General features: G+C 72.7%; 53 protein-coding genes and 2 pseudogenes (1 of these 55 cut by a window edge). 17 read left to right on the forward strand and 38 right to left on the reverse strand.

All coding sequences use genetic code 11. The features are described from left to right. Positions 1–199: 199 nt before the first annotated feature. The 3 genes from ACIRYZ_RS33650 to ACIRYZ_RS33660 form a co-directional block, all read right to left on the reverse strand. Complete coding sequence (locus ACIRYZ_RS33650) at positions 200–2,218, reverse strand: fructose-specific PTS transporter subunit EIIC (protein WP_402951763.1); 2,019 nt, start codon at positions 2,216–2,218, stop codon at positions 200–202. 116 nt (positions 2,219–2,334) lie between these two features. Then, positions 2,335–3,306, reverse strand: a complete 972-nt coding sequence (gene pfkB / locus ACIRYZ_RS33655) for a 1-phosphofructokinase (RefSeq protein ID WP_402951765.1) — start codon at positions 3,304–3,306, stop codon at positions 2,335–2,337. After that, the gene (locus ACIRYZ_RS33660) at positions 3,303–4,064 is read right to left on the reverse strand and encodes a DeoR/GlpR family DNA-binding transcription regulator (protein WP_402951768.1); all 762 of its coding nucleotides are present in this window, start codon (positions 4,062–4,064) and stop codon (positions 3,303–3,305) included. The genes pfkB and ACIRYZ_RS33660 overlap by 4 nt, the downstream gene beginning before the upstream one ends. A gap of 337 nt (positions 4,065–4,401) precedes the next feature. On the opposite strand from ACIRYZ_RS33660, the gene ACIRYZ_RS33665 reads away from it, so the two are divergent. The 3 genes from ACIRYZ_RS33665 to ACIRYZ_RS33675 all read left to right on the forward strand — a co-directional run bounded on the left by ACIRYZ_RS33665 (position 4,402) and on the right by ACIRYZ_RS33675 (position 6,781). After that, on the forward strand, positions 4,402–4,674 hold the full coding sequence (locus ACIRYZ_RS33665; protein ID WP_396251470.1) for an HPr family phosphocarrier protein: 273 nt from the start codon (positions 4,402–4,404) through the stop codon (positions 4,672–4,674). Next, entirely contained in the window at positions 4,671–6,332 is a 1,662-nt protein-coding gene (gene ptsP, locus ACIRYZ_RS33670) for a phosphoenolpyruvate--protein phosphotransferase (RefSeq protein ID WP_402951771.1), read from the forward strand. Before ACIRYZ_RS33665 ends, ptsP begins: the two co-directional genes overlap by 4 nt. 185 nt (positions 6,333–6,517) lie before the next feature. Next, on the forward strand, positions 6,518–6,781 hold the full coding sequence (locus ACIRYZ_RS33675) for a hypothetical protein (protein ID WP_402951774.1): 264 nt from the start codon (positions 6,518–6,520) through the stop codon (positions 6,779–6,781). Positions 6,782–6,907: 126 nt separating this feature from the next. Here ACIRYZ_RS33675 and ACIRYZ_RS33680 read toward each other — a convergent pair. The 5 genes and pseudogenes from ACIRYZ_RS33680 to ACIRYZ_RS33700 form a co-directional block, all read right to left on the reverse strand. After that, positions 6,908–7,418 (reverse strand): annotated as a pseudogene (locus ACIRYZ_RS33680) (lyase family protein); the annotation flags it as partial. A 37-nt stretch (positions 7,419–7,455) separates the two neighbouring features. Further along, positions 7,456–8,472 (reverse strand): asparaginase, encoded by a 1,017-nt coding sequence (locus ACIRYZ_RS33685; RefSeq protein ID WP_402951776.1) that lies wholly within the window; start codon positions 8,470–8,472, stop codon positions 7,456–7,458. A gap of 106 nt (positions 8,473–8,578) precedes the next feature. Continuing rightward, on the reverse strand, positions 8,579–10,018 hold the full coding sequence (locus ACIRYZ_RS33690; RefSeq protein WP_402951779.1) for an amino acid permease: 1,440 nt from the start codon (positions 10,016–10,018) through the stop codon (positions 8,579–8,581). Then, the gene (locus ACIRYZ_RS33695) at positions 10,015–10,692 is read right to left on the reverse strand and encodes a FadR/GntR family transcriptional regulator (RefSeq protein ID WP_402951782.1); all 678 of its coding nucleotides are present in this window, start codon (positions 10,690–10,692) and stop codon (positions 10,015–10,017) included. The genes ACIRYZ_RS33690 and ACIRYZ_RS33695 overlap by 4 nt, the downstream gene beginning before the upstream one ends. Positions 10,693–10,778: 86 nt before the next feature. Beyond that, the gene (locus ACIRYZ_RS33700) at positions 10,779–11,567 is read right to left on the reverse strand and encodes a gamma-glutamyl-gamma-aminobutyrate hydrolase family protein (protein WP_402951784.1); all 789 of its coding nucleotides are present in this window, start codon (positions 11,565–11,567) and stop codon (positions 10,779–10,781) included. A gap of 264 nt (positions 11,568–11,831) precedes the next feature. Here ACIRYZ_RS33700 and ACIRYZ_RS33705 point away from each other — a divergent pair, with 264 nt between their 5' ends. Further along, positions 11,832–12,740, forward strand: a complete 909-nt coding sequence (locus ACIRYZ_RS33705; protein ID WP_402951786.1) for a LysR family transcriptional regulator — start codon at positions 11,832–11,834, stop codon at positions 12,738–12,740. Between the two features lie 68 nt (positions 12,741–12,808). Here the strand turns inward: ACIRYZ_RS33705 and ACIRYZ_RS33710 are convergent, their stop codons facing one another. The 3 genes from ACIRYZ_RS33710 to ACIRYZ_RS33720 all read right to left on the reverse strand — a co-directional run bounded on the left by ACIRYZ_RS33710 (position 12,809) and on the right by ACIRYZ_RS33720 (position 15,337). Then, on the reverse strand, positions 12,809–14,071 hold the full coding sequence (locus ACIRYZ_RS33710) for a hypothetical protein (RefSeq protein ID WP_402951788.1): 1,263 nt from the start codon (positions 14,069–14,071) through the stop codon (positions 12,809–12,811). Between the two features lie 848 nt (positions 14,072–14,919). Next, the gene (locus ACIRYZ_RS33715; RefSeq protein ID WP_402951790.1) at positions 14,920–15,192 is read right to left on the reverse strand and encodes a hypothetical protein; all 273 of its coding nucleotides are present in this window, start codon (positions 15,190–15,192) and stop codon (positions 14,920–14,922) included. Further along, entirely contained in the window at positions 15,167–15,337 is a 171-nt protein-coding gene (locus ACIRYZ_RS33720) for a hypothetical protein (protein WP_402951792.1), read from the reverse strand. The genes ACIRYZ_RS33715 and ACIRYZ_RS33720 overlap by 26 nt, the downstream gene beginning before the upstream one ends. Before the next feature lie 113 nt (positions 15,338–15,450). On the opposite strand from ACIRYZ_RS33720, the gene ACIRYZ_RS33725 reads away from it, so the two are divergent. The 4 genes from ACIRYZ_RS33725 to ACIRYZ_RS33740 all read left to right on the forward strand — a co-directional run bounded on the left by ACIRYZ_RS33725 (position 15,451) and on the right by ACIRYZ_RS33740 (position 17,211). Further along, positions 15,451–15,885: an Hsp20/alpha crystallin family protein gene (locus ACIRYZ_RS33725; RefSeq protein ID WP_402951794.1), complete on the forward strand. Its 435-nt coding sequence runs from the start codon at positions 15,451–15,453 to the stop codon at positions 15,883–15,885. 128 nt (positions 15,886–16,013) lie between these two features. After that, positions 16,014–16,307 carry an STAS domain-containing protein gene (locus ACIRYZ_RS33730; protein WP_402951795.1) on the forward strand — a complete coding sequence of 98 codons (294 nt, stop codon included), beginning with the start codon at positions 16,014–16,016 and terminating at the stop codon, positions 16,305–16,307. Between the two features lie 60 nt (positions 16,308–16,367). Further along, entirely contained in the window at positions 16,368–16,772 is a 405-nt protein-coding gene (locus ACIRYZ_RS33735) for a DUF2267 domain-containing protein (RefSeq protein WP_396251479.1), read from the forward strand. Positions 16,773–16,821: 49 nt separating this feature from the next. Then, complete coding sequence (locus ACIRYZ_RS33740) at positions 16,822–17,211, forward strand: DUF2267 domain-containing protein (protein WP_402951797.1); 390 nt, start codon at positions 16,822–16,824, stop codon at positions 17,209–17,211. A 102-nt stretch (positions 17,212–17,313) separates the two neighbouring features. On the opposite strand, the gene ACIRYZ_RS33745 is transcribed toward ACIRYZ_RS33740, so the two are convergent. Together ACIRYZ_RS33745 and ACIRYZ_RS33750 are read right to left on the reverse strand one after the other, a co-directional pair. Continuing rightward, a complete protein-coding gene (locus tag ACIRYZ_RS33745) occupies positions 17,314–18,093 on the reverse strand; it encodes a recombinase family protein (protein WP_402951799.1) in 780 nt (259 codons plus the stop codon). Between the two features lie 321 nt (positions 18,094–18,414). Further along, on the reverse strand, positions 18,415–18,930 hold the full coding sequence (locus ACIRYZ_RS33750) for a hypothetical protein (RefSeq protein WP_402951800.1): 516 nt from the start codon (positions 18,928–18,930) through the stop codon (positions 18,415–18,417). Between the two features lie 251 nt (positions 18,931–19,181). On the opposite strand from ACIRYZ_RS33750, the gene ACIRYZ_RS33755 reads away from it, so the two are divergent. Then, positions 19,182–20,357 carry a S1 family peptidase gene (locus tag ACIRYZ_RS33755; RefSeq protein WP_402951802.1) on the forward strand — a complete coding sequence of 392 codons (1,176 nt, stop codon included), beginning with the start codon at positions 19,182–19,184 and terminating at the stop codon, positions 20,355–20,357. 19 nt (positions 20,358–20,376) lie between these two features. Here the strand turns inward: ACIRYZ_RS33755 and ACIRYZ_RS33760 are convergent, their stop codons facing one another. Then, positions 20,377–20,865: a winged helix-turn-helix transcriptional regulator gene (locus ACIRYZ_RS33760; protein WP_402951804.1), complete on the reverse strand. Its 489-nt coding sequence runs from the start codon at positions 20,863–20,865 to the stop codon at positions 20,377–20,379. A 145-nt stretch (positions 20,866–21,010) separates the two neighbouring features. Further along, positions 21,011–21,868, reverse strand: coding sequence for an SDR family NAD(P)-dependent oxidoreductase (locus ACIRYZ_RS33765; protein WP_402951806.1), 858 nt, complete (start codon positions 21,866–21,868; stop codon positions 21,011–21,013). A gap of 185 nt (positions 21,869–22,053) precedes the next feature. On the opposite strand from ACIRYZ_RS33765, the gene ACIRYZ_RS33770 reads away from it, so the two are divergent. Then, positions 22,054–23,799 carry a SpoIIE family protein phosphatase gene (locus ACIRYZ_RS33770; protein ID WP_402951808.1) on the forward strand — a complete coding sequence of 582 codons (1,746 nt, stop codon included), beginning with the start codon at positions 22,054–22,056 and terminating at the stop codon, positions 23,797–23,799. Positions 23,800–24,003: 204 nt separating this feature from the next. Here the strand turns inward: ACIRYZ_RS33770 and ACIRYZ_RS33775 are convergent, their stop codons facing one another. Then, positions 24,004–25,206, reverse strand: a complete 1,203-nt coding sequence (locus tag ACIRYZ_RS33775; protein ID WP_402951810.1) for a trans-sulfuration enzyme family protein — start codon at positions 25,204–25,206, stop codon at positions 24,004–24,006. Positions 25,207–25,317: 111 nt separating this feature from the next. Beyond that, complete coding sequence (locus ACIRYZ_RS33780) at positions 25,318–25,692, reverse strand: hypothetical protein (protein WP_402951812.1); 375 nt, start codon at positions 25,690–25,692, stop codon at positions 25,318–25,320. 219 nt (positions 25,693–25,911) lie between these two features. Here ACIRYZ_RS33780 and ACIRYZ_RS33785 point away from each other — a divergent pair, with 219 nt between their 5' ends. After that, positions 25,912–27,549, forward strand: coding sequence for an LCP family protein (locus ACIRYZ_RS33785; RefSeq protein WP_402951813.1), 1,638 nt, complete (start codon positions 25,912–25,914; stop codon positions 27,547–27,549). A 159-nt stretch (positions 27,550–27,708) separates the two neighbouring features. Here the strand turns inward: ACIRYZ_RS33785 and ACIRYZ_RS33790 are convergent, their stop codons facing one another. The 5 genes from ACIRYZ_RS33790 to ACIRYZ_RS33810 form a co-directional block, all read right to left on the reverse strand. Next, positions 27,709–28,368, reverse strand: coding sequence for a zinc ribbon domain-containing protein (locus ACIRYZ_RS33790; RefSeq protein WP_402951815.1), 660 nt, complete (start codon positions 28,366–28,368; stop codon positions 27,709–27,711). A 96-nt stretch (positions 28,369–28,464) separates the two neighbouring features. Further along, positions 28,465–28,713, reverse strand: a complete 249-nt coding sequence (locus tag ACIRYZ_RS33795; RefSeq protein WP_402951817.1) for a hypothetical protein — start codon at positions 28,711–28,713, stop codon at positions 28,465–28,467. Between the two features lie 122 nt (positions 28,714–28,835). Continuing rightward, a complete protein-coding gene (lepB, locus tag ACIRYZ_RS33800) occupies positions 28,836–29,765 on the reverse strand; it encodes a signal peptidase I (protein ID WP_402951818.1) in 930 nt (309 codons plus the stop codon). Positions 29,766–29,830: 65 nt separating this feature from the next. Continuing rightward, positions 29,831–30,427, reverse strand: a complete 597-nt coding sequence (locus ACIRYZ_RS33805) for a helix-turn-helix domain-containing protein (protein ID WP_393039584.1) — start codon at positions 30,425–30,427, stop codon at positions 29,831–29,833. Between the two features lie 146 nt (positions 30,428–30,573). Then, positions 30,574–32,109: a hypothetical protein gene (locus ACIRYZ_RS33810; RefSeq protein ID WP_402951821.1), complete on the reverse strand. Its 1,536-nt coding sequence runs from the start codon at positions 32,107–32,109 to the stop codon at positions 30,574–30,576. Positions 32,110–32,853: 744 nt separating this feature from the next. On the opposite strand from ACIRYZ_RS33810, the gene ACIRYZ_RS33815 reads away from it, so the two are divergent. Then, the gene (locus tag ACIRYZ_RS33815; protein ID WP_402951823.1) at positions 32,854–34,239 is read left to right on the forward strand and encodes an NAD(P)/FAD-dependent oxidoreductase; all 1,386 of its coding nucleotides are present in this window, start codon (positions 32,854–32,856) and stop codon (positions 34,237–34,239) included. A 43-nt stretch (positions 34,240–34,282) separates the two neighbouring features. On the opposite strand, the gene ACIRYZ_RS33820 is transcribed toward ACIRYZ_RS33815, so the two are convergent. After that, positions 34,283–35,203 carry a RimK family alpha-L-glutamate ligase gene (locus tag ACIRYZ_RS33820; RefSeq protein ID WP_402951825.1) on the reverse strand — a complete coding sequence of 307 codons (921 nt, stop codon included), beginning with the start codon at positions 35,201–35,203 and terminating at the stop codon, positions 34,283–34,285. A 284-nt stretch (positions 35,204–35,487) separates the two neighbouring features. On the opposite strand from ACIRYZ_RS33820, the gene ACIRYZ_RS33825 reads away from it, so the two are divergent. Next, positions 35,488–37,089, forward strand: a complete 1,602-nt coding sequence (locus ACIRYZ_RS33825; RefSeq protein ID WP_402951826.1) for an ABC-F family ATP-binding cassette domain-containing protein — start codon at positions 35,488–35,490, stop codon at positions 37,087–37,089. Positions 37,090–37,281: 192 nt separating this feature from the next. Here ACIRYZ_RS33825 and ACIRYZ_RS33830 read toward each other — a convergent pair whose 3' ends face one another. The 7 genes from ACIRYZ_RS33830 to ACIRYZ_RS33860 form a co-directional block, all read right to left on the reverse strand. Next, positions 37,282–37,521: a hypothetical protein gene (locus tag ACIRYZ_RS33830; RefSeq protein WP_402951828.1), complete on the reverse strand. Its 240-nt coding sequence runs from the start codon at positions 37,519–37,521 to the stop codon at positions 37,282–37,284. 267 nt (positions 37,522–37,788) lie between these two features. Then, the gene (locus ACIRYZ_RS33835; protein ID WP_402951830.1) at positions 37,789–38,877 is read right to left on the reverse strand and encodes an alcohol dehydrogenase catalytic domain-containing protein; all 1,089 of its coding nucleotides are present in this window, start codon (positions 38,875–38,877) and stop codon (positions 37,789–37,791) included. A gap of 1 nt (position 38,878) precedes the next feature. Continuing rightward, complete coding sequence (locus ACIRYZ_RS33840; protein WP_402951832.1) at positions 38,879–39,715, reverse strand: sugar phosphate isomerase/epimerase family protein; 837 nt, start codon at positions 39,713–39,715, stop codon at positions 38,879–38,881. After that, on the reverse strand, positions 39,712–40,500 hold the full coding sequence (locus ACIRYZ_RS33845; RefSeq protein WP_402951834.1) for an SDR family NAD(P)-dependent oxidoreductase: 789 nt from the start codon (positions 40,498–40,500) through the stop codon (positions 39,712–39,714). The genes ACIRYZ_RS33840 and ACIRYZ_RS33845 overlap by 4 nt, the downstream gene beginning before the upstream one ends. After that, entirely contained in the window at positions 40,497–41,642 is a 1,146-nt protein-coding gene (locus ACIRYZ_RS33850) for an alcohol dehydrogenase catalytic domain-containing protein (RefSeq protein ID WP_402951836.1), read from the reverse strand. The genes ACIRYZ_RS33845 and ACIRYZ_RS33850 overlap by 4 nt, the downstream gene beginning before the upstream one ends. Beyond that, positions 41,639–42,742 carry an ROK family protein gene (locus ACIRYZ_RS33855; RefSeq protein WP_402951837.1) on the reverse strand — a complete coding sequence of 368 codons (1,104 nt, stop codon included), beginning with the start codon at positions 42,740–42,742 and terminating at the stop codon, positions 41,639–41,641. The genes ACIRYZ_RS33850 and ACIRYZ_RS33855 overlap by 4 nt, the downstream gene beginning before the upstream one ends. After that, positions 42,739–43,644 (reverse strand): sedoheptulose 7-phosphate cyclase, encoded by a 906-nt coding sequence (locus ACIRYZ_RS33860; protein ID WP_402951870.1) that lies wholly within the window; start codon positions 43,642–43,644, stop codon positions 42,739–42,741. The genes ACIRYZ_RS33855 and ACIRYZ_RS33860 overlap by 4 nt, the downstream gene beginning before the upstream one ends. 98 nt (positions 43,645–43,742) lie before the next feature. Here ACIRYZ_RS33860 and ACIRYZ_RS33865 point away from each other — a divergent pair, with 98 nt between their 5' ends. Further along, complete coding sequence (locus tag ACIRYZ_RS33865; protein WP_402951839.1) at positions 43,743–44,081, forward strand: hypothetical protein; 339 nt, start codon at positions 43,743–43,745, stop codon at positions 44,079–44,081. A 25-nt stretch (positions 44,082–44,106) separates the two neighbouring features. Here ACIRYZ_RS33865 and ACIRYZ_RS33870 read toward each other — a convergent pair. Next, a pseudogene (locus ACIRYZ_RS33870) lies at positions 44,107–44,277 on the reverse strand (transposase); the annotation flags it as partial. Between ACIRYZ_RS33870 and ACIRYZ_RS33875 the strand changes: the two are divergent. Next, complete coding sequence (locus tag ACIRYZ_RS33875) at positions 44,195–44,536, forward strand: IPT/TIG domain-containing protein (RefSeq protein ID WP_402951872.1); 342 nt, start codon at positions 44,195–44,197, stop codon at positions 44,534–44,536. The pseudogene ACIRYZ_RS33870 and the gene ACIRYZ_RS33875 sit on opposite strands and share 83 nt — an antisense overlap. A gap of 320 nt (positions 44,537–44,856) precedes the next feature. Here the strand turns inward: ACIRYZ_RS33875 and ACIRYZ_RS33880 are convergent, their stop codons facing one another. Then, on the reverse strand, positions 44,857–45,678 hold the full coding sequence (locus tag ACIRYZ_RS33880) for an SDR family NAD(P)-dependent oxidoreductase (protein WP_402951841.1): 822 nt from the start codon (positions 45,676–45,678) through the stop codon (positions 44,857–44,859). A gap of 533 nt (positions 45,679–46,211) precedes the next feature. On the opposite strand from ACIRYZ_RS33880, the gene ACIRYZ_RS33885 reads away from it, so the two are divergent. Further along, entirely contained in the window at positions 46,212–46,478 is a 267-nt protein-coding gene (locus ACIRYZ_RS33885; RefSeq protein WP_402951842.1) for a hypothetical protein, read from the forward strand. Between the two features lie 123 nt (positions 46,479–46,601). Here the strand turns inward: ACIRYZ_RS33885 and ACIRYZ_RS33890 are convergent, their stop codons facing one another. The 3 genes from ACIRYZ_RS33890 to ACIRYZ_RS33900 form a co-directional block, all read right to left on the reverse strand. Continuing rightward, a complete protein-coding gene (locus ACIRYZ_RS33890) occupies positions 46,602–47,033 on the reverse strand; it encodes a hypothetical protein (protein WP_402951844.1) in 432 nt (143 codons plus the stop codon). Positions 47,034–47,187: 154 nt separating this feature from the next. Continuing rightward, positions 47,188–49,071 (reverse strand): amino acid transporter, encoded by a 1,884-nt coding sequence (locus ACIRYZ_RS33895; protein WP_402951845.1) that lies wholly within the window; start codon positions 49,069–49,071, stop codon positions 47,188–47,190. 349 nt (positions 49,072–49,420) lie between these two features. Then, entirely contained in the window at positions 49,421–50,698 is a 1,278-nt protein-coding gene (locus ACIRYZ_RS33900; RefSeq protein WP_402951847.1) for an aspartate aminotransferase family protein, read from the reverse strand. A gap of 472 nt (positions 50,699–51,170) precedes the next feature. Between ACIRYZ_RS33900 and ACIRYZ_RS33905 the strand changes: the two genes are divergently transcribed. Beyond that, positions 51,171–51,704 carry a flavodoxin family protein gene (locus ACIRYZ_RS33905; RefSeq protein ID WP_402951849.1) on the forward strand — a complete coding sequence of 178 codons (534 nt, stop codon included), beginning with the start codon at positions 51,171–51,173 and terminating at the stop codon, positions 51,702–51,704. A gap of 72 nt (positions 51,705–51,776) precedes the next feature. Here the strand turns inward: ACIRYZ_RS33905 and ACIRYZ_RS33910 are convergent, their stop codons facing one another. The 3 genes from ACIRYZ_RS33910 to ACIRYZ_RS33920 form a co-directional block, all read right to left on the reverse strand. Beyond that, positions 51,777–52,298, reverse strand: a complete 522-nt coding sequence (locus ACIRYZ_RS33910) for a hypothetical protein (protein WP_402951851.1) — start codon at positions 52,296–52,298, stop codon at positions 51,777–51,779. 146 nt (positions 52,299–52,444) lie between these two features. Further along, the gene (locus tag ACIRYZ_RS33915; protein WP_402951852.1) at positions 52,445–53,119 is read right to left on the reverse strand and encodes a hypothetical protein; all 675 of its coding nucleotides are present in this window, start codon (positions 53,117–53,119) and stop codon (positions 52,445–52,447) included. A 63-nt stretch (positions 53,120–53,182) separates the two neighbouring features. Beyond that, positions 53,183–54,880: the 3' portion of a glycoside hydrolase family 15 protein gene (locus ACIRYZ_RS33920; RefSeq protein ID WP_402951854.1), read on the reverse strand. The gene runs 201 nt beyond the window's last position; the window shows 1,698 of its 1,899 coding nt (coding positions 202–1,899); its start codon lies beyond the right edge, outside the window; its stop codon occupies positions 53,183–53,185.

A 54,880-nucleotide genomic window follows, 5' to 3' on the forward strand; every position in this document is an offset into this window, starting at 1 on the left:
CCCGGCCCCGATCCCCGCCCCCACCCCCCCCCCACCCCCCCTGCACCCTCCCCCCCCCCACCGGGGGCTCCCCCCCCCCGGCCCCGCCCCCCCCCCCGGGCGGCCCCCCCCCCCAACCCCCGGGGCGCCCCGAACCGGTTCGGATTCGGCCTGCCGGATCACCCCGGACGCACCTCGACGCGCCTCATGGGCCGACAGGTCAGACGGCGACCGCGTCCTTCCCGGCGACCGGGGAGCCGGGCGCCGCCGCGGCGGCGGGCTTCCGCATCCCCTTGAGCAGCACCACCACCGTCGTGGTGACCGCCGTGCCCGCCGCGACCGCGACCAGGTACAGGAACGGGCTGCCGATCAGCGGGAGCACCCAGATTCCGCCGTGCGGGGCACGCAGGGTGGAGCCGAGGGCCATCGACAAGCCACCGGCGGTCATGCTGCCGGCGATGCCCGCCGGGATGACCCGCAGCGGGTCGGCCGCCGCGAACGGGATCGCGCCCTCAGTGATGAACGAGGCACCGAGCACCCAGGCCGCCTTGCCGTTCTCCCGCTCCTCGGGACTGAAGAGCCTGCTCCGGACGACGGTCGCCAGGGCCAGGCCGAGCGGCGGGGTCATGCCGGCAGCCATCACGGCAGCCATCACCTTGAGGCTGCCGGCATCCGGGGTGGTCCCCGCGGTGGTGAGCGCACCGGCCGCGAAGGTGTAGGCGACCTTGTTGAGCGGACCGCCCATGTCGAAGGCCATCATCGCGCCGAGCAGCGCGCCGAGCATGATCGCGTTGGAGCCGGAGAGGCCGTTCAGCCAGTCGGTCAGGCCGGTCATCGCCGAGGCGATCGGCGAGCCGACCACCACGAACATCAGGAAGCCGACCACGGCCACCGACAGCAGCGGGATCACCACGACCGGCATGATGCCCCTGATCGCCCGGGGCATGTTCCAGCGGATCATCCACAGCACCAGGAAGCCTGCGACCAGGCCCGCCACGATGCCGCCGAGGAAGCCCGCGCCGACCGCCACCGACACGGCACCCCCGGCGATGCCGGCGGCCAGTGCCGCCCGGTCCGCGATCGCCCAGGCGATGTACCCGGAGAGGACCGGGACCAGGAAGCCGAACGAGGTCTTGCCGGTCTGGAACAGCATCGCCGCCCAGCTGTGCGAGGAGGTCCAGTCGAAGTGGCCCAGCACGGATGGCGCGGAGGCGATCTGGTAGCCGCCGATCGCGAAGGCGAGGGCGATCAGCAGACCGCCGGCCGCGACGAACGGAATCATGTAGCTGACGCCCGTCATCAGGTACGTGCGCAGCCGCTGGGCCCAGTGCTCACCCGGCGCGCTCGCGGTGACAACCGGGGCGGGAGCGGTGAGCGCGGCAGTGGTGGGACGGGTGCCGGCGCCGGTGACCAGCCCGGCGGCCTGCGCGATCAGGTCGTCGGCGCGGTTGACGCCGGCCTTGACGCCCACGTCCACGGTCGGCTTGCCGGCGAAGCGGGCCCGGTCCCGGATCTCGACGTCATGGGCGAAGATCACCGCATCGGCTGCCGCGATCACCTCGGGGTCGAGCGGCGTCGTCCCGGCCGAGCCCTGGGTCTCGACCTGGATCCGCGCGCCCGCCCGGGCGGCGGCGAGCTCCAGGGCCTTGGCGGCCATGTAGGTGTGGGCGATGCCGGTCGGGCAGGAGGTGACCGCGACCAGCCGCAGCCCGCTGTCGGCAGCGGTCGGCTGGAGAGTAGCAGGCGTCTCCGGAGCAGGGACCGCCTCCTTTGCAGCGACCGGTGCCTCCTCACCGTTGATCCGCGCCGCGACCGCGCTCGGGTTCTCGGCCTCGCGCAGGGCGCCGGTGAAGGCGGGGTCCATGAGCCGGCGGGCCAGCGCGGCGAGGATCTGCAGGTGGGTGTCGTCCGCACCCGCCGGTGCCGCGATCATGAAGATCAGGTCGGCTGACCGTCCGTCCGGGGCGTCGAAGTCGACACCCCTGGCGCTGCGGCCGAAGGCCAGGCTCGGCTGCGTGACGTGGGGCGATCTGCAGTGCGGGATGCCGATCCCGTCGCCCATCCCGGTCGGGGCCTGGGCCTCGCGGGCGGCGATGTCGGCGAGGAAGCCCTCGAGGTCGGTGACCCGGCCCTCGGCGACCAGCCGCTGCGCGAGGACGCGCAGGGCTTCGCTCTTGTCCTCGGGGGCGAGGTAGAGGTCAACGAGTGCGGGTGTGATCAGTCCGCTGGTGTCGCTCATCGTGTCGGTCCTTCGACTGGTGCCTGACGGTGTCCCTTGCCCCCGGGAAATTGCCGCCCTTCCCGTCCCACACGGTCGGGCGTGCTGCCTCCGGCGGTGAACGCCGGAGGACGTTCTCAACCGCTGAGCGGTCGGTCGAGCGGGAGGTCCGCCGTCACGACCACCACGGCCGGGTCCAGATCGGCCGGGGTCGGCATGACGCTCCCCGGCAGTTGTACGGCGGCGGCGCCGTGCGCCAGTGCCGCCGCGAGCGCCTCGGGGCCGGTGCCGCCCGCGCCGAGGAAGCCCGCGAGTGAGGCGTCGCCCGCGCCCACGTCGCTGCGGACGGCGGCGACCGGCGCTCTGCCGTACCAGCGGCCCTCCCCGGCGATCAGCAGCATCCCGTCCGCACCGAGGCTGGCGAGGACCTGCTGGGCGCCGCGCTCGCGCAGCTCCTCGGCCGCGTCCACGGCGTCAGCGATGGTGAGGACCGGGCGGCCCACGGCCTCTGCGAGTTCCTCCCGGTTGGGCTTGACCACGTCGGGACGGGCCGAGAGCGCGGCCAGCAGCGCGGGGCCGGAGGTGTCCAGGGCGATCCGGGCACCGCCCGAGTGCACCTGGGCAACCACCTCGGCGTACCACTCGGGTGCCAGTCCGCGCGGCAGGCTGCCGCAGCAGGCGAGCCAGTCCACGTCGTTCCCGGTGCCCTGTCCGACGTCCTGTCCGGTCCTCTGGACGTCGCGGACGAGCGCCAGCAGTGCGGCGGACTCGGCGGCGCTGAGCTCGGGGCCCACCGCGTTGATCTTCGTGAGGCTGCCGCCGTCCTCGGCGATCGAGACGTTGATCCGGGTGTCGCCCGCGATCGCGACCGCCGCGACATCGATGCCCTGGCGGCGCAGCAGGTCGGCGAGCAGTTGCCCGGAGAGGCCGCCCAGGGGGAGGACGGCGCTGGTGCGGTGGCCGGCGGCCGTGAGCGCGCGGGAGACGTTGACGCCCTTGCCGCCGGGGTCGAGTCGGTCATGCGAGGCCCGGTTGACCTCGCCCGGGACGAGGGTTCCCAGTTCGTAGGTGCGGTCGAGGCTGGGGTTGGGGGTGATGGTGACGATCATGCGCGGATGACTTCCGGTCCGTGGTTCTCGATCTCGGCGGTCTGCTCGTCGGTCAGCCCGGTGTCCGTGACCAGCACGTCCACCTGGTCCAGCGAGCCGAAGCGGGCGAAGTGACGGGCGCCGTACTTGGAGGAGTCGGCCACCAGGACCACCCGCCGGGCAGCGGCGAGCATGGCCCGCTTGACGGCCGCCTCGGCGAGGTCCGGCGTCGAGAGGCCGCCCTCCGGTGAGAAGCCGTTGGTGGCGACGACCGCGACGTCCGCGTGGATGTCCGCCAGGTCGCGCAGCGCCCACGCGTCGACGGCGGCCTGGGTGCTGTGGCGCAGCCGACCTCCGACCAGGTGGAGGGCGAGCCCGCGGTGGTCGGCCAGCCGGGCGGCGACCGGGAGGGCGTTGGTGACGACGGTGAGCGTGCAGTCGGCGGGCAGCAGGCCGGCCAGCCGCGAGACGGTCGTGCCGGCGTCGAGGATGACGCTGCCCTCGCTGGGCAGCAGGGCCAGGGCTGCCCTGGCGATGCGTTCCTTCTCGGCCGCGGCCGTGGAGTCGCGCTCGGCGAGGCCGGGCTCCAGGTGCAGCGCGCCGGCGGGCAGCGCGCCGCCGTGCACCCGGTGCAGCAGACCGGCCCGGTCGAGGGCGCTCAGGTCACGCCGGATGGTCTCCTGCGTCACGCCGAAGTCCTCGGCCAGCGTCGGCACGTCCACCCGGCCCTGCTCCTGGGCGAGGCGGAGGATCTCTTGCTGCCGCTCGGGTGCATACATGTGGGATTGGGTCCGTTTCATGTCTGTTCGCGCTTGGTTCAGGCCGACCATACGCGCTCGGAGCGGAAAAGCAAGAGGTCGTACCGGCTTTTGCCGTCATCTTTGAGTTTGCCCGAACGTGTTGACACCACTTACGGATCGGGCATAGAACCAATCAAAACAACACGCTAACGGGCGTGAAACCACAGAATGCCTGGTCTCCGCTACCGCCCCCGTACCGCGGAGACCGGCTCCCCTCGGCTCACTCCCGCTCACCCTCCGCGCGGGGCCACTGTGCCCCTCGTCCGCCGACCCGGCTCCCACCCGGGTCGGCGCTTCCCTCTCCTCAAGGACTCCCATGCACTCGATCCAGGTCACCGTCGGATCCCGGAGCGGCCTGCACGCCCGCCCGGCCTCGCTGTTCGTCCAGGCCGCCGCCCGCCAGCCGGTCAAGGTCACCGTCGGCCGCCCGGGCCAGGCCCCGGTCGACGCCCGCAGCCTGCTCTCCGTCCTCGCCCTCGCTGCCGGTCGCGGCGAGACCCTGGAGCTCACCGCCGCCGGCGACCAGGCCCAGGACTCGCTGAAGGCGCTCGCCGACCTGCTCGCCTCCGACCTCGACGCAGCGGCATGAGCGCTCCGATCCGCGGGATCGGCGTCGGTACGGGCAGCGCGGCAGGCCCGGTCGCCCGGATGGCGCCCGCACCCGCGCTGCCCGCCCCGAGGCCCGTCCCCGACCCGACGGCCGAAGCGGCCGCGGTCCGTGCCGCCCTCACCGCGGTCGTCACCGACCTGGACGAGCGTGCCGCCCGCGTGAGCGGCCCCGCCTCCGAGGTGCTCGCCGCGCAAGCCATGATGGCCGCCGACCCCGTCCTCGCCGACGAGGCGGCCGCGCTGGTCCAGCGGGGCACCGACGGCGCCCACGCGCTCGCCACCGCCTTCGACGGCTTCCGCGCCGCACTGCTCGCCGCCGGCGGTCACTTCGCGGAACGCACCGCCGACCTGGACGACCTCCGCGACCGCGCAGTGGCGCACCTGCTCGGCCTGCCCGCACCCGGCCTGCCGGACCCCGGGCACCCGTACGTCCTGGTCGCCGACGACCTGGCACCCGCCGACACGGCGCTGCTCGACCCTGCCCGGGTGCTGGCCCTCGTCACTGTCCGCGGCGGACCGACCAGCCACACAGCCATCCTCGCCAAAGCCCTCGGCGTGCCCGCCGTGGTCGGCTGCGCCGACGCCATTGAGCTGGAGGACGGCCTGCACGTCCTGGTGCACGGCGCGGACGGCGTGGTCGAACCCGACCCGAGCCCGGAGGCGCTCCGGCTGGCCACCGAGCGTGACCGCCGCCGCCGCGAGCTGTCTGCCGGGGTCCGGGGGCCGGGCCGCACGGCGGACGGCCACCCGGTCGCGCTGCTGGTCAACCTCGGTGCGCCGCACGAACTGACCGGCGCTGCTGCCGCCGACTCGGAGGGCGTGGGCCTGTTCCGCACCGAGTTCCTCTTCCTGGACCGTACCGAGGCACCCGGCCGCGCCGAACAAGCCGCCGCCTACCGGAAGGTCTTCGCGGCCTTCGCCGGCCGCCGGGTGGTCGTCCGCACACTCGACGCGGGCGCGGACAAACCGCTGCCCTTCGTCACGGCCGCCGACGAGGAAAACCCGGCGCTGGGCGTCCGCGGACTGCGGACGGCCGCCCGCGACCCCCAGCTGCTGGAGACCCAGCTCGCCGCGATCGCCGAGGCCGCCACGGACGGCACCGCGCAGGTCTGGGTGATGGCCCCGATGGTGTCGGTCCCGCGGGAGGCCGCCGAGTTCGCCGCCCGGGTCCGCGCGCACGGCCTGCCGCTGGCCGGAGCGATGATCGAGGTCCCGGCAGCTGCCCTGCGGACCGACCGGCTGGCCGAGGTCTGCGACTTCTTCAGCATCGGCACCAATGACCTGGCCCAGTACACCTTCGCGGCCGACCGCATGCTCGGCTCCCTCGCCGAGCTGCTCGACCCGTGGCAGCCGGCCCTGCTGACGCTGGTCGCGACCGCCGCCCGGTCTGCCGCCGAACACGGCCGTCCGCTCGGGGTGTGCGGCGAAGCCGCTGCCGACCCGGCCCTCGCCATGGTCCTGGTCGGCCTCGGCATCACCAGCCTGTCGGCCGCCCCCGCCTCGCTCCCCGAGGTGCGGGCCGCACTGGCTGCCCACACCCTCGCGGAGTGCCGCGAGCTCGCCGACCTGGCCCTGCACGCCGACGACGCCGACGATGCCCGCAGCAAGGTCCGGTCAAGGATCGCCGGCGGCGGCTGATCCACTCCTTCGGGGCGCCGGACCCGGCCCGTCGACCGCGATCGGACGGGCGGCGGCGGGCTCGGCGCCCCGAGCAGTCGGGGCGCGGTCGGTCAGCCCGGTGAGACCGGTGAGAGTCTCACACGACCGGCGACCGGCGCGGGCCGGCACGGGCCGAGGGAGTCGGCGGTCACGGGTCAGCCCCCGTGCGCGGTGAGGGTGTAACCCTCGGGGCCTTCGAAGGAGAAGGTCGGCCCGAACGGGCTGTCAACCGTGGGGGTCAGGATCCTGACGCCCGCGGCGGCCAGGCGCGCCCGGCCCGCCTCACCAAGGAGGGCCGCGCGCGCCTGGCCGCCGTCCAGGACGCCGTCTACGCCATCGAGCGACACATGACGGCAGCGATCCCGCCCGAGCGCGTGGCGGCACTGCTCACCGACCTCGACTGCATGGCGGCGGCTCTGGAACAGTGACCGGCCGTCAGGATCATCACCGATCGGGAAGCCGACCCAGAAGCGGCACTGTCCTCAGGCCACAGCCGCGCCGCTGCCGGCGATGACCTCGGGCCGCAGCAGGGCCGCAAGCTGCTCCGCCGGGAGCAGGCGCTTGAGCACTCCGAACATCTGGACGAACGCGCCGCAGTCCTGGGTGGCTTCGATCAGGTTGGCCGCGGTGACCAGGGGCAGCCCGGTGATGTCGGCGAGGTGGCTCCGGGCGGATTCGGCGTACCCGGCGGGGGGCGTTGAGGCCGGTGCCGATCGCGGTCGCGCCGAGGTTGAGTCTCGTGGATCAACTCGACGGCCTCCGCCGGTCGGCCGCGGTCCTCGTCGAGCATGACGGCGAAGGCGGAGAACTCCTGCCCGAGCGTCATCGGCACGGCATCCTGCAACTGTGTGCGGCCCATCTTCAGCACGCCGCGGAACTCGACGGATTTGCGGGCGAAGGCGTCCTGGAGGACGGCCAGCGCGTCGATCAGGTACGGGTAAGCGGAGATGTGCCCGTGATGGGGAAGTTCTCGGTGGCGCGCAGGGTATGGACGCCCCCGTAGGCGTCGGCGGGGGCGTCGCGGTCCCCGAGCAGGTCGTGTTCGCTGCGGGTGGCGGCGGTCATGGGTGTGCGGGTCCTCTTCTCGGAGTGGTGGGTCGGGTCACGCGGGGGCGAGCAGGGCCGACGGGTCCAGCGCCGCCACCGGCCGCACGCCGCCGACGGGCCGGCCGCCGCCGATCGCCGGCTCCCCCGCGAACCCGGCCAGCAGCCGGGGGTCGACTCCCGCCAGCGCCAGGGCGGCCGCCGCCACCGGGATGCGTGCCCGGTTCGCCCCGTCGGCGATCTTCAGGGCGACGGCGCGGCCGTCCGGCAGCGCTGCGATCTGGACGCCCTCGAAGCCGTCCTTGGCGAGCAGCCCGGGTACCGCGCGCATCAGCTCGGCCACGTCCCGCCCCGCACCGGAGGCCATCTCCGGGTGCGTGCGCAGCGCGTCCGCCACCCGGAATTCAGGGGTCCCGGGCGCGCCGGTGGCGATGCGCGCGGCTGCGCGGGCCAGGCCGTGCAGGGAGACGGCGAACAGGGGGGTGCCACAGCCGTCCACGGTGGCGCGCGCGATGCGCTGGCCGGTGAGGTCCTCCACGACTTCCGCGATCATCCGCTGGAGCGGGTGCTCAGGGGCGTCGTAGTCCTGTAGCGGCCATCCGTTGAGCTTGCAGAGGTGGAGCATCGCGGCGTGCTTGCCGGAGCAGTTCTGGGCGAGCCGGGAGGGCGGGCGGTCCTCCCGGATCCAGGTGTCGCGGACGGCCGGGCCGTACGGCAGGTCAGGGACGTTGCGCAGGTCGTCCTCGGTGAGGCCGGCAAGCGCCAGGATCCGCCGGGCACCGGCGAGGTGGCGTTCCTCGCCGGAATGGCTGCCCATAGCGAGGGCGAGTAGTTCGCCGTCGAGCGGCAGTCCCGCCCGGACCATGGCGACGGCCTGGACGGGCTTGAGGGCCGATCGCGGGTAGCACGCGGCCTCCGCGTCGCCGAGGTGGAACCGGAGCTTGCCGTCGCCACCGAGGACGACGACGGAACCGTAGTGGGTGCTCTCGACCACGCCGCCCCGGGTGACGTGGGCGACGGGCGCGTGGCGGGGCTCGCGGATCGCGGGCGCGTCCGCGAGGGGGCTGGTGAGCATGACTGCCTCGATCGGTGATGGCTTGGGACTGCTGACCTGTGTGCCTGGGGGCGGCGGGCCCGGGCGGACGCGCGGTGGCTCTGCGGGTCCCCCGGGCCGCCCGGGTTCAGTCGTCGGCTCCGGCGGCGGTGCGCGCGATGCGCCCGCGGATCGCGTACCAGCCGGCGACGAGTGCCGCAGCGATGAGCGGTACGCACAGCACGGTGGTGCGTCCGGCGCCGCCGTCGGCGTACATGAGGACCAGGACGGCAGCGAGGAAGGCCAGCGTCACGAGTTCGGTCCAGGGCGAGCCGGGCAGGCGGTAGCCGGGCCGGGTCAGTTCGCCGGCCGTGGTCTTCCGCCAGAACAGGAGGTGGCAGACCATGATCATGCCCCAGGTTGCGATGATGCCGATGGCCGCGAGGTTGAGCACGATCTCGAACGCGTCGGCGGGGACCACGAAGTTGAGGCCGACACCGAGGACGCACATGCCGCTGGTGAGCAGGATGCCGCCGTAGGGCACCTGGGTGCGGCTCATCCGTGCGGTGAAACGCGGGGCCGATCCGTTGACGGCCATGGAGCGCAGGATGCGGCCGGTGGAGTAGAGGCCGGAGTTGAGCGAGGACATCGCCGCGGTGAGGACGACCAGGTTCATCACACTGCCCGCCGCCGGGATACCGATGTGGGAGAGCACCGTCACGAAGGGACTCTGGCCGGAGGTGTACTTGTTCCACGGCATCAGCATCGACAGCAGCACGACCGAGCCGACGTAGAACAGGCCCACGCGCCACATGATCGAGTTGATCGCCTTCGGCATGATCTTCTCGGGGTTCTCGGTCTCCCCGGCCGTCACGCCGACCAGTTCGACGGAGGCGTAGGCGAAGACGACGCCCTGGATGATCAGCAGCATCGGCAGCAGGCCGTTGGGAAAGATCCCACCGTTGTCGGTGATCAGGGACGGACCGGGTACGACGCCGTCGACCGGGTGCTGGGTGACGAGCAGGAAGATCGCGATTCCCATGAAGACGACCAGGGCGCTGACCTTGACGATGGCGAACCAGAACTCCAGTTCGCCGAAGAACCGCACCGAGATGAGGTTCACGGTGAGGACCACGGCCAGGGCTATGAGCGCGATCACCCACTGCGGGACGCCGGAGAACAGGTGCCAGTAGTGGGTGTACGTGGCGACGGCGGTGATGTCGGCGATGCCGGTGGTCGCCCAGTTGAGGAAGTACATCCAGCCGGCGGTGTACGCGCCCTTCTCCCCCAGGAACTCCCGGGCGTACGACACGAAGGCGCCGGAGGACGGGCGGTACAGGACCAGCTCGCCGAGCGCTCGCACGACGAGGAACGCGAAGACGCCGCAGATGGCGTACGCGACGAACAGGGAGGGCCCGGCGTCGGCGAGCCGTCCGCCCGCGCCGAGGAACAGCCCGGTGCCGATGGCACCGCCGATGGCGATCATGTTGACGTGCCGGGCTTTCAGGGACTTGCTGTAGCCGGTGTCGCCGGCGTCGACGTGACGGGTCGTGGGGCGCTTCTCGTCTTTGAGGAACTGCTCGCTCACGCCTCGGCTCTGCCTTCTCTTGAGGTGTCCGCGCGCTGGGGGCGCACGATGTCGGTGAGGGTGGCCTCCACGCGGTGGAGGTGGTGGGACATCGCCTCGACGGCGTCGGGCTCGGAACCGTCGATCAGGGCCTCGACGATCGCCCGGTGCTCGCAGTTGGACTGCTCGCGCCGACCGCCGAGTTCGTTGAGGAGGGTCGACTGACGCGCCAGTGCGTCACGGATCTCCTCGATCACCCGGCGGAACACCGGGTTGCCGGAGGCCTCGGCCACCGCCAGGTGGAACACGGTGTCCAGGGCGACCCACGCGGTGGTGTCGGTCTCCCGCTCCATCCGGTCGAGCAGGTGGGCCAGGTGGTCCAGGTCCTCCGGGGTCCGGCGCAGCGCCGCGTAGCCGGCGACCGGGATCTCGACGTGCCGGCGCACCTCCAGGAGGTCGCTGGCCGCGTAGTCGCCGAAGGTGGGGTCTTCGACCGTGTTCGCCACGACGAAGGTGCCCTTGCCGGTCTTCGAGACCGTCAGGCCCATGGCCTGCAGGGCACGAAGTGCCTCCCGCAGCACGGGCCGGCTGACCTCCAGGGTCCGGCACAGCTCTGCTTCCGAGGGGAGCTTGTCCCCCACGGCGTACTGACCGCGCTCGATGGCGCTGCGCAGGTGGCTGAACACCGCTTCCATCGCGCTGACGCGCCGCGGAATCGGACCACCTGTCTGGCTGTCTGACAGGTTCACGGGGTGATCTTCCGGGTCGGAGCGCAGTGGTGTCAAGACACCGGGCTCGACGGAACGACGTCCGGCGCACTCCGCCGAGCGCGCACCTTGCTCTCGGCGGTGCGATCAGGAGCCGGGTTCGACGTGGCCCTGGCAGCAGCCACCAGGGCGTGCACCACCGCCGAATCGAAAGCCATTTCGGGGTGCCACTGCACGCCGACCACGAAGCGGTGCCGGGTGCTCTCGATCGCCTCGACGGTGCCGTCCGCCGTGCGGGCGCCCACGATCAAGCCGGCCCCGAGGGACTCCACCGCCTGATGATGGTGCGTGGCGACCTGGCGGGTCCCCGGAAGGAGCGCGCCGATCCGCGTCCCCGGCACCGTGGTGACGGCATGGGGGGAGAAGTGGCCGCCGTGCAGGTTGTGCCCGTGGTGACCCACGGTTTCGGGGAGGTGCTGGATCAGGGTTCCGCCTGCGTGCACGTTCATCAACTGCATTCCGCGACATACTCCCAGCACCGGCATGTCACGCGTGAGAGCCTCGGCCAGCACGGCCCACTCCCACCGGTCGCGCTCGTGCACCGGCGGTCCCGTGCACGGATGCGGCCGCGCCCCGTACAGCGCGGGATCCACGTCCTCGCCGCTGGTCAGGACGATCGCGTCCAGCCGCGCGACGACATCGGCCGCGGCTTCCGGCGCGTCCGGCGGCAGCAGGACCACGCGGCCGCCCGCCGCCTGGAGACAGCTGATGTACGCCGCGGGCAGCAGCGCGGCGGGCAGCTCCCACTCCCCCCACTGAGCGTCGGCGAGGTAGGTGGTCAGTCCGATGAGTGGCTTGGGCATACCACTTCCTTTCAGGGGCGGGAGTCGATCGTCGACGGCCGTCTCCTCCGCGGCCCACCGCCCGACGGACGCGCGGTAAGGAGGGCTGCGGAAGAGGGGGTGCACGGCCCCCCGGCGCACGAACGCGCCCGACGAGGGAGATGGTGTGGCACGGACCCGGGGGCGGAGGCTTGCGCATTCGGGCCGCGAGCAAGAATCCTGCTGCCGTTCATGCTTAAGCACAAGAAAAGACATCTTCGCGACAGATAAGTGAGCCTTAACTCCGTGCAGAGACTCGACCCCCGGTTGCTCGCCACCCTCGAAGCAGTGGTCCGCCACCGCTCCTTCAACGCCGCCGCACGCGAGCTGGGCTACAGCGCGCCCGCCGTCTCGCAACAGATCGCCGAACTCGAACGCCGCGCCGGCCTCATCCTGATCGAGCGCCGCCCCGTACGCGCCACCCCGGCCGGCATGGTCCTCCTCGACGCCGAACAGCGCGTCCGAAGCGCACTGGCGGCGGCGTCCGTGGAACTCGACGCCATGCGTGCGGGCACTGCCGGACGGATCAGGCTCGGCGCCTTCGCCTCCGCCGCCGCCGGCATCGTCCCGCAGGCGCTGGCAGAGCTTCACGCGACCTATCCCGATGTGCAGGTCAGCCTCTCCCAAGTGGAGCCCGAGGCCGGCTACAGCCGGCTCAAGCGGGGAGACATGGACCTGGCCCTCAGTTACGACTACGACTTCATCCCGATGCCACCGCCCCGGGCGCTGCGCCGAACGCTGGTCGCACGGGACCCGGTCGTAGCGGTGGTCCCGGCCGACCACCACCTCGCCGGCCGGGACGTCATCGACCTGGCCGGCCTCGCGTCCGAGACGTGGATCGCAGCTCCGGAGGCCGCGTTGCGCCTGGAACTGCTCGCTCAGATGGCCAAGACCCCGGGCTTCCAGGCCCGCCTGGAATACGACGGCGACGACTTCAACACCGTGCTCGGCTTCGTGGCCGCCGGCCTGTGTGTCGCCGTCATGCCGCGCCTGGCCCTCCCCCCGGGGAGCACCCAGGTCGTCGCGCGCCCCCTCGCCGACCCGGAGCTGACGCGCTTCATCTACACGGTCCGCATCGACACCCGGCACGCCCCGCGCGCCCTCCTGGCTCTGGAACGGATGCTCGCCGCGCAGGCACTGGCCGCCCTCTCATGAGCGGCGGCAACACCTGACGGTTCGGAGCGTCGCCGGCCCGCCCGCGGGCCGGCCTTCCGGGCAACCTCTCACGCCTCCGCTCGGACACTCCGGTCGGCGGTGAGCCGCTCGCGCCACTCGGCCACGGCGACGGGGGACATCGCCGCGAGACCGGCGATCACCTCGTCGTCCCGCCCGTCGGTCCAGCTGAGGACCCGGGTCAGGACGGTGTTCCGGACCAGGCGGACCTCCTTCAGCAACTCCTCCAGGCGCTTCAGTTCCTCCCCGCTGGCGGCCAGCGTGTCGTCGACCGCCGCCCTTTCCTCGGCCCGCTGCTGCCGCAGGTAGGCCGTCAGGCCGGTGAGGACGACGCCGTCGTCGGCCGCAGCGCTGCGGAACGTCTCGGCGAGGTGGTCCAACACGCAGTCGGGGGCGTCGGCGAGACTCGCTCCCACGACCTTCGCGCCCTCCCAGCTGCTCCGTCCGGCATCGCTCGTCCGCAACCAGAGCCCGGCTTCGACCGGGGCGCGGTCGCCACAGGCGGCCGCGCGGTAGGCGTACAGGGCCGCACGGTGACCGTAGAAGGTGTAGCCCTCCTCGATCCGGACGCCCGCCGGGGCGCACATCCGTCCCGGAACGCCGGCGTAACCGGAATCGGGTTCGTACGCGGCGTACCCGTCCAGTTCGGCGTCGGTGGCGGTCGCCCACGCCGGGTCGCACAGCTCGGGATTCCGGTCGAGGAAGTCCGCCACTTCGACCCGCCAGGCGGGAACCGGGCTCATCCGGGGTTCAGCCCAGGCCACCGCTCCCCCGGCGTCGAGCGTGTACCGGCAGGCCTGTTCGAGATCGACCCATGCCGTGGCGGCTTCGGCGGACCATTCCAGGTCCGCGTCCGGACCCACCCGGTGCAGCGAGCCGATCACCCGCTGAACCAGGGGCAGTGTCCGTCGAGCCAGGGCGTGGAGCTCCTCGGCCTTGAAGAACCGCCAGGTCTCGGAGTCCCGGTCGTCGACGGCGCGGTGGGTGAGCAGGATCGCGAACACGGCCGGGGACGGCAGCGCGCCCTCGCCGACCGTTGCCCGGCGGTGTCCCGGGAGCCAGGAGGTGGCGTCCTCACCCCGGGTCCGCCAGTCGGTGTCCCCGAACCACACCGCGCCGGTGGCGGCGTCGACGGCGAGCCACTGTTGGTAGCCATTACCAGGCCCGAACCGTTCCTGGTGGTGCTCGGCCTGCCGGTCGTGCCATACGTATTCCGCTGGGGGCGGGTTGAGTTGGACGGCGACGAAACCGTCCTGCGGGGTGTACCCGACGACGACGTGTGCCGTTGGCTTGCTGTGCTCGGTCCCGGACATGCGGCTCCCTCCGTGCCGGACCGTGGCGGTTCCGCCACTGTGCGGCACCGAGCCTGCCCTGCGAGAGCCGTACGATCAAATCCGATCACTTGTGGACTTGTCACCCCATGAGGTCCGTGCACGAGCGAATGCGACGGAGCCGACGGCACGCGATCGCAGAGCACTGATGCTCCTCGCCGGCGGAACAGGACGTGAATCGGACCTTGACGCCGCACCATCGGGCGTCGCATGATCGACCCGCGAACCTGTCAGACAGCAAGACAGGCAGCTCGATTCCACGGTGCGCCAGAACCTCGGAATCGGCGTTCGGGTCCTGCGCAATGCCATCGAACGCGACGGGTACACCGGGGGCGACAGACCACCGTCCGAAGTGGACTTTTACCGGGCCCTGGAGGTCGGCCAGCCTGCGCCAGGCGGACGCTCCGGGCCGCGCACAGGCCTGACAGTCTCGAAGATCGGCAAGGTCACCTTCGTCGCGATGAGCTACCGCGCCGCCGACCTTCCCGCCCAGAACCGACTGCGGCGTGCCGCCAAGACAGGTTCCGCCCTCTCTGGGGAGAGGACCCTCCCCAGTTGCTCGACCCAATGGAGCGCGTGGGTTCCGCCGATCCTCGACACGGCTCCGGACACGCGGAGCCGCGCGATCGCGTTCTCAAGGCCGACGCCGAGAAGGACATCTCACTCGCGTACGTGGCAGCTGGGGCCCGTGTCGCCCAGCTCTGCGGTACGCGTTGCCACCTGGACGCCATCCCGCGCACCTACGAGTGTCGGGCACACCCGGACGCGATGCCGCTTGCCGCTGGGCGGCGCACGAAGTTGGTGACGCAGCTCGGCGACTGTGGAAAGTGTCAGCGGTCCCGGACGACGGAGTAGCTCCGGGTCATGTCTGCGGGCCGGCCGGGTGTCTCCGGCTCAGAGCTGGGGCCGGGCATGAGCCAGGTGCGTTGGGCGAGGTGGTGGCGCAGGGCGTCGAGCCGGGCGAGGTGGGTGTCGAGGGCGGCGTTGACGGTGCTCGTGGTGGCGGCGACTCGTGCTTCGAGGTCGTGGATCCGGTCGAGGAGGTCCTGCCAGCGCTTCTCGGCGGCGGCGACGGGGTCAGGCGCGGCGTCGGTTGCTGTCATCGCGGAGCTGGGTGGTGTGGTGGGTGAGGGCGTCGAGGCGGGTGGCGAGGTCATGCTGGCTGGTGCCGAGGTGGGGGCGGACGGCGGCGAGGGGCTCTATGAGGTCGGCGGGCTTGGTGGCGGGCTTCGGGGGCTTCTCGCGCATGTTGTCACTCTATCGATGACGAATTGGGTTTGTCATCGGATGGATGACGTGCTAGAACGGTTTCAGGTGAAAGCGCACTGGCACCCTTTGATCCCACTTGGAGGTGTTTCGCGATGCTGTTGCGCACCGACCCGTTCCGCGAACTGGACCGTCTGACCCAGCAGTTCTTCGGTACGAGCGGCACGTGGTCCCGTCCCACGCCGATGCCGCTGGACGCGTACCGCGCGGGCGAGGAGTACGTGATCTGCTTCGACCTGCCCGGGGTGGACCCGGAGGCGATCGACATCGACGTCGAGCGGAACATGGTGACCGTCAAGGCCGAGCGCCGGCCGCGCCACCAGGGCGAGGACGTGAAGTGGGAGCTGTCCGAGCGCCCGCTGGGCATCTTCTCGCGCCAGGTCATGCTCTCCGACACCCTCGACCCCGAGGGCATCACCGCCGACTACGACGCGGGCGTGCTGACCCTCAAGATCCCGGTGGCGGAGAAGGCCAAGCCCCGCAAGGTCGCCGTCGGCCACAGCGGTACCCGCAAGCAGATCCAGGCCTGACCCGGCCCCCGATGCCGTCCCGCGCCGCCCCGAACATCCCCCCGACGGGGCGGCGCGGGACACCCCCGCCACCGTCACTCCCCGAGCCCGCCCGCCGCGCGCGGGCCGACCGGACAGCGAGCAGCCCCGTGCAGGACCAGGGCCCAGTTGCGTTCACGGTGCGGGCGCGCGGCGAGATCGACCTCGCCACCGCGCCGCACCTGCGCCGGAAGCTGGCCCGCGCGCTGGTCGAGCACCGCGAGGTGGTGCTCGACCTGTCGGAGGTGACGTTCATGGACTGCGCGGGCCTGGGCACCCTCGTCCAAGCCCGCAACCTGGCCGACCGCACCGGCGCGCGCCTGGTCCTGCACGGGATCGCCCACCCCGTCGCCAGGCTCCTCCGCCTCACCGGCCTTACCGGCCGCCTGGCCACAACCCTCTGACCGCACCACTCAGGCGACGCCCGGGCCCCGTCCGCTCCTCACCCACAAGGAGGACCCGCGGTGACACTTCGATGGGAGGCGTTCTTGGACCAGGTCCAAGAACGCGGCGAATACGACACACCCGAAGAGGCCGACCGCGCCGCCCGCGTCGTGCTGGCCCTGCTCGGCGCCCACCTCGTGGGCCAGGTCCGCGCGGAGCTGGCGGCCCGCCTACCCGAGACCATGGCCCTGATCCTGCTCAACCCCCTTCAGGCCGCCGAACCGCTCGATCCCGAGCGGTTCGTGCGCGCCACCGCGGCCTGGATCGAGGGCGCCACCGAGACCACCGCCCTGTGGGACATCGGCGCCGTCCTGTCCACCGTCGCCGACGCCGCCGGCGACCAGCTCATGGACCGCGTCCTGTTCCAGCTCCCGCCCGGCTACGACCTCCTCTTCGGCCGCCCCCGAGCCGGCCACCGCCCCTGACTCCGCCGCCGCGCCGACCGCGCGGCCCCACCCCGGAAGGCCGCCCGCCATGACCCGCTACCGCCTCCTCCTCCAGCAGGTCCGCACCAGCGGCCGCTACCCGAGCGACGAGGAAGCCGAACGCGTCCTCACCGCCGTCCTGGCCCTCCTCGGCTCCCAGCTCACCGGCGACGAACGCTGCGACCTCGCCGCCGCCCTGCCCGAGCGGGCCCGCGCCGTCCTCGCCGCCCAGATGCCCCTGCCCCACCCCGTCACCGCCCCCGCCTTCGTCGAAACCCTCGCCCACACCCTGGGCACCAGCCTCACCGCCGCCCGTTGGGACGCCTCCTCCGTCCTGACCACCCTCACCGACGACCACCTCACCGACCGCCTCCTCGCCCACCTGCCCCGCGGCTACGCTCTGCTGTTCGGCCGTGCGGACCTGGCCGCCGTCGCCTGAAGCGGAATCCGGCCCGCGAGCGCGGGATCAACGCCGGACCGGGCCTTCGCTTTCGGCGGCGCGGCCTCTTGGACGAGGCCACCGGTCTTGGGACAGGCTCGTCTACGGACACCCTTTCCCCGGCCGGAAGGGAGCCCCCGTGTCCCCCCGGCACGGCACACGCTTCGAGAACACCGGTGTCGCCGCGCCACTGCTGCGGATCACCACCGCGACCATCCGAGGCACCGCCCAGGCCCTCCACCTGCACGGCGAAGTCGACCGCAGAACCCCTGGACGCTGGATGGTGACAGGTTCGGGGCATTCGATGCCTGAAAGTTCGTGGCCACAGCGGAAGGAGTGCGAGGTCGAGTTGGCCCGGTGCCCCTTCTCCATGTCGATCCCGCCACCTGCACACCAAGTCATGCCGGCAACGGGAAACGGCTCCGGCGGAACGCGCTTGGTGTCTCTGACCTTCTCCGACAGCAGTCGGCTGTACTCACGAGCCTGCTCCGCCTCGGCGACAATGCGCATGCGGTCAGCGGGGACCTCGGTATCCAGCCGGTTGAGGTAGAAGTACAGCCTCCTCCCCGGCCTGTCGAGGACCTTCAGCACGTCGCCCGCACCCTTGCGGCTGTACCGCGAGGAGTCATAGACCCACAAGCAGTCCGACTCGCCGTCGAGAAGCGCCTGCACCGCCTCGTCGAAATCCGGACGCTTGACCCCGGCCTTGTAAGCAGACAGGTTCTCCCGGAAGACGCGGCGGATCGTGTAACCGTTCCGCTTGCCCCAGGCCCGCCCCTGGCTCTCCTGGGACTTCAAGGACAAGATGTCCCGCGTGGTGGCTCCCCGGACCACCTGGGACTTCCGAAGGAGAAGTTCCAGGTACTTCACCTTGCTCGCCATGGCCCCACACTCCGATCAGCGGAGCGCGTCCGCATCCAGAGACGGACACCTGACTACGCGCTCTGGGGCGGCTACTGCGCCACCGTCGCCCACGCCCTTCGCCACCGCTACGGGTTCTCCGACGAGGCCTGCGCGTTCTTCGACTTCTTCGCGCAGCCCGCGGCCGAACTGGAGCAGCAGGCCACCGACGCCCTCGGTCCCGACGCACTGGACGGGCGGACCCTGGCCACCGCCCGGGAGTACGGTCTGCTGCTCCAGGCCTACGAGCACCTGTTCTGGGACGCCCTCAGCCGGTAGGGCCCGTCGAGGACGGCCGTCGGCTCACGCCTGCCAGTGCGGCCTGCCGCTGACCATCCGGCAGTAGATCACCCGCCCGCCGGCGTCGTGGGTGCTCTTGCCCAGGTCGTCGTTGCGGCAGAACTGCCCGGCCGCGTAGCAGTTGCCCGCGTTGGAGCGGAGCTCGCACTGCGCACCGTCCGCCGCCGCGGTGTGCTGCGGCTCCGGGTCGGTCGGCGGCTGCGCGGTGGTCACCTTCGGCTGCGGCGCCTTGGGTGGAGCCGACTGCGGATGGGTGGGCGGGGCGGCGGTCGAGGTGGGCGCCGGGTCGGGTGCGGCCGAGGCGGTGGCCACCGGCGGCGCCGGAGCCGCGGACGCGGCCGAGGTCGGCGCGGACGCGACGCTCGGCGCGGTCGAGGCGGTCGGCGCGGACGAGGCCTTGGCTCCGCCGTCGGCCGCCGAAGGGCCGCAACCGGTCAGCGTCAGACCGACGGTGAGGACGAGTCCGGCGAATCCGGCCAGGCCGGCCGCCCGGCGACGGCCGGGTATCCGTGAAGGCATGGGAGGAGAACGCTCCGTTCCGTTTGGATGAGGCGTGCGATTCAAGCAGACCTCGAACACGCCACGCGCACGGTTTCCCCACTCGTTGGCAGATCGAGACATTTCGACTACCGAGCGCAACCACTCCCCGAGCCGCCACCCCCACCCCAAGGGGTATAGCGCCGAGGCGCGGGGCTTTCTGACATGTTCCGGCCACCAAGCGCGGATCGCTACGGTTCCGGCAACCCCCACGCCGAACGAGGAGATCCCCCATGCTCCGATTCCGCGCGCTCGCGGTCGCCGCCGCCTTCGCGACCGTCGCGCTCACCGCGGCCCCCGCCGTCAGCGCCCCCGCTGACGACCCGTCCATAGCCGCGGCCCTGGCCGCCGCCCCCACCCGGACGGCCACCGCCCCGCCCGCCCTGCTGCACGCGATGCAGCACGACCTCGGCCTCGCCCCGCAGGCCGCCGCCGACCGGCTCGCCCGCGAGAGCCGGGCCGCCGAGGTCCGGAGCGCGCTCACCCGGGTGCTCGGCGACCGCTGGGCCGGTGCCTGGGTGGACGGGCCGCAGGCCGACCTCGTGGTCGCCACCACGGACGCCTCCGCTGCCCGGGCCATCACCGCCCACGGCGGCCGGGCCACCGTCGTCCGACACACACTCACGGCCCTGAACCGGGCCAAGGACGCGCTCGACCGGGCCTCCGCGGCCGCCATACCCGAGGCCACCCCGCTCTGGTACGTGGACGTCCGGGACAACGCCGTCGTGGTGCGGTCCGCCGACGACGCCCGCACCGGGGCCTTCCTCAGCCAGTCCGGCGTGGACCGCTCACTGGTCCGGGTCGAGCGGGCCGCCGCCGCACCCAGGCCGCTCGCCGACCTGCGCGGCGGGGACGCCTACTACATCGACAACGCCGCCCGCTGCTCGATCGGCTTCCCGGTCACCCAGGGCGGCCAGCCCGGCTTCGTCAGCGCCGGCCACTGCGGTCAGCCCGGCTCCAACGCCACGGCCTCCGACGGCAGTTCGATCGGCACCTTCCAGGGCTCGACCTTCCCCGGCAACGACTACTCCTGGGTCGCGGCCGGCCCGGACTGGACCGCCCAACCGCAGGTGAACGACTACGCGGGCGGCGCCGTGACGGTGGCCGGTTCGAGCGAGCAGACGATCGGCGGCTCGGTCTGCCGCTCCGGCTCCACCACCGGCTGGCACTGCGGCACCGTCGAGGAGCAGAACGCCACCGTCAACTACCAGGAGGGCAGCGTCTACGGCCTGACCCGTACCAACGTCTGCGCCGAACCGGGCGACTCCGGCGGGTCGTTCATCTCGGGCGACCAGGCCCAGGGCGTGACCTCGGGCGGCTCCGGCGACTGCACCTCGGGCGGTGAGACCTACTTCCAGCCGGTCAACCCGATCCTCAGCACCTACGGCCTGACCCTGGCCACCGGCTGACGAAAAGGCCCACCGATCGTCAGCGCAGCCCCGCCGTCCGGCACTCGAACACCTCGGGGCGGGCGGTCTCCAGCGCCGTGGAGACCGCGCCGAGGAGCGCCGCTTCCTCCCCCAGGAGGCTCGGTGCGAGCGCCGGACGCATCGGGGAGAGCTTGTGCAGGGCCTGCTCCAGCGGCTCCAGGAGCAGGTCCGCACTGCTGCCGATGCCGCCGCCGAGCACCACCGGGTCCGGGGCCAGGACCGCGGACAGCACGGCGGTACGGCCCCGCTCCGGGGACAGCAGCCCGGCCCCGCGGACCAGCCCGGCCCGCTCCAGCTCGGCCGGCGCGGCCGAGACGGTGGGCTTGGACAGCCCCGCGTCCCGGGCGAGTTGGGCGCGCGAGGAGCCGCCGCCGGTGCGCAGCAGCTCCAGCAGCAGCCACTCGTTGTTGCTGCGCAGCCGCTGCCGGTTCCGCGGCACCCCGGGTGCCCCGGCCGCCGGGCGACTGGTCGGCCGGTGGGGGCTCATCCGGTTCCTCCGGTCTGCTGCCGACGGTCTGCCGCTGACGGCCTGGCACGACCCGCGGTGTCCGGGTGCCGGACGCCGCCGCCCGAGTATGACCGGTGATCATCCGGCGACCAGCGCGCGGACCCGCCCTCGCGCCGACGCAGCGTCAGGCGCCGTCGGCCGCCAGCCAGCCGCCCGTCATCGCCTGCACCGCCGAGCCGTCCGCGTCCGCCAGCTTGGCACCCACGAAGGCCCGGGCCGTCTCGGAGGTCTGCACCCGGAACGGCGGCCGCTCCGCGGTGAGCGCGGCGACGATCGGCGCGGCCGCCTCCTCGGGGGTCTGGGCGCCGCCGAAGGCCTTCAACGTCCGGTCGACGTACGCCCGCAGGGCCGGGCCGTACGGGCCGGCGGCGGCGATCAGCGCGGGCACGTCGAGGTCCTGGTTTCCGATGAACTCGCTGGCCACCGCGCCCGGTTCGACGACGGTGACGGCGACGCCGACGGTGGCCGCGACGGGAGCCAGCGACTCCATGAAGCCCTCGACGGCGAACTTGGCCGCGCAGTAGGCCTCGTTGAACGGCTGGCCGACCACGCCGCCGACACTGGTCACGGTGACCACCCGGCCGCCGCTGGCCCGCAGGTGCGGCAGCGCGGCCCGGGTCACCTCGACCACGCCGAAGTAGTTGACCTCCATGGCGGCGCGCACCGGCGCGAGCCCGTCCTGCTCGACGGTGCCGACGAAGCCCGCGCCCGCGTTGTTGACCACCGCGTCCAGCCGCCCGTACCGGTCGAGGACGGTCGCCAGGCAGTCGGCGACGGAGACCGGGTCGGTGACGTCCAGCCGCTCGACCTCGACCCGCCCGGCGACGCCCGCCTCCTCCGCCGCGCGGAGCAGGTTCCCGGCCCGTCCGGTGTCGCGCATGGTGGCGACCACCCGGCACCCGGCGCGGGCGGCGGCCACGGCGGCGGCGAGGCCGATCCCGGAGGAGGTTCCGGTGATCAGGACGATCCGGGTGCTTTCCATGCGGGTCTCTCCTTCTGACTTCCGGGCGGTGCCCGGATTCGAGGCAACTGTGTGCGTGTGCACGCACTCTATAACTGCGTGCGCGTGCACGCAACCGACGCCGCCTCGCTGCAACGCCGCCTCCGGGCGGTCAAGGTTTCACCCAGTTGTGGGCGCGTCGCGCGCCGACGCGTGATCATGGGCCTATGCACTTCCGGCACGGAAACCGCGCAGAGGGCCCCCGTCCAACGACACCGGACGCCCGGTCCCTGGCGGCGACCGCGGCGGCCCTCGCCGCGAGCCTCGGCGCGAGCACCGACAGCGACCATCGGGACGACGACCCGGACCTGCTGCGCGACGTGCTCGCCGCCGCCCCGGTCGGCATCGCCCTGCTCGACGAGCGGCTGCGCTGGCAGTACCTCAACCCCGCCTTCACCACCGTCACCGGACTGTGCCGCGCCGATCTGCTCGGCCGCACCGCCGAGACCACCGCGTTCGCGGGCGCCACTGCCACCCTGCGCCGCGTGCTCGCCGACGGGCACGACCGCGAGCAGGTCACCGGCGGCCCCCAGGGCGCCGGTGCGCCCGTCCCGCCCGGACTGCGGGTGCGTTACCGCCCGCTGCGGCACGCCGGGCGCACCACCGGGGTGATCGTCCTCGTCCTGGACGACCCCGGCCCGGCCCGCGAGCAGCTGCGCGAACTCGAACAGGCCCGCGCCCGGCTCACCCTGCTCGACGCCGCCGCCGAGCAGATCGGCACCACCCTCGACATCGACACCACCTGCGCCGAACTCGCCGCCTTCGCCGTCCCCGGCCTCGCCGACCTCGCCACCGTCGACGTCCTGCCGTCCGAGGCCCAACCCGCCCGCCCCGGCGGCGGCAGCGGCCAGCGGCTGCACCGCGCCGCCGTACGGGCCGTGCCCGCGGTGGCGGGCGCCCTCGCCGAGCTGGCCCGCCCCGGCGAGTCCGTCCGCCACCGCCAGGGCTCGGCCGGCGCCCGCAGCCTGGCGGGCGGAGTGTCCGTGCTCACCGAGCCCGGGCCCGAGGACGCCTGCCCGGCCGGAACCGTCTCCCTGCTCGTCCTACCGCTCGCCGCCCGCGGCCACGTCGTCGGACTGCTCACCCTCGGCCGGACCTCCGCCTCCCCGGCCTTCACCTCCGACGAGGCCGCCCTGCTCGGCGACCTCGCCGCGCGCGCCGCCCTCGCCATCGAGAACGCCCGCCGCTACACCCATTCCCAGGGCATCGCCCTGGAGCTGCAGCACGCCCTGCTGAGCGAGCCCGGCAACCCGCACCAGAACCTCTCCCTCGCCTTCCGCTACCTGCCCTCCGGCAGCGCCAGCGTCGTCGGCGGCGACTGGTACGAGACGGTCCGGCTGCCCTTCGGCCGCACCCTGCTCGCCATGGGCGACGTGATGGGGCACGGCGTCGAGGCCGCCGTCGACATGAGCAACTACCGCTCGGCGCTGCGCGACCTCGCCGGCATGGACCTGCCCCCGCACCGCATCCTGCGCCAGCTCGACAACGTCATCTCCACCAACGACTCCGCCCGCCCGGCGACCTGCCTGCTGGTCCTGGCCGACCCGGGCCGCGGCCGCTGGACGCTCTCCAGCGCCGGTCACCTGCCGCCCGCCCTGGTCACCCCGGACCGCCCCACCGAGCTGCTGCACGTCCCCACCGGCCCGCCGCTCGGTACCGGCCTCGGCGGCTACGAGCAGACCACCCGCCCGCTCATCCCCGGCCAGACCCTGCTCCTCTACACCGACGGCCTGGTCGAACGCCGCGGCGAGGACATCGACGCCTCGCTGGAACGTCTCGCCGCCCTCCGGCTCCCCTCCACCGGCGAACTCGACGACCTGCTCGACGCCGTCCTGCACGCCCTCGCCCCGCCCCCGGCGCCCGCCGCCGAGGACGACATCGCGCTGCTCGCGGCCCGGCCCAAGGTCCGCTGACCCAGAAGCACGAGGACCCCGGCCCGGGGGGTGGTCGAGCAGGACGGCCGCGATCGTCGGGCTGTGGGTGATCACCGTGCGGTCGGCCTCCGGCGGCAGGACGCGGGTTCCGGGCGCGGGCCACGGTGCGGGCGCCACCCCCGGAGCCGAACTCCCGTCACGCCGAGCGCGGTCGCCGCACCGGCGACCGTCGGCCGGCGCCCCTCACAGCTTCGCCAGCGCCTGCTCCACGTCCGCCCACAAGTCCTCCGGGTGTTCGATGCCCACCGAGACGCGTACCGTCCCCGCTCCGATGCCCGCCGCCGCCAACTCGTCGTCGGAGAGCTGCCGGTGCGAGGTGCTGGCCGGGTGCAGCACCAGGCTGTGGACACCGCCGAGCGAGGGCGCCAGGGAGGCCAGCCGCACCGACTCGGTGAAGGTGCGGGCCGCCTCCCGGCCGCCGGACAGGTCGAAGGCGAGGACGCCGCCGTGGCCGGCCGGGAGGAGGCGGCGGGCGAGGTCGTGGTCGGGGTGGGTGGGCAGGCCCGGGTAGTGGACGGCGGAGACCGCCGGGTGGGCGGCCAGGCGGGTGGCCAGGTCGAGGGCGGTGTCGCAGTGGCGGCGGACCCGCAGGGCGAGGGTCTGCAGGCCGCGCAGGGTCAGCCAGGCGGCGAACGGGTCGGCGCTGGCGCCGAGTTCGGTCGCGAACTGCCAGACCTTCCGGTGCAGTTCGGCGTCGGCGAAGACGGCGATCCCGGCCAGGACGTCCGAGTGCCCGCCCAGGTACTTGGTGGCCGAGTGGATCACCACGTCCGCGCCGTGCTCGATCGGCCGGCACAGCAGCGGGGTCGCGAAGGTGTTGTCCACCACACTCACCACCCCCGCCCGCCTGGCGACTCCGATCAGCCCCGGCAGGTCCGTGACCCGGGTGGTCGGGTTGGAGACCGTCTCCAGGTGCAGCAGCCGGGTGTTGGGCCGCAGGGCGGCCTCGACGTCGCCCGGGTCGTCGCCCGCCACGTGGGTCACCTCGACACCCCACCGCTGGGCGAGGTCGGCCAGCATCGCGAAGGTACCGCCGTACAGACTCCGCTGGGCGACCACGTGGTCCCCGGAGCGCAGCAGGGCGAGCAGCACGGTGTTGATCGCGCCCATGCCGGAGGCGGTGGCGACGGCGGCGGCGCCGCCTTCGAGGTCGGCGACGGCCGTCTCCAGCGAGCGGACGGTCGGGTTGCCGAAGCGGTTGTAGAAGAACGCCTCGCCCGGTCCGGCGAAGGCCCGCACGAGCTCGTCGCTGGTGTCGAAGGCGAACAAGTGGCTCTGGTGCAGCGGGATGCCCATCGGACGGCTGCCGACGGACTCGGCGAGCGGCGGGTGGACGATCCGGCTCTCGGGGCGCAGCGCGTCGGGGTTCAGGTGGAAGTCGCTCATGCCGCCATCCTGAGCCGCTCCGGCCCGGCCGGGACAGGGCCAATCACGGCCCAGTGGCCCGGTCCGGGCGCCGGAACGGACGCCCGGGCCGGGCCACTTGCGCTCAGCGGGTCACCGGCTGCGGCGGAAGATCCGCTTCACCAGGTGGATGACGCCCCAGATCAGCAGGATGACGAACAGGATGATCAAGATGATCACGACCAGCACGAACTTGCCGAGCTTGGCAAGGAATCCCGACTTCTTCTTCTCCTGCTTGGCCGCGAGGCGGGCGGCGGAGGCGGGCGCGGCCGCTGCGGACCGGACGTCCTGGACGGCGCCCGCGGAAACCGGTCCCCCCGCGACGGCCGCGGCGCCCGTGGCGGTGCCCGCCGCGACGGTCCGGGGTGCGGCCACCGCCGTCGCGCTCGACGCCGCGGCGCTCAGGCCCGCTGCCGCGAGCAGTGCCACCAGGGCACCGGCTATCGAACGTGCGATCCGGTGTGTCATCGTGCTCCTCGTACGGTTCGGAGCAGCGAGATGAGTCACAACCGACCAGCCCTCACGGTCTGACCAGTGATTTTCTCATCTACGCTTAGTATGCTCCTCTGAAGTTTTACAGCGGTGTAAAAGTTTAGCGACGGGCCTGCCCGGATCGGCTCCGACCCCGGGCCACGCGAATTCCACCGCTTCGACGGGGGTTCCGTGGCAACTGTGGAGGATGACGCCGTGTCGGGTCGCAGGGGTTCCCCCGAAGCCGAGAATTCACCGCACCGCCCCGGCGGACGTCGGGCCGCAGGCCGAAAGACCGCACCGGACAAGGGCATACCGGACGACCGTCCCACCAGCCGGGCGAAGCCCAAGCCGAAACGCAGCACCAAGCAGAAGGTGCTCTGGGTCACCGCCGGCTGCACCAGCCTCCTGCTGGTCGGCGGCGGCGCCCTCTACTACCACCTGAACAGCAACATCACCACCTTCGACCGCGACGCCGTCAGCAAGGACCGCCCGGAGGCCGCCGCCCCGGACGCCCAGGGCCGCACCCCGGTGAACGTCCTGATGATCGGCTCGGACAGCCGCGGCAACGGCAACAGCGACCTGGGCGGCGGCGGGGACGCGGGCGCCCGCTCGGACACCGCGATCCTGCTGCACGTCTACGCCGACCACAAGCACGCCGTCGGCATCTCGATCCCCCGCGACTCCCTGGTCAACATCCCGCCGTGCAAGCTCCCCAACGGCAAGTGGACCAAGGAGCAGAGCAATGTGATGTTCAACAGCGCCTTCGCGGTGGGCGACACCGAGCAGGGCAACCCGGCCTGCACCCAGAACGCCATCGAGAAACTCACCAACCTGCGGGTCGACCACACCATCGTGGTGGACTTCAACGGCTTCGCCACCATGACCAAGGCGGTCGGCGGCGTCGACGTCTGCCTGCCGAACGACATCTACGAGGGCGACCTCAATCCCAACCTCGGCCACAAGGGCAAGCTGATCTTCGCCAAGGGCAAGCAGAAGGTCGAGGGCCAGTCCGCGCTGGACTTCGTCCGGGTCCGCCACGGCATCGGCGACGGCTCCGACATCGGCCGCACCAAGCGCCAGCAGGCCTTCCTCTCCTCGCTCATCAAGCAGGTCAAGTCGCAGGGCATGGACCCGACCACCCTGCTGCCGCTGGCCGACGCGGCGACCAAGTCGCTGACCGTCGACCCCGACCTCGGCTCGGCGGCCAAGCTGATGTCCTTCGCCATGTCGCTCAAGGACGTGAACCTGCACGACATCAAGTTCATCACCGCGCCGTGGCGCTACGAGGGCCCGCGGGTCGCCCTGGTCCACCCCGACGTCGACCAGCTCTGGGCGGCGCTCAAGGCCGACCGCACCATCGACGGCCAGGACGCCAGCGCCCAGCGCCCGGACGCCCCCGACACCGCCGCCCCCAGCACCCCGGCCGCCGAGGCGACCCCGACCGCCACCGCGAACCCCAAGAACGCCGACATCAAGGTCGCCGTGCTCAACAGCACCGGGGAGTCCGGCCTCGGCGGCAAGGCGGCCGAGACCGTCAAGGGCGCCGGCTACACCGTGACCACCGTCGGCAACGCCGCCGGAAAGGCCCGCAGCACCACCGTGGTCGAGTACGGCACCGGCGAGCACACCGCCGCCGAGGAGGTCGCCAAGCTCTTCCCGGGCGCGACCGTCCAGCCCGGCGGCAAGGGCCTGAGCGTGGTGCTCGGCCACGACTTCGCCGCCGCCAACCCGGCCGCCGCCGCCTCCGCGCCCGGCGCGAACCCCGGCGCCCCGGCCCCGCTGCCCAGCAGCGTCAGCGGCACCGCCCGCTCGGCGGACGACGACCCCTGCGCCAACATCTCCTACGGCTGAGCCGCACGGCCGCAAGAACGACGGCGGGGGGGCCCCCGGCCCCCACGCCCCCGGGGCCCCCCCCCGGTGGGGCCGGGGGGCCCCCCCCCCCCCCCCCGCCCGGCCCCCCCCCGCCCGTTTCGGCCGGGGGTCACCCCGCCCGTCGCACTCGGGGAGGGCTCAGCGCCTGGTCCCGCAGGACGGGCAGAACGCGGCGCCCTCCGGCACGTCCTTGTGGCACTGCGCGCACTGGACGGGCTGCGCCAGCTTGAACCCGCAGCCCGGGCAGAACGCCGTGCCGTGCGTCTCGGTCTGGCACTGCGGGCAGACCAACTGCCGCGGCGTCCGCACGTCGAACTCCGCCCCGGACTGCTGCCCGGCCTGGTACGCCCGGTCCGACACCATGTCGTTGAGGCCGCGCCGCTGCGCCGCCAGCGCCTCGGCCGCCGTGTCCGGTGCGCAGTTGAAGCACAGGCCCTGGGCCGGGTCGAAGCAGCGGCCGCAGACGTAGTGGGTGCACCGGCCGCAACGGTTGAAGTGGGTCTGGGCGTTGTCGATCGCGCGCTGGAAGGCGGCGTCGCGCGAGGTGCCCCAGGTCTGGCCGGCCAGGCCGTCGGCGGCGTCGCTGATGGTGTTGGCGTTGCCGCCGATGAGGTTCCAGGCGGCGCTGACGCCCTTGCCTATCCAGCCCGCCACCTGGCCGGTGGTGAACCGTTCGAACGGCGAGCGCCAGGTGTCGGAGCAGCGGTAGCAGGAGAACTCGAACTGGAAGCCGGCGCCCGTTCCGTACTGCTCGCACAGGTCGCGGTAGTTGTTGCTGAAGTAGATCTCGGAACTCACGTCGTCCCCGGTTGCTGAAAGTGGCCTGTTCGGCGGTCGATGCCAGGGACGACAGGGGTCTTCGAACGGTTCCGCCAAGAACTCCCCACCGGAGCCTCACAATCCGGAGACCGGCAGCAGCAGCATCCGCTCGGGCTCGAACAGCCGCCAACCGGCGGGCTGACCGCTGTGGCTGACCCGCAGTCGGCACCACTGCCGCCCCGTCGGGTCCCGCCACCAGCCGCTGATCCGGCCGGGCGCCCAGGTGCCGTCGCCGAGGTCGACCTCGACCGGCTGGTACACCCACCGGACCTCGGCGTCGGCCGGTTCCACGGCCGGTGCGGGGCTTCGCCGACTCTCCACCACGGTTCCGCCTCCCGACCCGCCCGACCCGGCTGCGGCCGCGACCGGGGCGGCGGCCCATCGCCGGAACTCTACAGCCGTGTAGAGCACCGCGGGCGGAGTTCCGGCGAAGCCCGTACGTCGTCTCAGCGGGCGGCCCGGCGCGACCGCCGGCGCCGCCACAGCGCGATCGGGACGACACCCGCGAAGGCGAGCGCGGCCGGCGCCGGAGGCGCCTCCACCGGGGCGGCCGCGGCCCCGGAGGGCACCTTGCCGAAGGTGTCCGGGACGGGCAGGGTGGACCAGTCGGCGATCGGCCACGCCACCACGAAGGCCCGGCCGACGACGTTGCCCACCGGCACGAAGCCGTCCCCGGTCTCGTTGTGGTGCGGACGGGAGTCCCGCGAGTTGTTGCGGTGGTCGCCCATCACCCAGAGCTTGCCCTTGGGCACGGTGACGGTGCCGACCGGGTCGTTGTCGCAGGGCGTCGCCCCGGGGAACAGGTACGGCTCGTCCAGCGCGACGCCGTTCACCTTCACCGGGCTGCCCGCGTTGCACTCGACGGTGTCCCCGCCGACCGCGATGACCCGCTTGATCAGGTCCTTCTCGTCCGCCGAGGGCATCAGGCCGACGGTGCTCAGCACCTTCTGAACGGTGCCTGTGAAGCCGTCGTCCTGCGTCGACGTGCCCTCCAGCCAGCCGCCCGGATCGCGGAAGACCACCACCTCGCCGCGCTCCGGCTCGGCGCCGAACCACGGGGTGAGCTTGTCGACCAGCACCCGGTCCCCGATGTGCAGGGTGTTCTCCATCGAACCGGAGGGGATGGAGAAGGCCTGCACGAAGAAGGTCTTGATGCCGAGCGAGAGCAGCAGGGCGATCACCAGCAGGATGGGCAGCTCCTGCCAGAACGGGCGCTTCTTGCGCGCGGGCTTCGCGCCCTGCTCCGCGTCGCCCGTCCCGGCCTCCGCCACCTCGCCGGCCCCGGCCGCCCCGGCCTGCCCGGCCCCGTCGTCCGGCTCCGCCTGCTCCTTCGTTCCACCGCTCTCGCCGGACTCCGTGCTCTGCTCCACACTCATTTACTCGGCCCCTCCCGACGGCCTGGCGGGAGCCCGAAGCGGGAACCCCCTGTCAGGGAACGAACCTACCGAACAGAGGTTCCCGGGCGCGCCCTGACATGGATACGCTCACCCTGGGGACCGAACAGGCTGAGGAACTCCACCGGCTGCGAACCGGCGTTGCCGAAGGCGTGCGGGGTGCGGGTGTCGAACTCGGCGGCCTCACCGGCCGTCAGGACCAGGTCGTGCGGGCCGAGCACCAGCCGCAGCCGCCCGGACAGCACGTACAGCCACTCGTAGCCCTCGTGGACCTTCAACTCCAGCCCGGGCCCGGTGTTCCGCCCCGGCGGCACGACGTGCTTGTACGCGTGCAGACCACCGAGGTGGCGGGTGAGCGGGACGATCGTCTGGCCGTTCCTGGTCACCGGGCGCGGATGGATCCGGGGGTCGCCGGTGGCCGGGGCGCCGACCAGTTCGTCCAGCGGCACCCGGTACTCCCGGGCCAGCGGCAGTAGCAGCTCCAGGGTCGGCTTGCGCTGCCCGGACTCCAGCCGGGACAGCGTGCTGAGCGAAATGCCGGTCGCGGCGGACAGCTTGGCGAGCGTGGTGCCGCGCTCCCGGCGCAGGGCCCGTAGCCGGGGGCCCACCGTGGTCAGGACGTTCTCGAACTCTTCGTCGGCCATGCCTGCCATTCGCCGGGACGGCAAGGGTGTTTGTCAATCCGGCACACCGTGGCACGCCCTCGCGGCTTCCGGACGCCCCTGCCCGTCCGTAGCGCAGCAGGGCCCGGTGGCGATCGGCGGATCGTCACCGGGCCCTGCGCTCCGGATCAGCGGTACTCGCGCAGCCGGGGCCGCATCCCCAGCGCGACGAGGCCCAGCGCGACCGCCAGCGCACCGCCGGCCAGGGCCGCCGTGGTGCCGTCGAGGTCGCTGTCGGTCTCGGCGACCGCCGTCTCCATCGCCTGTCGGTTGATCGTGATGGTGTCCCCCATGGCCGTGCTCAGTTGCTCGAACTCGTAGTTGGACTGGCCCTTGGCGAGCCCGGTGTTGAGCGTGATCGCGTCCTTGAGCTTGCCCTCGTCGCGCAGGTCACGGATCTTGTGGTCGGTCAGCTGGTAGTCCTGGAAGGCGCCCAGCACCCGCTCGGCGGCGTCCCGCTCGCCGGCGAAGGTGAGGTTGTTCAGCTCGCTGCCCAGGTACCCGCCGAAGGGGACCTTCCCGTGGTTCGACCGGTACCGGGTCACGGCCTCCTGCAGCCGGTCGTCGTAGCTCGCCAGGGTCACGCCGTCCAGGTGCACGATCGCCTGGCTCTGGTCGAGGTAGGCCTGCGCGTACGTCGTCGCGCGGGTCGGGTCGGTGAGGTACCGGCTCTCGTCGGCGTTCATGTCGTACGCGACGGCGCGGGCCCGGCTGAGCGCTATCACCGAGTCGTAGGCGTCGCTCTTCGCGGTCACCAGGTGGTCGTCGGCGCGGCCCACCAGGTACAGCCCGGCGGCCATGACGATGCCGGTCAGCAGGGTGACGGCGGCCAGCGCCGGGTTGAACACCCGGTGGTAGCGCACGAACAGGGCGCGCTGGAGCCCGACCAGCGCGGCGAGGGCGAGCAGACCGACCGCGAACACCCACCACCAGCCGGAGCCCATGGCGTCGCGCTGCTCGCCGTACACCCGGTCGACGGTGGCCTGGTTGGCGGCGGTGACCTGGTCCGCGGCCGGCAGCAGCTGCTGGCGCAGCAGGTCGGTGGCCTGCCGGTAGGCGTCCAGGGCGGCCGGCGAGGGCTGGCCGGCCGGGGCCTTGGCCTGCTCCTCCAGCAGTTGGGCGCGGGCCACCAGGACCTCGTAGCTGCCGAGCTTGCCGAGCACCAACTGGACGGCGCGCTGACCGGCCGGATCGGCGGTGGCGGCCTCGGCGGCCTGCTGGAGGTCGTCGTCGGCCTGGGTGCGGCGCTGCTCGTAGGTGTCCAGGGTCTGCTTGCGCAGCGTCGCGTAGTCCGGGTCCGCGCCGACCAGCAGCAGGTTCGCGGCCTGGGCGTCCATGTCGCTGAGCGCGAAGTAGAGGTCGGCGGCGCGGGTGGCCTGCGGGGCGGCCCGGTGGCCGATGGTGTCGGTGCCGTCACGGACGCCGCCGAGCACGGTGGTGGCGGTGGCGCCGAGGCCGATCAGGGTGGCCAGGCTCAGCGCGGTGAGGCCTCGGACCAGGCGCGGGGTGGTCCAGTAGGACCGGCTGCCGACCGTCCGGAGGCCCTGGCCGAGCCGGGCCAGGGTGCCGGGCAGGCCGCTCGGTCCGGCCGGTTCGGGGCCGTCACCCCCTTCGTCGGCCGTCTCCCCCGAGGTGGTCTCCCGGTGCGCTGTCGAGGTGGTCATGACCGTACGTCCCTTTCCCCCGCTGCACGGTCTGCCAGGGGTTTCCTACTGAAACCGAACGCAGAACCGTTTCTCTCCGCCGGGCGAGGCTAGTGCCGCGCCGCCTGCGATGAGACGCCTCCTGACGCCTCCTTGACACCGCCTGGCGCCGATCTTGACGCTTCCTTAGCGCCGTCGCGGCGCCCGGCGGGGTCAGCCCTGCGAGAGATGCCGGTGGATCGGTCAGCTCTGGCCGGCCTACGCGGTGTTCGCGGATCGGCGGCCGTCGCGGGCCCCGGTCCTCGCGGAGCCCGTTCGGGCCGCGGAAGTTCACGCGCCCGGCCCCGCCCGGGCCGGGACGGCGGCAGGGCGGGGCGCGGTGCGGGCCGTACTCCCCCCCCCGGCGGGGAGGCGCGGAATCAGCGCACGGCGATGACGGCCACGGCGCCGCGAACCGGCGGCCGCTCACGCGGCGGACGGTCGTGGTGGCGTACCGGGCGGTTCATACGGCTCATCAAACCCACCCCGGTCCACCGGGGCAAGCACCGCACCGGCGCCCTGACGAATCCCTGACGTACCCGGAACACCCGTGAGTCCGACCGCCGAACGCCGCGCGACGACCGGGGGCTGGTCCGACTTCGGCCCGCACTACCGCACTCCACGGCTCCCGCCGGCCCGATGCGGCCTCAACAGGCCGACCGGAGCGGCACGTTCGTCCTGGTGAAGCGGCTACGGCCCGCCTCGGACACCACTACGCTACGTGTCATGAGTTCTTCGGAGACGGCCCCCGGGCGGGGCACTGCGGTGGTGATCGGCGGCGGTCTGGCCGGGGTGGTGGCGGCCTGGGCGCTGCGGGGCAGCGCCGAGCGGATCGTCGTGGTGGAGCGGGACCGCTACCCGGACGAGCCGACGTTCCGGGCCGGGGTGCCACAGGGGCGGCACGCCCACCTGGTGCTGGAGGCCGGGCACCGGGCGTTGGAGGAGATGATGCCCGGCATCAAGCAGGAGCTGTCGGCCGCGGGCGCGCACCAGGTCGCCGTCTCGGGCGATCTGAAGTGGCTCAGCTCGGCCGGGTGGATGGCCGACTACCCAGCCCGCTTGGGCTTCCTCTCCTGCACCCGGCCGGTGCTGGACAAGCTGATCCTGGACCGGGTCCGCACCGAGCCCTCGATCGAGTTCCTGGAGGGCACCGACGTGGTCGGGCTGCTGGGCTCGGCAGGGGCGGTGACCGGGGTGAAGGTCCGCGAGCGCGGGCCGAAGCGCGGCTCGGAACGCGACGCGGAGCGCGACCCGGGGCAGAACTCTGGTCGCGGTGAAGTCCGGGACATCCCGGCCGCGTTGGTGGTCGACGCGTCCGGCCGCTCGACCTCGGTACCGAAGTGGCTCGCCGAACTGGGCTGCCGCCCGGTGCCCGAGGAACGAGTGGACGCCGGCGTGGCGTACACCTCCCAGCTGTTCCACCGCCCGCCCGGGGTCGACCTCGGCTACCAGGCGATCTACCTGCAGACCAAGGCACCGGACAAGCCGCGGATGGGCGTGCTGCTGCCGGTCGAGGGCGACCGCTGGATCGTCAGCCTGGCCGGGATGCGCGGCGCCGAACCCGAGCCCGGCGAGGAGGGCTTCACCAAGCACCTGGCCCAACTCCGCGACCCGGGCCTGCGCGACGCGCTGCGGGACGCCGAACCGGCGGGCGAGGTGCGCGGCTTCCTGCCAGGCCCGGGCGTACGGCGTCACTACGAGCGCGGCGGCCCGGAGGGCCTGGTGGTGGTCGGCGACGCCGCGAGCACCTTCAACCCGGTGTACGGCCAGGGGGTCACGGTCTCGCTGTTCTGCGCCCAGGCGCTGCGCCGCACCGCGCTGCGGCACGGCGGCATCGGCCATGCCACCGCGCGCGACGCGCAGCGGGAGATCGCGGCGGTGTCCAAGAACGCGTGGATGATGTCCTGCGCCGAGGACGTCCGCTTCGCCGCCACCACCGGCGGGCCCTCCGGCGCCCTGATCAGGATCCAGCACCGCTTCCTGGACCGGGTGCTGGCCGGCGCGACCCGCAACCCGGAGGTCACCGAGGCCTTCCACGAGGTGCTCTCCCTGGTGGCACCGCCCTCGCTGTTCTTCCGCCCGTCGGTGCTGGCCGCCGTACTGCGGAGCTGACGACCGCGAGGCTGGCGGCTGACGGCCGCGGAGCCGCTGCCGCTCACGGGGTGAGGTGCGCGGCGACGTACGGCAGCGCGACCTGCTCCAGGGCGCGCTGCCCGAAGGCCGGGTGGACGTTGACCTCGAAGACCACCCCGCCGCTCTCGGCGGCGAGGTCGACGCCCGCCAGCTCCAGGCCGAGCGAGTCCGCCGCGGCGATCGCCAACTTCGCCAGTCCGTCCGGTAGTTCATCAACCTCCAACAAGCTGGAGATCGCGCCGCGACACTCGTTGCAGGGCGCGTCCGGGTCCGCCTGGACATGCTCGGCCACCCGGACCACCCGACCGTGCAGCACCACCACGCGGTACTGGTGGCGGCGGCCGTCCGGCAGGAAGTTCCGGGCGTCGCGGGCGATCAGCCAGTCCGTCCCGGCCGCGGCGTAGTACTGTGCCGCGGCGGCGAGTTGGGCCGGGGTGGTGACATGGAAGACGTCCTCACCGCCCATTCCCACGCAGGGCCGGGCCCAGACGTCACCGCCGAGCCGCTCGAACGCCTCGGCGGCGACCTCCGGGCTCGGCCGGGAGAGCACCACGCTGGGCATCTGCGGCACGCCGTCCCGGGCGAAGCGAGCGACGGTGCGGTCCTTCTCGGTGGCCGCCCGCCACGCCTCGGGGTCGGTGCCGAGCGAGCGGGCGCCGTACGCGCGCAGCCGCCGCTGGCAGTCGGCGAAGGCGCGGCGCCGGTGCGGCGGGATCTCGTAGACGACCACCGCCTCGGCGGTGACGGTCCGTCCGTCCGCCGTGAGCCGGAGCCCGCCCGGGCCGTCGGCGTCCATCCGGCCGCTGCCGCCGTCCATAAAGTGCCGGGCGTCGAGGTGGACGGGCGCGCGGCCGGTCAGTGTCCGTACAGCGGTGGCGAGGATGTCGCGGCTTCCTTCGGTCGAACTGTGATCGGTCAGGAGAACGAGTTCGGATCGGCCCATACGGCCATGGAAGAGGCCCCGGTCCAGTCCGGCAAGACGGCCCCGCGCGCCACGGTGACCGAAACCGTGGCGAAGGAACGGGCGGATGGTCCGGGTACGGCCGGTGAATCCGCCGTCCGGGGCGGCCCGTTCGCTTCGCCGGAGGGAATGCGGCCGGTTAATTCGGATGCGCCCGTTCCGACGAGCAGCTAGCTTGGCCGCATGTCTACGCCCCGAATTTCCTAGCTGACGGACCCATCTCCACGCCACCCGTGTGTCCGCTAGCCGTTTCGGAGCGTTATCCCATGATCACCACCCGTGGTGTCGACGTGCGCGTCGGCGCCCGTCTGCTGCTGTCCGACGTCACCCTGCACATCGCCCCCGGCGACCGGATCGGCCTGGTCGGCCGCAACGGCGCCGGCAAGACCACCCTGCTCGCCACCCTCGCCGGGCAGCTGCCGCCCGCCGCCGGGACAGTCACCCGCACCGGGCCGGTCGGCTACCTCCCGCAGGACCCCCGCGCCGCCGACCCGGCCGTCACCGTCACCGACCGCATCCTGTCCGCCCGCGGCCTGGACACCGCCGTCCGCGCGCTGCGCGCCGCCGAGGAGGCGATGGCGCTGGCCGGCTCCCCGGCAGAGGAACGCCGGGCGATGGACGCCTACACCCGGGCCGAGGCCCGGTTCCAGTCCCGGGGCGGTTACGCCGCCGAGGCCGAGGCCGCCCGGGTCGCGGCCGGGCTCGGACTGCCCGCCCGGGTGATGGACTCCCCCGTCGGCACGCTCTCCGGCGGCCAGCGGCGCCGGGTCGAGCTGGCCCGCATCCTGTTCGCCGAGCACGGCACCCTGCTGCTGGACGAGCCCACCAACCACCTGGACGCCGACTCGACCGCCTGGCTGCGCGGCTTCCTCGCCACCCACCAGGGCGGGCTGGTGCTGATCAGCCACGACCTCGGGCTGGTGGAGGAGACCGTCAACCGGGTCTTCCACCTGGACCCCGGCCGCGCCACCATCGACATCCACAACACCGGCTGGCGGGCCTACCTCACCCAGCGCGCGGCCGATGAGCGCCGCCGCGCCCGGGAGCGGGCCAACGCCGAACGCAAGGCCGCCGCCCTGCACGCCCAGGCCGACCGGATGCGTGCCAATGTCGCCACCGCGACCACCGCCCGCAGCATGGCCCGCCGCGCCGACCGGATGCTCGCCGAGCTGGAACCCGCCCGGCAGGCCGAACGCACCGCCCGCATCCGGCTGCCCGAGCCCGCGCCCTGCGGCCGGATGCCGCTCGGCGCGATCAGCCTGGCCAAGGCGTACGGCGGCCGGCCGGTGCTGACCGGCCTGGACCTCGCCGTCGACCGCGGCAGCCGGCTGGTCGTGCTCGGCCTCAACGGCGCGGGCAAGACCACCCTGCTGCGGATCCTGGCCGGCCACGAGACCCCGGACTCCGGCCGCGTCGTCCCCGGGACGGGCCTGCGGCTCGGCTACTTCGCCCAGGAGCACGACACCCTGGTCCCGGCGCTCAGCGTCCACGACAACCTCGCCGAGGCCGCGCCCAACCTGACCGACGGCGAACTGCGGCACGTGCTCGGCGCGTTCCATTTCCGCGGCGACGACGCCGACAAGCCGGCCGGCGTCCTGTCCGGCGGCGAGAAGACCCGCCTCGCCCTGGCCGGTCTGGTCCACTCCGGCGCCAACGTGCTGCTCCTGGACGAGCCGACCAACAACCTCGACCCCGCCTCCCGGACGGAGGTCCTGGCGGCGGTCGGCACCTACCCGGGCGCGATCGTGATGGTCACCCACGACCCGGGCGCCATCGAGGCCCTGCGGCCCGACCGCGTCCTGCTGCTGCCGGACGGGGACGAGGACCTGTGGCACGACTCCTACCTGGAACTGGTCACGCAGGCCTGACGCCCGTTCCCGAGTCCCGTTTCGGCCCGCCGGACCTCCCCCGGCGGGCCGAGCAGGTGGTCATGGATCAGGTCACCGCGTTCGGCCTGGGTGAGCAGCGGCAGGCCTGTCAGCTTGACCGTGGTCGGCAGCGGAGTGGCGAGCAGTACGTCGAGGTCGCGGATCTGCTGCCGCAGGTCCTCGGTGTCTGGCTCAGCGCCACCGTCGAGCGCCCGGCACTCCCCGGCCAGCTGCTCGGCAGCCTTCTTGGTAGCCGTACAGATCTTGTGTGCGGGTCTTCGCGCGGAAGCAGAATGCGGCGCCAGCGGCGAGGAGGCCGATGCCGATGGTGAGGCGGCTGGCCGGCGTGACGGTGGGCGTCGAGCGCACCTGGAGACAGACTCCAGCAACGAAGAGGGTCATGCACAGAGCGGCGAGCATGACGGTGAACATCCCCGTCACGGTCCAGCGTCAGCCCCGGGTCCACTGGTTGAGGGTGTTCAAGGTGGTGGCCATACCGGGACCGCCTCGTCTTGCTCGCGCAGCCGGTCACCCGGTCTCGTGATCAGGGTGTGTCCGGTGAACTTTGTACAGACCCATGCCCTGACCGGGGGCGGCGAGGTTCGCGGTGGTTCGGCGCGCGGAACGACCCGGCGCGCTGAGACGAACGCCGAGTAGGCCGTTCCCACCGCGTGGTGGGAACGGCCTACTCGGCGTTCGTCAGGAGTGCGGGCGACTGTGCCGGGCGGTCACGTCGATCAGTACCTTGCCGGGGAAGTCCGCCCTTCCCGCGGCGATGTCCATGACCCGGTGCGGGAATTCTTCGAGGGTGATCCGCCGGGAGGTCAGCTTTTCCAGCGGGAAGTCCTGCGGGTGTTCGGCGTGCAGCCGGAAACCCTTCTCGTAGTCCTCGCGGAAGCAGCCGTAGGCGCCGGACAGTTCGAGCCGCTTCCCCTGGTGTGTCACGGACTCGATGCGTTCGCGGCGGCGGATGGTGTCGAGGTCCGCTGCGCCGGTGGGGAAGGTGTCGCCCGCGCGGGTGCCGCCGTAGACGAACAGGACGGCTCCGTCGGCCGCCAGGCCGGCGGCGGTCTCCAGGAGCTCGGTGGTGGCGATGGTGGGGGCGACGATCACGATGTCGTACCCGCCCCGGTGGGCCGCCGCCTCGGCATCGGTCAGCGGGTGGATCTCGTGGTCGGCGAGGATCCCCTGCTGCCGGGCGAAGGCGCGGCGCGGCTCGCCGCGGTTGAAGACCGCGACCGGGGCGCCCAGGTGGCGGGCGTACATCGCGAACATCAGGCCCGCGCAGCCGGCCCCGATGATGCCGACCCGCTTGCCGAGGGCGGGCAGGCCGGTGAGGTCGAGCAGCTTGTCGAGGGCGTGCACGATGCAGGCGAAGGGCTCGGGCATCCAGGGGGTGTCCCGGATGTGCGGTTCCGGGACCCGTACCACGGCCTGGTCAAGTTGCTTCCCGGTGCCGTGGACGAGGACGTACTCGGCGAAGCCGGTGGTGCGGGTCGGGGTGATGTTGGGGTTGAGGGTGACCAGTTCGCCCGGCCGGAACCCGGTGCGGTCCCCTGCGAAGGCGATGGTGCCGACGAGTTCATGGCCGAACAGCGGGCCGCGGTCCGCCATGACGTCGCGGGAGCCGTGGATCTCCTTGGCGTCGGCGCGGCAGATGCCCAGGTGGTCGGGTTTGATCACGACGGTGTCGGGGCCGAGCTCGCCGTGCGGGAAGCGGCGGGTGCCGAGGCTGACCACGCCGTCCCTCAGGGTGGTGGTCGCGTAGGTGGTCGGGAGGCCGGACACGTCAACTCCTCGGGTGGGTTCCGGCGGCGTGGGTGCGGGCGTGGGCATGGCCGCGGGCGCGTTCGACGTCCAGGGTGAGACGGGCCACGTCGCCGTCGCGGTAGTCGTTCTCGAGGACCAGCACCTCGGGTGCGCGGCCGTGGGCGGCGAGCGCGGCGAGCGCCTGACGGACCGGGCCGTCGCCGTCCCCGAGAAGGTCCTTGACCACCACGCCGCCTGTGCCGTCCTTGAGGTGGACCTGCGGCGCGATCCACTGATGGGTCGCCTCGATCACCGCCAGGACGTCGACGCCGACCGTGTACGGGTTGTAGGTGTCGAGCAGCAGCCGGAAGGCCGGGGACGCGACCTCCTCGGCCAGCAGCCGGGCGCGCTCCGGGTCCAGGACGTTCTCGCTGGCCAGCAGCAGCCCGCGATCCTCGGCCTCGCGCGCGGCCCAGGCCAGGACGGCCGTGGTGCGCTCCAGGTCCTGCCGGTCGCGGACGGCGCTGCGGCGGAAGCTCGGGACGAACGCCAGCGGCGCGCCCAGGGCCAGGGCGGTGTCGAGCACCCGGACCAGGACGCGACGGGCGCGCAGCCCGTCCCGGCCGTCCTTCGGCGCGTGGAGCCCGATGTCGTTGAGGGTGTTGCCCGCGACCGCAAGCAGTCGCACGCCGTGCCGGGCGCAGTCCTCGCGGAGCCGTTCGACGGTTCCGGCCGCGTCCAGCCAGGGGCCGCGACCGGGGCCGCCGAGGTCGAGTTGGAGGCCCTCGGTGCCCACTCGGTGGGCCAGTTCGACCGCGGCGAAGTGGTCGCCCGGCAGCCGCCAGCCGGCCAGTCCGACCAGCGGGAAGGTCGTCACGAGCCCGCACCCGAAGGGATCCTGCGGCTCTGCGAGACCGGCAGCCGCTCGCCCACCGGGTACCAGGCGCCGTCGCCGTCGACCACCAGGTGGGCGCCGTGCAGTCCGGCCCCGGCCGTCGCCGCCAGCTCCCGGGCCAGCGGGGCGAAGCCGGCCGGCCGCATGTAGTCGCTGTAGTCGAAGCCGTCCGGGCGCCGGCGCCGGATCCCGGGGGTGTCGACCATGCCGGCCGGGAGGGCCTGGACGACGCGCAGCGCCTCGGCGCCGGGGGCGTCGGTGCTCTCCTCCTGGGCGAGGGAGTCGAGCAGGGCGGCGCCGGCGGCTTTGGAGGCGGCGTAGCCGGAGCGCCCGGGGCCCGCGTTGTAGACGACCTCGGAGGAGATCCCGAGGAACACCCCCGGGGTGTCGGTGCGGCGCAGCGCCGGGACGGTCCGGGAGAGGGTCAGCCAGAGGCCGTGCAGGTTGACGTCGATCTGGCGGCGCCACTCGGCCTCGGCGCAGTCGCGGAACAGTGTGCGCCGGTCGCCGTAGTGGACCGCCGAGTAGCAGACCGCGTGCAGGGGCCCGGCGGTGGCGAGGGCCAGGCTCCCGGCGACCTGCTCGGCGTCGGTGAGGTCGGTGGCCGTCCAGCGGAGCCGGTCGGCGCCGGGCCCGGTCGGGGTGGACCGGCTGAGTACCGTGACGTCGAGCCCTGCCTCGGCCCAGGCGTCCGCGACGCCGCGGCCGATACCCGTGGACCCGCCGACCACCAGCGCGCGGCGGCGGGGCTGAGCGTGTGCTGTCACTGAGTCTCCTGAGCTGACGGCGGTACGGGGGCGAAACGCACCGCGAGTTTGATGAGCCGGCTCCCGGCCACGGTCCGGCGGTCGCTGACGGTCAGGTCGTTCATGATCCGGGCGGCTTCCGGCAGCCCCACGACGTGGGTCACCAGGGCGCGGTACGCCGCCGGGTTCCGGCTCAACTCGGCTGCCGCCTCGACGAGATGACCGTTGCCGACGCCGCGGTGGCCGGTCAGCCGGACGGGTCGGCCCCGGGCGGTGGCCACCTGGGCGAAGGCGGCCGGGACGGGATGGCCGGCGCAGTTGGCGGCCCGGACAGCGGCCAGGTCGACCCCGGGCAGCGAGGCACTGGCGGCACCCGGCGGGAGACCGCCGAACACGTCGACGGTCAGCTCGCCGCCGCTGAGGCGCAGCGCGGATTCGAGGGCTCCCAGGGTGGCGTCGCGCGGGGTCGCGAGCAGGGCCGCGACCGGCTCCGCGCCGAGCGGGCCCGGTTCCCGGTCGAGCAGCAACTCCACGCCGGGCACGGCCTGTCGGGCGCTCCAGGCCACTCCGGTCGGGGTGTGGTGGACGAGCAGGACGCGGGCGACGCCGTCGAGCCAGCGGCGGGCGGCGCGGACGGCGAGCTGCCCGATCGTGCCGTCCCCGTACACCACCAGGGTGCGGGGGCGGGCCGCGGCCAGCAGGGCGAGGGCGTACCGGACGGCGGCCAGCGGCTCGATCAGGGTGCCGAGCACCGGATCGGGGGCCTGCGTCAGCGGCACCACCAGGCCGTCCCGGACGGCCGTCGCGGGGATGAGGGTGCGCTCCTGGAGCAGGCCGTCGACGTTGTGGCCGAGCAGGAAGGACGGGTCGAAGCGGTGGGTCGGGTTGACCACGACGGGCGTGCCCGGGCGGCGTAGGGCGTCGGGGACACCCGGGCCGGCGGCGACCACCCGGGAGATGCCCTCGTGTCCGATCACCGCGGCCGGGTCGTCGCGCAGCCCGCGCAGCATCTGGATGTCCGTACCGCACAGCCCCGCCACCTGGGTGGCCACCAGCAGCTCACCGGGGGCGGGCTGCGGGGTGGGGCGCAGGCGCAGCCGGACGCCTCCGGCCTCGCGGACCAGGGCCCGGTGGTCGGGGACGGCCCCGTCGGCCGTCCTCATGCCGGTACTCCGGCGGTCGCCGCGATGCCCGCGCCCGCCAGGCCGTCGGCCTCCCCGGGGCCGGCGACGGTGATCCGGCGCTCCAGCCAGTCGGGGGTGCGCTCGCTGGTCAGGTACAGGCCCTCGCGGGTGAGGTGGCCCATCAGGGCGCGCCGGTAGTGGTGGCCGAGACCGTGGACCACTCCGCCGGTCAGCACCGCCTCGTCGAGCTCTGGGTCGAGGCAGAGCGCGGTGCGCAGCACGGCGGCGACGGGGGCGGTCACCGCGTCGAGCAGTTCGGCCGCCAGCTCGTCCCGCTCGTCCAGCGCGTGGCGCAGCGCCGTCTCGAAGCCGGTGCCGTCGGCAGTCGTCAGGTTGAGTCGGGAGGCCGCCCAGCGCTTGGGTTCGCGCCGCCGGAGGGCCTGTGCCATCCGCGCGATGCCGGGGCCGGAGGCGTAGGCCGCCAGGTGTCCCGGCTTCCCGCAGTCGCAGGGTAACTCGACGGGTGCTCCGGCGAGTTCGGCGCCGACCGGGAGGTGGCCGATCTCGCCCTGGAGACCGCAGCCGTCCACCGGGATCCGGCGCTCCCGCTGGTCGATGACCCGGCAGGCGATGCCGGAGCTGATGGTGGCCAGCAGGACCTTGCGGTGTCCGCCGCGCTCGGCGGACGCGGCGGCGTGCAGCAGGGCGGCGGTGACGTCGTTGACGATGTGCCACCGGACGTCGCCGCGCCGGGCGGTCAGCGCCGCGCGCAGGTCGTACGGTTCGCTGTGCTCACCCCAGAGCGGCGCCGAGGCGTAGACGATGCCGGAACGGTGGTCGAGCGCGGCGCCGAAGGAGATGCCGACGACGGCGGCCGGTGTCTCGGGGACGCCCTCGCACAGCTCCCGGACCATCATGTCCCGGAGCTCGGCGACGGTGGCGGCGGGGAAGCGCTTGAAGCTGGGAGAAGGGCGCGCGGTACGGGCGCTCAGGCCGCCCTCGCGTGACCATTCGGCCCGGCGGATGTACGTCCCGCCGACGTCGAAGACGGTGGCGGTGGTGGCGGCGGTGTCGGTTGTGCCGGCGGCGGTTCCGGCGGTGTCGGTGTCGGTTGTGACGACGGTGTCGGCGGTGCTCATACCGCCGCGCCGACGAGTTCGCTGTTCGCGGCCGCCGTCCAGGAGTCGACGAACTCCAGCGCCCGGCCGAGTTCCTCCGGGGTGAGGTCGTTGGCGAACACGACGGAGCCGATGCCCCGGGTGAGCGGGACGCGCTGCAGTCCGTCGCGGTGCCTGACCGCGTCGGCGAGCGCCTCGGTGAGCAGCTCCCGGGTGAAGACCGGGTGGGAGACGGGGAGCCGGAAGCCCTGGAGCAGTCGCAGTGCCCGGTCGACGTCGTGCTGGGAGAGGTGGCCGCGCAGATGGGCGAGGGCGAGGCAGATCGCCATGTCGACGGCGACGGCCTCGCCGTGCAGCAGCGGCGGGTCTGCGCGCAGTTCCAGGGAGGGGCTGAAGGTGTGGCCGTAGTCGACGGAACGTTCCAGCACCTGCTCCCAGAGGTTGGGCTCCAGTTCGTCGAGCATCCCGGAGATCGCCCGGGACAGCACCTCGCTGATGGCCGAGCCGCAGCCGGCCAGGGTATTGGGGGTGATGGAGTCGACGGTCGACTCCAGGAGGTCGAACAGCACGGCGTCCTTGACCAGCGCCATCTTGATCACCTCCGCGATGCCGTTGGCGACGTGGCGCGGGTCGATGGTGCGGAGGAACTCCGGGTCGATCAGGGCGAGTTCGAGCGCGAAATAGGCGCCCAGGCGGTTCTTGTGGTGGCCGTGGTTGATGCCGGTCTTCACGCCGATCCCGGCGTCGATCTGGCCGACCAGGGTGGTGGGGACGCGGACGTAGGGGACGCCGCGGCGGTACATGCTCGCGGCGAAGCCGACGATGTCCAGGACCACGCCGCCGCCGACGGCGACCACCTTCTCGGCGCGGCGCAGGATGCCCATCCGGGACATGGCCTCGGTGACGAGGACGGCCTGCTCCAGGGACTTCGGTCTCGCACTACCCGCTGCCCGACTCCCGGTACCTCAGCCTCTCCGCCACCCGCCACCGGCACTCCGGCCGGGAGCCGGCGGGCGCCCGGGTGGACCTGGAGCAGGTGCTCGCGGCCTTCCCGGAGATCGGCTACGCCGCCCGCAACATCCTGACACTGGGCCGCAACTGGCGAGCCTGGACGGTCCCCGGCCGGAACGCCTCGTCGGCATTGGCACGCAGCCGGGTCGCGCTGGTGGGCGAGACCGCGGACCCGGCGCGCCCACTGAAGGCGTCCGGCCTGCACCACGCGCTGGAACGGGCCGTCGGACTGGGCACCTCCTGGGACGCCTCGGGCGGGGACGTCCGGAGCTGGCTCGCCCACTACGACGCCCGACGGGCCGCCCGGGCACCGGAGATCCCCGCAAGGTGCGGGGCCGGGCACCGCTAGGTATAGAACTGCCGGACGTTGGCGACACCCCGGCCTCGTGCCCGTCCCGCAGCCGGCGCCGGCAGGTCGTGTCCGAGCCGAAGCCGAGCTCCTGCGGCAACCACTCCCACTGGATGCCTGTGTGCAGCACGAACAGGATCCCCTGCGAGCAGCCCCGGTCGTCCAGCGGCGGCCGGCCAAGCTTCCTGAGCCGCTGCTACCGCACCGGCCGCTCGATTCGGTCGCCCGCAGCACCCTGGTCGCCGCTCCCGTCCAGGCCCCGGATCTCCGGCGTGAGCCCGTCCTCCGGCCCCGAGGCGGGCGGCACGAGCGTCACCCTCACCGGCTCCGGGTTCACCGGCGCGACCGCCGTGAAGCAAACCAGCGGACGGGGGCGCGCAGCGTTTTCCTTACGCCGTCCATATGGGTGCTTCGGAAACCTTGATGCGGCCCTGATATCGATGTCATGCGCCTGAGACCACAGGTTGTCCCGAACGTTTCGGTCCGTGCGGAAACCGCTGCCCTGGCCCTCATCCACCGCTCGGCGTCCGGCGTCCGGACACGCCTCGGCCCCTGTGACCCGCCGTCCGCACAGCCGGACAGCGGGCCTCAGGGGCCGAAGGGGTGCACCCGGTGCCGGTGGCACGCGGCACCGGGTGGGTCTACGGAGTCAGCTCTACGCGGCCTTGCGGCCGTGGTTCGCCTTCTTCTTCCGCCGGGCCTTCTTCTTGCGGGCGCGCTTGGACATCGTGCTCTTTCTCTTGATCGTCAGGCTGGGGCGTCGGGTTGGTGCGGTTCAGACGGCCTGGCCGGCCAACTGGTCGGCGAGCTTGGCCAGGCGCTTCAGCGATCGCTCCTCCTGGGCGGCCGCCGCGGTCGGCGCGATGACGCCACCGTCGAAGTAGGCGCCGTTGGCGACGACCGTCTCGGGCAGGCAGAGTTGCACCACGGCCGCCGCGCCCTCGGCGGCCGGCGCACCGACCCGCCCGTACAGCGGCAGCAGCGCGGTGTCGCACAGTCCCGGGTTGAGGGAGACGGCGGTGATGCCGGAGCCGGCCGGGGCCATGTCGGCGGTCGCCATGGTCAGCGCGAGCTGCGACTGTGCGTACGCGGCGACCCGCGAGTACTTCTTCACCCGGTGCGGGTCCGACCAGTTCATCGACGCGGTGCGGTGCAGCGAGGAGGAGACGTTGACGATCCGCGCGTCGCCGGCCGCCGAAAGCGGGGCGCGCAGCAGCTTGGAAAGCAGGTGCGCGGCGAGGAAGTTGACCTGCAGTGAGACCTCGTTGCCGTCGTCGGTGAGGATGCAGCGCTCGGGCGCCATCACGGCGGCGTTGTTCACCAGCAGGTCCAGCGCCGGGTAGTGCTTGACCACCGTGCCGGCCAGCACGGCGACCTCCGACAACTTGGTGAAGTCGGCTGCCAGCTCAACGAGTTGGTCCCGCCGGGCGCCCGCGTCGACCAGTCGGGCGACGGCCGACTCGGCCTCGGCGGTGGTCCGGGCGTGCACCAGCACGGTGGCACCGTGCCCGGCGAGCAGCCGGGCGGTCTCCCAACCGATGCCGGAGGAGGCGCCGGTGACGAGGGCGGTACGGGCGGACAGAACAGCGTCGGACATGACCCATCCAAGGGTGGAAGGCGCCGGCGGGGGTGCGGAGGCAGCGCGGCACGAAGCCACACGCCTCCGGGGCCGCCGGTGCGGAAATGATGTGATGCGAGGAGAGCGCTCGCCCGTCCCTGGCCTTCGGAGCCACTCAGGACAGGGACGGGCGGCAGTGATCGGCACGGGCGACGACGAACGGAACCGGGCCCGTGCGCGCGGCCGGTGACCGGCGGGAAGGAGCTCGGTCCTACCGGACGGCAGCGGCGACCGCGACAGCGACGATCCGCGGCCGACTATGCGGCGGGCGGTCGTGGTGGCGTGTCGAGCGGTGCATGTCCCCCATCAAAGCCTGCCGGGATGTCCGGGGCAAGCCCGTTCACCCTCCTTGATGAACCCCTGACGTGCCGACGACGCCTCGTTGATGCTCGTGCTCAAGCCCCTTTGCGCTTCCGGCACTCGCCAAGGACGGGCGGGGGCAGTTCCACGCCCCGGACCGCTTCCTGCCCCTGCTCGGCCGCACCTTCACCCACCTCACCCCGTGGGTCCGCGTGCTGCACGTCCACACGGAGCGGCCCCGGCCGGTCTCCCGGCACACGGCGGCCTGGGTACGCCCGCTGCACGCAGCCGATGAGGCCCGTCTCGACCGCTTCGCCCGCCGCGCCACCGCTTCCACACAGCGCGCCGTCGGCCCGCACTGGATCACCGAGACCTGGGGCGGCCATCGCGCATTCGCGGCGAGCGGCGTCGAGGCGGCGGGCTTCCGGCCGGTACGCCAGGAGGTGGTGTACTGGGCGGGCCCGGCCCTTCCCCGCTGACGAACACGCGTCCGGCAACACGTCAGGGAGCTGTCGAGGCTGCCACGCCGCACGCCAATCCACCGTCAAGACACCTACGCCTCGCGAGAGACCGGCACCGTCACCCACGGCAACCACCGGGCCTCAACCGACATGACGCTCGGACCCCTCGCCCATCGAGAGGCGTTCGATGCGGATCGCCCGGCGCGGCAAGGCGGCGGGCAAGGAAAGCATCAGGGCGGCAGCGGTGAAGAGGACGAAGTGCTCGCTCTCGATCCCGGCCCCCGACCAGCCGAGCTCGGCGTGGCGGTGCTCGGCGAAGGCGTTGCAGCACAGCCAGGCGGACATACCTACTACCGGCGCGGCCAACGGCCGGGAGAAGGCTCCGGCCAGTGCGGCCAACCCGGTGTACGCGATGTACGGGACCCAGCCGGCGTGAAGCTCGCCCACCCAGCCGAGCCCGAGCGCGAGCGCACCGCCGGCGACCAGGGCCACCGTGCCGGACACCGCGACCGGCAGGCGGTCGAGGACGGGGCGGTAGCGACGGCCGCCGGGGCGGGCGGAGTACATGCGCATGGTCCCGTCCCAGCTTTGCCGCAAGCCTGTTCGACGACAGCCAACAGGACGACCGTAGGCCGACCGCCTCGCCTTGACGGAATCCTGACGCTGCCACCCGAAATCACAACGCGATCTTGACGTCTCGAACCATTGCCGACCCCGCCCACAGGCCCTACCCGACGTGGACACGCGGGCGCCGGGAGCGGTCCGGCTCCGCCTCGCGCAGCACCTCCCGGGTGACCGGGGCGACCTCTCCCTGCCCGAACAGGAAGAACCGCAGGAAGTGGCCGACCGGACCGCCCTCGGTCCACTCGAAGTAGATGTGCGGGATCTGCCCCGTACGGTCCCGGATCGTCAGCAGCAGGGCCGCCAGCGCGTTCGAAACGCTGGCGCTCTCCAGCGACAACACCCGGTAGCGGTCGTGCAGCACCTCGCCGCGCACGTCCAGCACCGTCTCGAACTCGGACGGGTCCCGGACCGTCACCTCGACGAACACCAGGTCCAGGTCGGCCGGAATGTCGTGGTGCGCACGGATCTCCCGCTTCTTCTCCTGGTACTCCGCCAGGTCACGGCTGTTCGGCTCGTTGGCGACCAGGCGCATCGGCCGGTGGGTGTAGTCCCGGACGAACCGCTCGGCCGCCTCGTCCAGCACCACGTCGGTGACGCGCAGCTCGAAGGCCCGCTTGAGCCGCGACAGGAAGGAGACCAGGACGATCCCGCCGATGAAGCAGGCGCCGATCTTCACGCCGTCCGGGCGCTCGGCGATGTTCGCGCCCGTCGTGTACAGGAACACCGCCGCGATCACGGCGAAGCCGGTGGTCCAGTTGCGTTGCCGGGCCTTGTGGGCGGCGATGGTGACGGCGATGGCGGCCGAGGAGATCAGCACCAGCACACCGGTCGCGTACGCGCCGCTCTGGGCGTCCACGTTCGCGTCGAACAGCCACGTCACCAGGAAGCCGATCAGGGTCAGCACGATCACCATCGGCCGCACCGCCCGCGCCCAGTGCGGGGCCATGCCGTACCGCGGCAGGTACCGGGGCAGCAGGTTGAGCATGCCGGCCATCGCGGAGGCGCCGGCGAACCAGAGGATCGCGATGGTCGACAGGTCGTAGACGCTGCCGAAGGCGCCGCCCAGGTTCTGGTGGGCCAGGTACGCCAGGGCGCGGCCGTTGGCCTTCCCGCCCGCTTCGAAGGCGGCCTTGGGGATCAGCACCGTGGTGATGAAACTCGTCGTGATCAGGAACGCGCTCATGATCACGGCGGCGGTGGTGAGCAGCTTGCGTGCGCCCCGGATCCGGCCGGTGGGCTTCTCCTCGGTGTCGTCCGGGTCGCCCTCGATGTGCGGCATCACGGCAACGCCGGTCTCGAAGCCGGACAGGCCCAGCGCCAGCTTCGGGAAGACGATCAGCGCCACGCCGATCATCGCGAGCGCGTTGCCGTGCTCGGTGGTCAACGCGTTGGACCAGTCCGTCACCACGTCCGGGTTCTCCAGCACGTGCCAGATCCCGTTCAGCACCACGACGACGTTGAGTGCCAGGTAGACCCCGACCAGGAGCACCGCCAGGCCGATGGCCTCACTGAACCCCTTCAGGAAGACGCCGCCGAGCAAGGCGACCAGCAGCAGGGTGATCAGCATCTGCTTGCCGGACAGCGCGCTGTGCAGACTCGGGTTCTCCACCAGGTGCGCGGTCGCGTCCGCCGCCGACAGGGTGATGGTGATCATGAAGTCGGTGGCCGCGAACCCCAGCAGCGTCAGGACGAACAACTTCCCCTGCCAGAACGACAGCAGCCGCTCCAGCATCGCGATCGAGCCCTCGCCGTGCGGGCTCTCCTGCGCCACCCGCCGGTACACCGGCAGCGCGCCGAACAGCGTCACGAGCACCAGCACGATCGTCGCCACCGGCGACAGCAGCCCGGCCGCGAGCGCCGCGATCCCGGGCTGGTAGCCGAGCGTGGAGAAGTAGTCCAGCCCGGTCAGGCACATCACCCGCCACCACCGCTGGCCCTTGTGCTCGACCGGTGCCTCCGCGTGCGGCCCCGGGTACTGCTTGGCCATGTCGGACAGGCCCTCCAGCAGCCACGCCCGGAACCTCGCCCGCCGCGTCGACGCAGCAGCACCCGACGAACTCACCCTGCGCCCCTGCCCTCGTCCCCGAAACCGGCGCCACCGAGGCGGCGGCAGGGCGAAAGGCTATGCGACCAGCCGCATCAGTCCCGGCAACCGCCCGCACGGTGTCCCCCCATTGGTCCAGCACCCGTCCGGAGCCCGGATCTCTCGACATCGCCGGACCCCGCCCGATGACGACACGGGTCGCACCTGCGAATGCGGGCTGAAGAGCCTTGCCGTCAGCGGGAGTCGGGAGGACCACTCATGCGGAGGACACCCGGGTCCGCACAACGTGATGTCAGCAGGCGGCAGCAAGCGAGTCGACGAGGATGCCGAGTCCTTCCCTGGCCTCGGCCTCGGTCAGGGTGAGCGGGGGAGCCATCCGCAGGGTGTGGCCGTAGAGGCCGCCCTTGCCGATGAGCAGGCCCCGCTCCTTCGCGTGCTCCAGCACCCTGGCGGCCAGCGACGCGCTCGGCGCTCCCGTGCCGGGGTCGACCAGGTCGACGGCGAACATCAGGCCCTTGCCCCGGACGTCCCGCACGACCGGAAGCCGATCCGCCGCGGTCCGCAGGCCGTCGATCAGCAGGCGGCCGAGCCGTTGTGCGTTGGCCTGGAGATCGTGGGCGAGGAGGTAGTCGAGTGTGGCCTTGGCGGCCGCCGTCGCGATCGGGTTGCCACCGAACGTGGAGATGCCGTTGGCCGGAAGCGCGTCCATCAGCGTGCCGTCCGCGACGACACCGCCGATCGCGAAGCCGTTTCCCAGACCCTTCGCGAAGGTCATGATGTGGGGTGTCACGCCGTGGGCCTGGAGGCCCCAGAAGTGCTCTCCGGTACGGCCCCAGCCCGTCTGCACCTCGTCCGAGACCAGCAGGATCCCGTACCGGTCCAGGATCTCCCGGTATCTCGCGAGGAGTCCGTCCGGTGCGGCGGTGAAGCCTCCGACGCCCTGGACAGGCTCCACGATCAGGCAGGCGACGTCGGTGGCGGTGGCCGTGTCGAGGACGTGCTGCAGGTCGTCCACGCAGAAGGCCTGGAACTCCTCGTCCGACAGGTGCGGGAAGCGTGCGCGGTCGGCACCGTGCAGGTAGTGCACGTTGACGGGCGAGAGCGAGGAGTTCTTCCAGCTCCGGTTGCCCGTGACGGCCGTGGCCGCGTACGAGCGTCCGTGGTAGCTGTTGCGCAGGGCGAGCACCTGGTCGGACCGGCGGGCATTGGTGGCGAGCAGCAGCGCCGTCTCGTTGGCCTCGGTGCCGGAGTTGGTGAAGAACACCTTGGCGTTCGCGATGCCCGACAGCTCCGCGATCTTCTCGGCCAACTCCACCTGGGTGCGGATGAGGTACAGCGTCGAGGTGTGCGCGACCCCGGTGCGCAGCTGCCGCTCGACGGCCTCCCGTACCTCGGGCACGTCGTACCCGAGCATGTTGGTGAGGATGCCGCCGAAGAAATCGAGATAGCTGCGGCCGTCGGAGTCGGTGACGCGGCGCCCCTTGCCGCTCACGATCTCGATCGGGTCGTCGTAGTAGAGCGACACCCACCTCGGCATGACCGCGCGATGGCGGCCGAGCAGGTTCGACATGCGAGGCTCACTTTCCTTGCGACGCCATCGACTTCGCGTCGATCGGGCAGCCGGGCCGCACGAACGGCTTTCAGGCAAGCTACCCTGCGCCCGGTCCGTAGGACGGTCAATCGCGGACGACACGGGCCGCGACTCCACGGCCGCGACCCTCAGCCGCCCTTCCTCGTGGTGCCGGCCCGCCACACCCTCGATGCGCCCGTATTCGGCACTCCCGAGACACTCGTCCAGGCCGACCGGTCCCGCCCCGGGGCGCCGGTCGGCGTTGCGACCCGGCCGCGCGGAGGGACACGCTGGTTACGAGGGCCGGACCGTGGAGCCGAAGGCCCGGCGCTTCCACCTCTGACGCGCACGGCGACGGTGTCCGGGTCCGGCAGGTCCTCGCCCATGACAAGGCCCGGCCCGGCCCGGCCCGAACGGCTCACGTCCGGGCCACCCCGCCGTGCGAGCCTGGTGGTGACGAAAGGCGGACACCATGCACACCGTGATCGTGTACGAGAGCATGTACGGCAACACGCGCGAGATCGCCGAAGCCATCGCCGAGGGAGTCCACGAGGCGGCCCCCTCCGCGTCCGTCGAGTGCCTCCCGCTGACCCAGGCCGACAACGACGTGACCCGGTCCGCGGACCTGCTGGTGGTCGGCGGACCGACCCAGATGCACGGCATGTCCTCCGGGCTCAGCCGCCTGGTGGCCGTCGCGGCCGAGAACCACAGGGAAGGCCACGAGGAGGCCACCGCCGAGGCCCAGGCGGCCGCCGAGGGGCCGGGCCTGCGCTCCTGGTTCCACAGCCTCCCGAAGACCGAACCCGGCACCTACGCCGCCGCATTCGACACCCGGGGCGCAGCACCCGGATCCGGCGGCGCCGCCAAGGGCATCGCCCAGCGGCTGTCCCGCCACAACTACGACGTGGTCGCCGAGCCCGAGGGCTTCATCGTCGAGGGCACCGACGGCCCGCTGCGCGCCGGTGAGCTCGACCGCGCCCGCGCCTGGGGCGCCGCCCTGGTCTGATCCGCCGAGTTCGACGACCGGCCGGGCCGGCCCGGCCGAGCGCCGGAACCCGCTGTACGGCCAGGGCGGCTGTCAGTGCTGGAGCACGGCCTTGACCACCACGATGACCAGCCCGAGCAGCAGGTTGACGACACCGGCGGCCACCACCCGATGCAACGGGACGCCGGCCCGGACGAGCACGGCACTGGCCCAGCCGACCTGCTCGGCCACGGCGACACCGAGGGCCAGCCATGCCGTGCCCGCGAACCCCAGCCCCAGAAGCGGACTGATCGCCACGGCAGCGGCCGGGGGCACCGCTGCCCCCAGGATCGGCCGCTCGGCGGCACAGACCCGCGAGATCTCAGCCCGGGTCAGGGCCCGGTGGACCATCGACTCCCCCACCACATGGGCATAGACGTGTGCAGCCCAGAAGACCACGCCGGTGGCGAGGAGCAGCACCACGAGCTCGATCCGCGGGAACGGGCTGCCGATCCCGGCTCCGGCCACCACCGAAGCCGCCAGCATCGAGCCGTAGACGGCGCCGGCATAGTTGGTCCGAACCGGTTCCGGCGGCCGCCGGGCGTCTGGTTCCCCTTCGGGGGTGCGGCGTGTCACGGATCACCCCCGACGGGCCAGGTTCACGGACACCGGCAGGCAGGCGAGTACGAGCAGGATCGCGGATGCCACGCTGCGACCGCCCCCCGGGGTCCGGGAACCGGTGATATCCGTAGGCTGCCGCTCAGCCACTGGCCCGCCCCGTGTCACGACGTGTGGGTTTCCGCTCGCCGCGGACGGAGGTTGACCGCCAGGATGTAGCAGCTGAGGGCCAGGATCCAGAGTGGGAAGGCGAGCACGAACCAGGCGGCACTCTTGACGACGAAGAACAGCCCCAGGGCCACGAGGTACCCGAGCCAGACGAGCCAGCGCGGGAAGATACCGAGGTGGTGCCCGATCGTCGTGGTGGACATGGTGAAGACGGCGGCCATCCGCGTGGCGTAGCTGGAGAGCAGGCTGAGGACGGCGCGGCGGTCGTGCTCCCACAGCTCGGGCTGCACGGCCGAATGGGGGTTGTACACCGCGGTCAGGGTACCGAACGCGGTCGCGGCGGTCACGAACAGCACGGCGACGAACAGGAACCCGCCGCCCAGGAAGAGCGTGGCGAAGAACCTGTCCTCGGCCGGTCCGATGTAGTCCCGTGTCGCCCCCATGAACCACAGGAAGAAGATTCCGGCGAACGGCAGCATGTTCAGGGCCGCCTGCAGGGAGTCCCGGTGGGAGGAGTCGCCGAGCCAGGCCGTCGCATCGGCGGCATCGGTCGGAAGCGCGCTGCGGAACAGGAGGATGGCCGCGGCCAGCAGCAGGGCGGAGAGGATGCCCGCCGCTCCGGCGGCACGGGGTGTCCGCAGGGCGGCGCCCGGCGGTCCGTCAGGTTGCATGATCCTCATGCTGCGGCGCCGTGGGACGACGGGGGCGGTCCGCCACGTCGGCGCAACCGACGATCACCCCGATGGCTGCCCGGCGAACGCGGCGAGAGGGTCCCCGGTCGTGCCCCCGGAATGCGCGTACGCCAGGTTCAGCGCTGCGCCGATCACGCCGAGGTGGCTGAAGCCCTGCGGGAAGTTGCCGAGTTGCTCGCCGGTGGCGGGGTCGATCTCCTCGGCCAGCAGCCCGAGGTCGTTGGCGCAGCCGAGGACGCGGTCGAGGTACTGTTCGGCCGCCTCGGTGCGTCCGGCCAGGGCGAGGGCGCTGGCCAGCCAGAGCGTGCAGAACACGAACGAACCCTCCTCGCCCGCCAGGCCGTCCTCGGCGAGGTAGCGGTGGACATGGCCGTTGCGCGTGAGTTCGGCCTCGATCCGGTCGATGGTGGCGAGGACGCGGGGGTCGTCGGGGGGCAGGAATCCGCGCAGGCTCACCTGGAGCGCCGCCGCATCGAGCTCCGGGCGGTCGAATGCCTGGACGAAAGCGCCGGTCTCGGGATCCACCCCGCGCGTCTCCAGGGCGGTACGCATCTGCGCGCGAGCGAGCACCCAGCGTTCTCGCAGATCCCCGTCCGGAGCCGGGCCGGGGAACAGGTCGAGCAAGCGGATGCCGCAGTCGACGCCTGCCCACGCCATGAGTTTGGAGAAGACGAAGTGCCGCCGCCCGCCGCGGATCTCCCAGATGCCCTCGTCCGGTTCCTGCCAGCGCCGGATGTTCAGCTCCACCACGTTGCGGATGAAACGGAGGAAGGGGCGGCGCTCGTGCACGACCGCCGCTTCGCCGCGCAGCCGCACGATGAGGTACGTCGCCATGAGCAGTTCGCCGTAGGTGTCGAGCTGCACCTGGTTCCAGGCCCCGTTCCCGATCCGCACCGGGCGCGAGCCCCGGTAGCCCTCCAGGTGGTCGAGCGTGACCTCGTGCAGCAGCCGCTCCCCGTGGATGCCGTACATGATCTGCAGGTCCTCGGCCCGGCCGGAGGTGGAGCGCAGCAGCCATTCACCGAAGTGCAGGGCCTCCTCCGAGTACCCGATGCCGCCGAGGATCGTCAGCATCGCGACCGAGTCGCGCAGCCAGGCGTAGCGGTAGTCCCAGTTGCGTTCACCGCCGATCCCCTCGGGGAGTGAGGCGGTGGGCGCGGCGATCAGCGCACCGGTCTCGTCGTAGATGAGGCCCTTGAGGACCAGCGCGCTGCGCACCACGGCCTCCCGGTACGGCCCCTGGTAGGTGCAGCGGGCGGCCCAGTGGGTCCAGAAGGCGATCGTCTCCGCCAGCCGTCCGGTCAGCTCGGCTTCCGAGAACCGCCGGACGGTCAGCCCTCCGGCCTGCGCGTAGGTGAGTGCGACATGGCACACCTGGCCCTCGGTCACCGTCGCCCGGGCCGTGCATTCCCCGGTCGGCGTGAGGTGCAGTGGCGCCAATCCGCTCTGCAGCAGGAGCGAGTCCGGGCCGCCGATGACCACGACCAGGTCCTCGCCGGACGCCTCCATGTACGGGGTGGTCATCCCGTACTCCAGCCTCGGCGCGAACTCCAGGCCGAGCTCGACGGTGCCGGCCTCGCAGCGCACCCGGCGCAGCAGCAGGTTGCCCGGGGGACGGCGCTCCGGGTGGCCGGGGCGGGTGAGGTCCTCCCGCACCGGCAGGCAGTCCGTCACCGTGACGACACCGGTGGCGGTCTCGAAGCGGGTCTCCAGCACGTTGGTGTCCGGCAGGTAGCGCCG

Origin of the sequence: Kitasatospora sp. NPDC101155 (genome assembly GCF_044768305.1) — a bacterium.
Classification (GTDB): domain Bacteria; phylum Actinomycetota; class Actinomycetes; order Streptomycetales; family Streptomycetaceae; genus Kitasatospora.

Coding starts and splice junctions, on each gene's coding strand:
- lepB (WP_402951818.1), bottom strand. CDS start 29,765: ATGAGTGTGGAGCAGAGCACGGAGTCCGGCGAGAGCGGTGGAACGAAG.
- ACIRYZ_RS33665 (WP_396251470.1), top strand. CDS start 4,402: ATGCACTCGATCCAGGTCACCGTCGGATCCCGGAGCGGCCTGCACGCC.
- ACIRYZ_RS33810 (WP_402951821.1), bottom strand. CDS start 32,109: ATGACCACCTCGACAGCGCACCGGGAGACCACCTCGGGGGAGACGGCC.
- ACIRYZ_RS33895 (WP_402951845.1), bottom strand. CDS start 49,071: ATGGCCAAGCAGTACCCGGGGCCGCACGCGGAGGCACCGGTCGAGCAC.
- ACIRYZ_RS33850 (WP_402951836.1), bottom strand. CDS start 41,642: ATGAGGACGGCCGACGGGGCCGTCCCCGACCACCGGGCCCTGGTCCGC.
- ACIRYZ_RS33695 (WP_402951782.1), bottom strand. CDS start 10,692: ATGGAAGCGGTGTTCAGCCACCTGCGCAGCGCCATCGAGCGCGGTCAG.
- ACIRYZ_RS33720 (WP_402951792.1), bottom strand. CDS start 15,337: ATGCGCGAGAAGCCCCCGAAGCCCGCCACCAAGCCCGCCGACCTCATA.
- ACIRYZ_RS33815 (WP_402951823.1), top strand. CDS start 32,854: ATGAGTTCTTCGGAGACGGCCCCCGGGCGGGGCACTGCGGTGGTGATC.
- ACIRYZ_RS33685 (WP_402951776.1), bottom strand. CDS start 8,472: ATGCTCACCAGCCCCCTCGCGGACGCGCCCGCGATCCGCGAGCCCCGC.
- ACIRYZ_RS33750 (WP_402951800.1), bottom strand. CDS start 18,930: ATGCCTTCACGGATACCCGGCCGTCGCCGGGCGGCCGGCCTGGCCGGA.
- ACIRYZ_RS33820 (WP_402951825.1), bottom strand. CDS start 35,203: ATGGGCCGATCCGAACTCGTTCTCCTGACCGATCACAGTTCGACCGAA.
- pfkB (WP_402951765.1), bottom strand. CDS start 3,306: ATGATCGTCACCATCACCCCCAACCCCAGCCTCGACCGCACCTACGAA.
- ACIRYZ_RS33765 (WP_402951806.1), bottom strand. CDS start 21,868: ATGGAAAGCACCCGGATCGTCCTGATCACCGGAACCTCCTCCGGGATC.
- ACIRYZ_RS33700 (WP_402951784.1), bottom strand. CDS start 11,567: ATGCCCAAGCCACTCATCGGACTGACCACCTACCTCGCCGACGCTCAG.
- ACIRYZ_RS33710 (WP_402951788.1), bottom strand. CDS start 14,071: ATGTCCGGGACCGAGCACAGCAAGCCAACGGCACACGTCGTCGTCGGG.
- ACIRYZ_RS33830 (WP_402951828.1), bottom strand. CDS start 37,521: ATGTTCACCGTCATGCTCGCCGCTCTGTGCATGACCCTCTTCGTTGCT.
- ACIRYZ_RS33650 (WP_402951763.1), bottom strand. CDS start 2,218: ATGAGCGACACCAGCGGACTGATCACACCCGCACTCGTTGACCTCTAC.
- ACIRYZ_RS33900 (WP_402951847.1), bottom strand. CDS start 50,698: ATGTCGAACCTGCTCGGCCGCCATCGCGCGGTCATGCCGAGGTGGGTG.
- ACIRYZ_RS33805 (WP_393039584.1), bottom strand. CDS start 30,427: ATGGCCGACGAAGAGTTCGAGAACGTCCTGACCACGGTGGGCCCCCGG.
- ACIRYZ_RS33915 (WP_402951852.1), bottom strand. CDS start 53,119: ATGCAACCTGACGGACCGCCGGGCGCCGCCCTGCGGACACCCCGTGCC.
- ACIRYZ_RS33880 (WP_402951841.1), bottom strand. CDS start 45,678: ATGTCCGACGCTGTTCTGTCCGCCCGTACCGCCCTCGTCACCGGCGCC.
- ACIRYZ_RS33890 (WP_402951844.1), bottom strand. CDS start 47,033: ATGCGCATGTACTCCGCCCGCCCCGGCGGCCGTCGCTACCGCCCCGTC.
- ACIRYZ_RS33855 (WP_402951837.1), bottom strand. CDS start 42,742: ATGAGCACCGCCGACACCGTCGTCACAACCGACACCGACACCGCCGGA.
- ACIRYZ_RS33740 (WP_402951797.1), top strand. CDS start 16,822: ATGACCCGCTACCGCCTCCTCCTCCAGCAGGTCCGCACCAGCGGCCGC.
- ACIRYZ_RS33725 (WP_402951794.1), top strand. CDS start 15,451: ATGCTGTTGCGCACCGACCCGTTCCGCGAACTGGACCGTCTGACCCAG.
- ACIRYZ_RS33875 (WP_402951872.1), top strand. CDS start 44,195: ATGCCTGTGTGCAGCACGAACAGGATCCCCTGCGAGCAGCCCCGGTCG.
- ACIRYZ_RS33745 (WP_402951799.1), bottom strand. CDS start 18,093: ATGGCGAGCAAGGTGAAGTACCTGGAACTTCTCCTTCGGAAGTCCCAG.
- ACIRYZ_RS33660 (WP_402951768.1), bottom strand. CDS start 4,064: ATGTATGCACCCGAGCGGCAGCAAGAGATCCTCCGCCTCGCCCAGGAG.
- ACIRYZ_RS33770 (WP_402951808.1), top strand. CDS start 22,054: ATGCACTTCCGGCACGGAAACCGCGCAGAGGGCCCCCGTCCAACGACA.
- ptsP (WP_402951771.1), top strand. CDS start 4,671: ATGAGCGCTCCGATCCGCGGGATCGGCGTCGGTACGGGCAGCGCGGCA.
- ACIRYZ_RS33905 (WP_402951849.1), top strand. CDS start 51,171: ATGCACACCGTGATCGTGTACGAGAGCATGTACGGCAACACGCGCGAG.
- ACIRYZ_RS33755 (WP_402951802.1), top strand. CDS start 19,182: ATGCTCCGATTCCGCGCGCTCGCGGTCGCCGCCGCCTTCGCGACCGTC.
- ACIRYZ_RS33780 (WP_402951812.1), bottom strand. CDS start 25,692: ATGACACACCGGATCGCACGTTCGATAGCCGGTGCCCTGGTGGCACTG.
- ACIRYZ_RS33775 (WP_402951810.1), bottom strand. CDS start 25,206: ATGAGCGACTTCCACCTGAACCCCGACGCGCTGCGCCCCGAGAGCCGG.
- ACIRYZ_RS33715 (WP_402951790.1), bottom strand. CDS start 15,192: ATGACAGCAACCGACGCCGCGCCTGACCCCGTCGCCGCCGCCGAGAAG.
- ACIRYZ_RS33825 (WP_402951826.1), top strand. CDS start 35,488: ATGATCACCACCCGTGGTGTCGACGTGCGCGTCGGCGCCCGTCTGCTG.
- ACIRYZ_RS33760 (WP_402951804.1), bottom strand. CDS start 20,865: ATGAGCCCCCACCGGCCGACCAGTCGCCCGGCGGCCGGGGCACCCGGG.